Origin of the sequence: Streptomyces sp. B6B3, from assembly GCF_039871525.1 — a bacterium.
Classification (GTDB): Bacteria; Actinomycetota; Actinomycetes; order Streptomycetales; family Streptomycetaceae; genus Streptomyces.
In genome coordinates this window covers 170,232-226,056 of the sequence record NZ_JBDPLU010000001.1, presented here as the reverse complement: position 1 = coordinate 226,056, position 55,825 = coordinate 170,232, and the positions used below count along the sequence as shown (strand labels likewise).

49 protein-coding genes (2 of these 49 only partly in view) are annotated in these 55,825 nt (G+C 73.7%); 18 read left to right on the top strand and 31 right to left on the bottom strand.

The window, feature by feature from the left end; genetic code table 11:
- The 17 genes from ABGB06_RS00910 to ABGB06_RS00830 form a co-directional block, all read right to left on the bottom strand.
- Window positions 1–344, bottom strand: partial view of an SRPBCC family protein gene (locus ABGB06_RS00910; RefSeq protein ID WP_347584617.1) — the 5' portion only. It extends 103 nt beyond the left edge of the window; 344 of the gene's 447 nt are visible here — the first part of the coding sequence; the start codon lies at window positions 342–344; the stop codon falls past the left edge of the window.
- 256 nt (window positions 345–600) lie between these two features.
- Complete coding sequence (locus tag ABGB06_RS00905; protein ID WP_347584616.1) at window positions 601–1,689, bottom strand: serine hydrolase domain-containing protein; 1,089 nt, start codon at window positions 1,687–1,689, stop codon at window positions 601–603.
- Entirely contained in the window at window positions 1,689–2,117 is a 429-nt protein-coding gene (locus tag ABGB06_RS00900) for a nuclear transport factor 2 family protein (RefSeq protein ID WP_347584615.1), read from the bottom strand. Before ABGB06_RS00900 ends, ABGB06_RS00905 begins: the two co-directional genes overlap by 1 nt.
- Window positions 2,114–2,557, bottom strand: a complete 444-nt coding sequence (locus ABGB06_RS00895) for an SRPBCC domain-containing protein (RefSeq protein WP_347584613.1) — start codon at window positions 2,555–2,557, stop codon at window positions 2,114–2,116. The genes ABGB06_RS00900 and ABGB06_RS00895 overlap by 4 nt, the downstream gene beginning before the upstream one ends.
- 5 nt (window positions 2,558–2,562) lie before the next feature.
- Complete coding sequence (locus tag ABGB06_RS00890) at window positions 2,563–2,910, bottom strand: metalloregulator ArsR/SmtB family transcription factor (protein ID WP_347584612.1); 348 nt, start codon at window positions 2,908–2,910, stop codon at window positions 2,563–2,565.
- Between the two features lie 44 nt (window positions 2,911–2,954).
- On the bottom strand, window positions 2,955–6,668 hold the full coding sequence (locus ABGB06_RS00885; protein WP_347584611.1) for an FAD-dependent oxidoreductase: 3,714 nt from the start codon (window positions 6,666–6,668) through the stop codon (window positions 2,955–2,957).
- A complete protein-coding gene (locus ABGB06_RS00880; RefSeq protein WP_347584610.1) occupies window positions 6,617–7,957 on the bottom strand; it encodes a GH1 family beta-glucosidase in 1,341 nt (446 codons plus the stop codon). Before ABGB06_RS00880 ends, ABGB06_RS00885 begins: the two co-directional genes overlap by 52 nt.
- Window positions 7,954–10,146 carry a hypothetical protein gene (locus tag ABGB06_RS00875; protein ID WP_347584609.1) on the bottom strand — a complete coding sequence of 731 codons (2,193 nt, stop codon included), beginning with the start codon at window positions 10,144–10,146 and terminating at the stop codon, window positions 7,954–7,956. The genes ABGB06_RS00880 and ABGB06_RS00875 overlap by 4 nt, the downstream gene beginning before the upstream one ends.
- Complete coding sequence (locus tag ABGB06_RS00870; protein ID WP_347584608.1) at window positions 10,127–12,691, bottom strand: glycoside hydrolase family 38 C-terminal domain-containing protein; 2,565 nt, start codon at window positions 12,689–12,691, stop codon at window positions 10,127–10,129. Before ABGB06_RS00870 ends, ABGB06_RS00875 begins: the two co-directional genes overlap by 20 nt.
- Entirely contained in the window at window positions 12,688–13,323 is a 636-nt protein-coding gene (locus ABGB06_RS00865) for an SIS domain-containing protein (RefSeq protein WP_347584606.1), read from the bottom strand. Before ABGB06_RS00865 ends, ABGB06_RS00870 begins: the two co-directional genes overlap by 4 nt.
- 115 nt (window positions 13,324–13,438) lie before the next feature.
- Window positions 13,439–14,446, bottom strand: a complete 1,008-nt coding sequence (locus tag ABGB06_RS00860) for an ROK family protein (protein WP_347584605.1) — start codon at window positions 14,444–14,446, stop codon at window positions 13,439–13,441.
- Between the two features lie 8 nt (window positions 14,447–14,454).
- Window positions 14,455–15,342 carry a carbohydrate ABC transporter permease gene (locus tag ABGB06_RS00855; RefSeq protein ID WP_347584604.1) on the bottom strand — a complete coding sequence of 296 codons (888 nt, stop codon included), beginning with the start codon at window positions 15,340–15,342 and terminating at the stop codon, window positions 14,455–14,457.
- A complete protein-coding gene (locus ABGB06_RS00850) occupies window positions 15,339–16,346 on the bottom strand; it encodes a sugar ABC transporter permease (RefSeq protein ID WP_347584603.1) in 1,008 nt (335 codons plus the stop codon). Before ABGB06_RS00850 ends, ABGB06_RS00855 begins: the two co-directional genes overlap by 4 nt.
- Window positions 16,343–17,713, bottom strand: a complete 1,371-nt coding sequence (locus tag ABGB06_RS00845; protein ID WP_347584602.1) for an extracellular solute-binding protein — start codon at window positions 17,711–17,713, stop codon at window positions 16,343–16,345. The genes ABGB06_RS00850 and ABGB06_RS00845 overlap by 4 nt, the downstream gene beginning before the upstream one ends.
- Window positions 17,714–17,991: 278 nt before the next feature.
- Window positions 17,992–19,128: a LacI family DNA-binding transcriptional regulator gene (locus tag ABGB06_RS00840; protein ID WP_347584600.1), complete on the bottom strand. Its 1,137-nt coding sequence runs from the start codon at window positions 19,126–19,128 to the stop codon at window positions 17,992–17,994.
- 10 nt (window positions 19,129–19,138) lie between these two features.
- On the bottom strand, window positions 19,139–20,941 hold the full coding sequence (locus ABGB06_RS00835; protein WP_347584599.1) for a hypothetical protein: 1,803 nt from the start codon (window positions 20,939–20,941) through the stop codon (window positions 19,139–19,141).
- Window positions 20,942–21,297: 356 nt separating this feature from the next.
- Entirely contained in the window at window positions 21,298–23,130 is a 1,833-nt protein-coding gene (locus ABGB06_RS00830) for an MBL fold metallo-hydrolase (protein ID WP_347584598.1), read from the bottom strand.
- A gap of 307 nt (window positions 23,131–23,437) precedes the next feature.
- Here ABGB06_RS00830 and ABGB06_RS00825 point away from each other — a divergent pair, with 307 nt between their 5' ends.
- The 4 genes from ABGB06_RS00825 (at window position 23,438) to ABGB06_RS00810 (ending at window position 28,374) form a co-directional block, all read left to right on the top strand.
- Complete coding sequence (locus tag ABGB06_RS00825) at window positions 23,438–24,928, top strand: beta-N-acetylhexosaminidase (RefSeq protein WP_347584597.1); 1,491 nt, start codon at window positions 23,438–23,440, stop codon at window positions 24,926–24,928.
- Between the two features lie 181 nt (window positions 24,929–25,109).
- Window positions 25,110–26,444, top strand: a complete 1,335-nt coding sequence (locus ABGB06_RS00820; RefSeq protein ID WP_347584596.1) for an extracellular solute-binding protein — start codon at window positions 25,110–25,112, stop codon at window positions 26,442–26,444.
- A 23-nt stretch (window positions 26,445–26,467) separates the two neighbouring features.
- Window positions 26,468–27,454: a sugar ABC transporter permease gene (locus tag ABGB06_RS00815; RefSeq protein ID WP_347584595.1), complete on the top strand. Its 987-nt coding sequence runs from the start codon at window positions 26,468–26,470 to the stop codon at window positions 27,452–27,454.
- Window positions 27,455–27,456: 2 nt separating this feature from the next.
- Window positions 27,457–28,374, top strand: a complete 918-nt coding sequence (locus ABGB06_RS00810) for a carbohydrate ABC transporter permease (RefSeq protein ID WP_347584593.1) — start codon at window positions 27,457–27,459, stop codon at window positions 28,372–28,374.
- A gap of 37 nt (window positions 28,375–28,411) precedes the next feature.
- On the opposite strand, the gene ABGB06_RS00805 is transcribed toward ABGB06_RS00810, so the two are convergent.
- Window positions 28,412–29,593 carry a toxin glutamine deamidase domain-containing protein gene (locus tag ABGB06_RS00805; protein ID WP_347584592.1) on the bottom strand — a complete coding sequence of 394 codons (1,182 nt, stop codon included), beginning with the start codon at window positions 29,591–29,593 and terminating at the stop codon, window positions 28,412–28,414.
- A gap of 307 nt (window positions 29,594–29,900) precedes the next feature.
- On the opposite strand from ABGB06_RS00805, the gene ABGB06_RS00800 reads away from it, so the two are divergent.
- Window positions 29,901–31,250, top strand: coding sequence for a hypothetical protein (locus tag ABGB06_RS00800; protein WP_347584591.1), 1,350 nt, complete (start codon window positions 29,901–29,903; stop codon window positions 31,248–31,250).
- 13 nt (window positions 31,251–31,263) lie between these two features.
- Here the strand turns inward: ABGB06_RS00800 and ABGB06_RS00795 are convergent, their stop codons facing one another.
- Window positions 31,264–31,779, bottom strand: coding sequence for a hypothetical protein (locus tag ABGB06_RS00795; protein ID WP_347584590.1), 516 nt, complete (start codon window positions 31,777–31,779; stop codon window positions 31,264–31,266).
- A gap of 234 nt (window positions 31,780–32,013) precedes the next feature.
- Here ABGB06_RS00795 and ABGB06_RS00790 point away from each other — a divergent pair, with 234 nt between their 5' ends.
- Window positions 32,014–32,769 carry an ABC transporter permease gene (locus ABGB06_RS00790; RefSeq protein ID WP_347585395.1) on the top strand — a complete coding sequence of 252 codons (756 nt, stop codon included), beginning with the start codon at window positions 32,014–32,016 and terminating at the stop codon, window positions 32,767–32,769.
- Window positions 32,770–32,832: 63 nt separating this feature from the next.
- On the top strand, window positions 32,833–33,735 hold the full coding sequence (locus ABGB06_RS00785) for a UTP--glucose-1-phosphate uridylyltransferase (protein ID WP_347584589.1): 903 nt from the start codon (window positions 32,833–32,835) through the stop codon (window positions 33,733–33,735).
- Window positions 33,736–33,755: 20 nt separating this feature from the next.
- Here ABGB06_RS00785 and ABGB06_RS00780 read toward each other — a convergent pair whose 3' ends face one another.
- From ABGB06_RS00780 to ABGB06_RS00765, 4 genes are all read right to left on the bottom strand, one after another.
- On the bottom strand, window positions 33,756–34,634 hold the full coding sequence (locus ABGB06_RS00780; protein ID WP_347584588.1) for an RNA polymerase sigma-70 factor: 879 nt from the start codon (window positions 34,632–34,634) through the stop codon (window positions 33,756–33,758).
- A gap of 47 nt (window positions 34,635–34,681) precedes the next feature.
- A complete protein-coding gene (locus ABGB06_RS00775; RefSeq protein ID WP_347584586.1) occupies window positions 34,682–35,902 on the bottom strand; it encodes an FAD-dependent oxidoreductase in 1,221 nt (406 codons plus the stop codon).
- 86 nt (window positions 35,903–35,988) lie between these two features.
- Window positions 35,989–36,549 carry a GNAT family protein gene (locus ABGB06_RS00770; protein WP_347584585.1) on the bottom strand — a complete coding sequence of 187 codons (561 nt, stop codon included), beginning with the start codon at window positions 36,547–36,549 and terminating at the stop codon, window positions 35,989–35,991.
- Between the two features lie 148 nt (window positions 36,550–36,697).
- Window positions 36,698–38,179, bottom strand: coding sequence for a VCBS repeat-containing protein (locus ABGB06_RS00765; protein WP_347584584.1), 1,482 nt, complete (start codon window positions 38,177–38,179; stop codon window positions 36,698–36,700).
- 81 nt (window positions 38,180–38,260) lie between these two features.
- Here ABGB06_RS00765 and ABGB06_RS00760 point away from each other — a divergent pair, with 81 nt between their 5' ends.
- Complete coding sequence (locus tag ABGB06_RS00760) at window positions 38,261–38,746, top strand: pyridoxamine 5'-phosphate oxidase family protein (protein WP_347584583.1); 486 nt, start codon at window positions 38,261–38,263, stop codon at window positions 38,744–38,746.
- Between the two features lie 39 nt (window positions 38,747–38,785).
- On the opposite strand, the gene ABGB06_RS00755 is transcribed toward ABGB06_RS00760, so the two are convergent.
- Together ABGB06_RS00755 and ABGB06_RS00750 are read right to left on the bottom strand one after the other, a co-directional pair.
- Window positions 38,786–39,748 (bottom strand): aminoglycoside phosphotransferase family protein, encoded by a 963-nt coding sequence (locus ABGB06_RS00755; RefSeq protein ID WP_347584582.1) that lies wholly within the window; start codon window positions 39,746–39,748, stop codon window positions 38,786–38,788.
- Between the two features lie 13 nt (window positions 39,749–39,761).
- On the bottom strand, window positions 39,762–40,313 hold the full coding sequence (locus ABGB06_RS00750; protein ID WP_347584581.1) for a DUF1648 domain-containing protein: 552 nt from the start codon (window positions 40,311–40,313) through the stop codon (window positions 39,762–39,764).
- A 67-nt stretch (window positions 40,314–40,380) separates the two neighbouring features.
- Here ABGB06_RS00750 and ABGB06_RS00745 point away from each other — a divergent pair, with 67 nt between their 5' ends.
- From ABGB06_RS00745 to ABGB06_RS00725, 5 genes are all read left to right on the top strand, one after another.
- Window positions 40,381–41,070, top strand: a complete 690-nt coding sequence (locus ABGB06_RS00745) for a hypothetical protein (protein WP_347584580.1) — start codon at window positions 40,381–40,383, stop codon at window positions 41,068–41,070.
- A gap of 257 nt (window positions 41,071–41,327) precedes the next feature.
- Complete coding sequence (locus tag ABGB06_RS00740; protein WP_347584579.1) at window positions 41,328–42,074, top strand: DUF6879 family protein; 747 nt, start codon at window positions 41,328–41,330, stop codon at window positions 42,072–42,074.
- Window positions 42,071–42,913: a helix-turn-helix transcriptional regulator gene (locus tag ABGB06_RS00735; RefSeq protein WP_347584578.1), complete on the top strand. Its 843-nt coding sequence runs from the start codon at window positions 42,071–42,073 to the stop codon at window positions 42,911–42,913. Before ABGB06_RS00740 ends, ABGB06_RS00735 begins: the two co-directional genes overlap by 4 nt.
- Before the next feature lie 171 nt (window positions 42,914–43,084).
- On the top strand, window positions 43,085–43,636 hold the full coding sequence (locus tag ABGB06_RS00730) for a hypothetical protein (RefSeq protein WP_347584577.1): 552 nt from the start codon (window positions 43,085–43,087) through the stop codon (window positions 43,634–43,636).
- Between the two features lie 64 nt (window positions 43,637–43,700).
- Complete coding sequence (locus ABGB06_RS00725) at window positions 43,701–44,357, top strand: class I SAM-dependent methyltransferase (RefSeq protein WP_347584576.1); 657 nt, start codon at window positions 43,701–43,703, stop codon at window positions 44,355–44,357.
- 375 nt (window positions 44,358–44,732) lie between these two features.
- On the opposite strand, the gene ABGB06_RS00720 is transcribed toward ABGB06_RS00725, so the two are convergent.
- Window positions 44,733–45,197 carry an Lrp/AsnC family transcriptional regulator gene (locus ABGB06_RS00720; RefSeq protein ID WP_347584575.1) on the bottom strand — a complete coding sequence of 155 codons (465 nt, stop codon included), beginning with the start codon at window positions 45,195–45,197 and terminating at the stop codon, window positions 44,733–44,735.
- A 93-nt stretch (window positions 45,198–45,290) separates the two neighbouring features.
- Between ABGB06_RS00720 and ABGB06_RS00715 the strand changes: the two genes are divergently transcribed.
- Window positions 45,291–45,764 (top strand): rhodanese-like domain-containing protein, encoded by a 474-nt coding sequence (locus tag ABGB06_RS00715; RefSeq protein WP_347584574.1) that lies wholly within the window; start codon window positions 45,291–45,293, stop codon window positions 45,762–45,764.
- Between the two features lie 23 nt (window positions 45,765–45,787).
- On the opposite strand, the gene ABGB06_RS00710 is transcribed toward ABGB06_RS00715, so the two are convergent.
- Window positions 45,788–47,266 (bottom strand): MFS transporter, encoded by a 1,479-nt coding sequence (locus ABGB06_RS00710; protein ID WP_347585393.1) that lies wholly within the window; start codon window positions 47,264–47,266, stop codon window positions 45,788–45,790.
- A 93-nt stretch (window positions 47,267–47,359) separates the two neighbouring features.
- A complete protein-coding gene (locus tag ABGB06_RS00705) occupies window positions 47,360–47,917 on the bottom strand; it encodes a TetR/AcrR family transcriptional regulator (RefSeq protein WP_347584573.1) in 558 nt (185 codons plus the stop codon).
- 205 nt (window positions 47,918–48,122) lie between these two features.
- Here ABGB06_RS00705 and ABGB06_RS00700 point away from each other — a divergent pair, with 205 nt between their 5' ends.
- The 3 genes from ABGB06_RS00700 to ABGB06_RS00690 all read left to right on the top strand — a co-directional run bounded on the left by ABGB06_RS00700 (window position 48,123) and on the right by ABGB06_RS00690 (window position 50,951).
- Window positions 48,123–48,275 carry a hypothetical protein gene (locus ABGB06_RS00700; RefSeq protein WP_347584572.1) on the top strand — a complete coding sequence of 51 codons (153 nt, stop codon included), beginning with the start codon at window positions 48,123–48,125 and terminating at the stop codon, window positions 48,273–48,275.
- Window positions 48,276–48,470: 195 nt separating this feature from the next.
- The gene (locus tag ABGB06_RS00695) at window positions 48,471–50,282 is read left to right on the top strand and encodes a twin-arginine translocation signal domain-containing protein (RefSeq protein ID WP_347584571.1); all 1,812 of its coding nucleotides are present in this window, start codon (window positions 48,471–48,473) and stop codon (window positions 50,280–50,282) included.
- A 129-nt stretch (window positions 50,283–50,411) separates the two neighbouring features.
- Complete coding sequence (locus ABGB06_RS00690) at window positions 50,412–50,951, top strand: hypothetical protein (protein WP_347584569.1); 540 nt, start codon at window positions 50,412–50,414, stop codon at window positions 50,949–50,951.
- Window positions 50,952–51,262: 311 nt separating this feature from the next.
- On the opposite strand, the gene ABGB06_RS00685 is transcribed toward ABGB06_RS00690, so the two are convergent.
- Complete coding sequence (locus tag ABGB06_RS00685; protein WP_347585391.1) at window positions 51,263–52,705, bottom strand: alpha-amylase family protein; 1,443 nt, start codon at window positions 52,703–52,705, stop codon at window positions 51,263–51,265.
- A gap of 361 nt (window positions 52,706–53,066) precedes the next feature.
- Between ABGB06_RS00685 and ABGB06_RS00680 the strand changes: the two genes are divergently transcribed.
- Entirely contained in the window at window positions 53,067–54,164 is a 1,098-nt protein-coding gene (locus ABGB06_RS00680; RefSeq protein ID WP_347584568.1) for a hypothetical protein, read from the top strand.
- Between the two features lie 33 nt (window positions 54,165–54,197).
- Here the strand turns inward: ABGB06_RS00680 and ABGB06_RS00675 are convergent, their stop codons facing one another.
- Window positions 54,198–55,472 carry a cytochrome P450 gene (locus tag ABGB06_RS00675; protein WP_347584567.1) on the bottom strand — a complete coding sequence of 425 codons (1,275 nt, stop codon included), beginning with the start codon at window positions 55,470–55,472 and terminating at the stop codon, window positions 54,198–54,200.
- Window positions 55,473–55,611: 139 nt separating this feature from the next.
- Window positions 55,612–55,825, bottom strand: the 3' end of a protein-coding gene (locus tag ABGB06_RS00670) for an amidohydrolase (protein ID WP_347584566.1). Its footprint extends 1,358 nt past the window's final position; 214 of the gene's 1,572 nt are visible here — the last part of the coding sequence; its start codon lies off the right edge, out of view — the gene reads right to left on this strand; the stop codon is at window positions 55,612–55,614.

The window sequence follows — 55,825 nt, the reverse complement described above, 5'->3', positions numbered from 1 at the left end:
GCCGCGCCCACGCCGCGGCCCTCGAAGTCGAGGCTGAACGTCACCCGGCAGCGCTCCGGGCCGAGCGGTTCGACCGCGATGCTCGCGTTCGGCCGGACCGGCCCGTCCACGCCGCGCGCGGCCCAGGCACGCGGCGGCTCGTTCTCGCTGATCTCCTGCGTCATGCTCCGCTCCTGGCCCCCGATCTTCCGGACCGTGGTGAAGCGCGAGCCCACCTCGCGTCCGTCGACGCTCACCCGCGCCACGTCCCGCTGCCATTCGGGGAACCTCGCGGGATCCGACGCGTAGCGGAACACCTCCTCCGCCGGTCGGTCGATCTCGATGCTGTTCACGATGGCGGCCATGTCGCCTCGCCTCCCGATGCCGGGTACTGCCGTGTCCGCCGCGCTGGGGCGGTCTGTCACCGCAATGACGAAGGCCAGGGCCGATCTGTGACCGGGGAGGCCCGTCGCCTAGCCCGTCCGGCCGAGCCGGGGCAGCCAGACGTGCCCCACGGTGGCCGAACGGAGCTCTGCGGTGGACGCCCTCTCAGGGCCGCACCCTGATCCGACCCGGCGAACCCATACGGCACCGGCACCGGCACCGGCACCGGCAGCGGCATCAGGCGAGCGGGCCGAGCTCGGCGGTCACGGCGTCCGAGAGGCGTTGCGCGGTGGCGAAGCCGGGGGTGAGGCGGTTCTTGGTGACCGCGAACGACGTCCCCGTGGCGGGGTCGGCGTAGGCGTAGCTGCCCCCTCCGCCGGGCCAGCCGAACGCGGTCGGCGCCTCGTCCGCTGGGGCGCCGACGCGACCGAGCGGGTAGCCCAGGGCCAGCCGCGCGGGGTTGCCGAAGACCTGGTCGGTTCCCTCGAAGGCGACCGCCGACAGCTCCGCCAGCTGGTCCGCGGCGATCAGCCGGCCGTCCAGGATCGCCGCGTACACGGTCGCGATCCCCCGGGCGGTGAAGGTGCCCACCGACGGCACGTCCGCCTGGAGGAGGTCGGGGCTGTTGCCCATCGACGCCCGGGGTTGCCGTTCCCACGGCGCCAGGACGCTGTCGCGGTCCGCCGGTTCGGCCGGATGCGGCTCGGCGTCCTCCAGCCGGGCGAGGCCAGCGAGCCTGGTGGGAGGCACGCCGAAGTACAGCTCGTCGACGATCCCGAGGGGCGCGGCGACCCAGTCGTGCAACAGCCGCCGCACCGGCTGCCCGGTGACCCGGCGCGCGATCTCGCCGACCAGGAAGCCGAAGGTGAAGGAGTGGTAGCCGGTCCGGGTGCCCGGTCGCCACCGCGGTTCCGCCCCCGCGATCGCCGCGCAGACCCGTGGCCAGTCCCCCAGGTCGGTGGGGCCGAGTCCGCCGGGCATCGCCGGCACTCCCACCGTGTGCGTCAGCACCTGCCGCAGCGTCGCGGTCTCCTTGCCGTGCGCCCCGAACTCCGGCCACACCTCCGCCACCGGCGTGTCGTAGCCGACCAGGCCGTTCCCGACCAGCAGATGGGCGATCAACGCGACCACGCCCTTGGCGGTGGAGAAGCCGAAGAACGGGGTCTCCGGGGTCACCGGCCGTCCGGTCGTGCCGTCGGCAACGCCGGCGACGGCGTCCACGACCCGATGGCCCCGGTGGTGGACGGCGACCTGCACGCCGGTCTCGGCCCCGCTGGCGACCAGCTCGTCCAGGACGTCCTGGATCCGGTGCTGGAGGAGGGTCATCAGAGCTCGCCGCGGAGCACGGCGTGGCCGGTGTCGGCGTCGAAGGGCACCGACGCGTGCTCGTGCACGACCGTCCAGGAGTCGCCCCGCCGGCGGAGGCAGCTCGTCGCGCGCACCCACATGCCCACCTCGGTGCCGTCCCGCATCGTGCCGCCGATCCGGACCAGGTAGTGGCAGAACGCGAGATCGGCTCCGGCGGTGATCTCCAGGTCGCGGATCTCGTGGCAGAGCCCGGTGCGGTACGACGCGATCCACCTCTCCAACCGGTCGGTCGGGTCCTCGCCGCGGCGGACGAAGGGGCCGACCGCGTCGTACAGCACGAGGTCGTCGTCGTAGTCGGCGGCCGCGGTGGCGGCGTCCCGGCGGCCGAACGCCCGGGTGCGGGTCTCCAGCAGCTCGCGGATCCGCCGCTCGCCGTCCGCCGTCATCCCCGGGCCACCTGACGGCCGAGGGCGTCCAGCCAGTCGCCGGTGCCCCGCTCGCGCCATTCGGGCTTCTCCTGGTCGTCCAGGAAGGTGCCCTGTTCGGTGAGCACCAGGCGGGTCCCGTCGCCGTCGCGGGCGAACCGCACGGTCGTCAGCGACACGGTCGACAGGACCTCGTCGGCGAACAGGGCCGTGCTGTAGACGATGCGCTCGTCGGGGACGATGTCGTGGTACTCGCTCCTCGCGACGAGGTCGACCCCGTCGCCGCCGTGCACGGCCTCGGTGCCGCCGATCCGGAAGTCCAGCGAGTAGCGGCCGTCCTCGGCGGCGAACCACCTCGCCTTCGTGTCGCGGTCGGACCAGGCCGCGAAGACCGCGGCGGGCGGAGCGGCGTAGATCCGCTCCAGCGTGAACGTGCTGTGCTTCACCGTGTGGTCGGTCATGGTGCTCATTCCTTCGTCGGGTCGTCGAGGACCGCGCCGAGGCGGTCCAGGCGGTGCTCCCACGCCGTGCGCTGGCGTCGCAACCACGCCTCGGCGTTGCGGAGGCCGGCCGGATCGATCTGGCAGGTGCGGACCCGCCCGACCTTCTCCGACCGCACCAGCTCGCTGTCCTGCAGCACCCGCAGGTGCTGGACCGTCGCGGCGACGGTCACCCCGAGCTGGGCCGCCAGCTCGCTCACGGTGGCCGGACCGCGGGTCAGGCGCTCGATCACCGCCCGTCGGTTCGCGTCCGCAAGCGCGTGGAACACCCGGTCCGCCGCCTCGGCCTCATGCTCATGCTCATGCTTAAGCATGCACTTAACTGTGCTCGCCGGATCCCGGAAAGTCAAGTGGCGACTTAAGTTTCCGCGGGACGTGGAGGTGGGTCCGACGGCCAGGTCAACGCCTGGCGACCGGCCCGGGTGCTGTCCAGGCGAGGCAGGTCCGCGGCGTGGGGGTCTTCGGCGGGGGGCAGGGGGCGGGGCGTGAACGGGCCGTGGTCCGCGACGAACCGGAGCCACGCGTCCGGGTCCGGGCCGTGGTCGACGCCGGTGAGGGCGGTGAGCCTGCTGTGCGCCTGGGCGGCGAGCAGGCCGCGGTTGTCCGCCACGTAGTGGGCCAGGATCCGGTGGCCGCGCGGGCTGCCGCACGCCGCGAGCGCGTGCCCGAGGGCGAGTTCCAGCAGGGCGCGACGTTCCTGCACGTCGTCGGGCTCGACGCCGGCGGTGCACCACTGGTCGCGCAGCGCGGACCGGTCGTGGAGCCGCTCCAGGGCCGGCACGGCGGCCGGGTCGCCGAGCCGTTCCGCGCCGGCGCACACCGCGTCGATCCAGGAGAACGGGGAGGCGTGCGGATCGCGGAACGCGGCCTCGCGGGCGTCGGCGAGCGCCGCGACCCGGGCCCACAGCGGGACCGTCCGTGGGTCGCGGGCGATGGCGAGGGCGTACAGCAGGTACACCTCGTCGGGCATCGCCGACTGGTCGGGCGGCAGGTGCGCCTCCCGGATCGAGGAGTCGCGGGGCGGCAGGCGCGGGCCGGCGAGCCGCTCGGCCAGGTGGTCGAGGAGGACGGTGGCACCCTCGGGGCGGCCGCGCAGCACCAGGAGCTGGGCGAGCACCAGCCGGTGCTGTCCCGTGGCGCCGGACAGCGCGCGCAGCAGCGCCGGCGTGGTCTCGGGGCGGTGGTCGAGCGCGAGCTGGACGAACGGGATGGTGCCGCGGAACACCTCGCGCCGGCCCATGTCCGAGTAGCTGTGCAGGGGCAGCTGCGCGGCGAGTCCGTCCAGCAGTTCGGTCAACGGCGTCGGGACCGGCGCCCCCCGCTCCGGCGCGGTGCCGTCGCGCGCTGCGGTGGGGCTGGCGGCGGTGGCGGCGGTGGCGGTGGTGACCGGGAGTCGGCCGCGCCGGACCAGGGTGTCCCGGAGCGCGGCGACGTCCAGCTCCCGGGGCGTGATCCCGGCGGCGGCGCAGCGGGCGGCGGCGATGCCGGTGACCTCGCCGAGGTTCTCCATGTCGGCCTGCATCCGCAGGGCGGGCAACGCGTCATGGGTCGCGGAGATCGCCTTGCCGGTGACCAGCAGCCCGTCCAGGCCACGGGGCAGCAGGGCCCGGTAGGGGAACTCGATCTCCAGGTTGGGCGGGATGAGGCCGAGCTGCGGCCACAGCGACTCGCCCCTGCCCTTCAGATCGTGGTTGGAGAAGTGCACGTTGACCGTGTCCGGCCAGCGGCGCCCGGTGAGCTGGTCCGTGAGCGTCAGCACGACCTCGCCCCGCAGGTGGCGGGTCTCCCGGGCGGCGGGCTGGACGCCGTGGTCGTGCCGGGCCGCACCGCGCCGGCGGGCGGCGAGCACGGCGCGCGTCACGTCGACCACGTCGGTGGTGTCGGACAGTCCGCCGAAGGTGTTGGTGGTGGCGCCGGGCGCGTCGAACTGGGCCAGCGACGACCACATCACCGTGTGCGTGCCCGGCGCGCCGTACGTGCAGGGTGCGCCGCACCAGGCGGCCAGGTCGGCGTCGCCGGTGGCGTCGACCACGACCGCCGCGGTGACGGCGAACGCGCCGTCCGGGCCGGCGAACACCGCGCCGGTCACCCGGTCCCCGACCCGCAGCGCGGCGAACGCCGCCGCGTCGTACCGGACCTCGGCGCCGGCGCGGCGCAGCTCCCGGTGCAGGGCCAGTGCCTTGGCCTCGATGTTCCAGCGGCCGACTCCCCCGCGCAGGCCCAACTCCCGGTGCGTCAGGTGGGTGACGCGCTGGACCTCGGCGGCGTGACCGGCCCGCCGGCCGAACCAGTAGCTGTGCACCCCGCCGTACGTCCCGGTGCCGCCGGGGCCAGGACCGGCCTCGACGAGCAGCGTGCGGGCCCCCTCCCGCGCCGCCGCGAGCGCGGCGGACGCGCCACTGGTCCCGCCGCCGACCACCAGAACGTCGACGCTTGCCGCTGCGGGGACCTCCATGCCGGCGACCCACTCCCACGCGGCGGGGTCGCGCCGCTCCCGGTGGGGCGGCACGGCCGGCTCCGCCGGTTGGGCCGCGGCTGGTTCGGGATGGTGGGGCGCCGGGGCGGAGCGGGTGGCCGCGCCAGGACGGTCCGGCACGGGTGGCTCCGCGGGGCCGGCTGGCGCCGGAGCCCCGGCCGAGGACGTCCGGGCGACGGAGCCGGGTTCAGGCGCCCCGTGCCGCGCCTCGCTGGCGCCGGGCCGGACCTGGCCGAACGGGCGGAGGGGAGTATCGCCCGCGGAGGGAACGGGATGGTCCTGGGCACGACGGGGGCGCCTCCGCCGTCCGCTGGGCTCCGCGGGCGGCTGCGAGACCGCCGGGACGGGGTGTACGGCGAGGTGGTCGGCCGGATCCCGGTCGGGAAGGGTGGCGTCGTTGGGGCCGCCGCCGACCGGATCGCCGTGGGCCGGGCCGGAACCGGACGGCGGTGGGCCGGCGGCCCGGTGGGGTGCCAGGCGGCGCGCCGCCTCCGTGCCGGCGCGGAGGGCGGTGGTCGGGTCGAGGAGCGGGGCGTGCGGGGTGGTCAGCGGGGGTGGGGCGTCGAGGGTCCAGCGACCGGGGAGCTCCGGATCGGCGCGCAGCGCGAAGCCGCCAGGCCCGGCCAGCGGCGCGGTGCCGACGGCGCCCAACTCGGCCCGCGCGAAGGCCGGGTGTTCGCGCAGCAGCCGGCCGGCGGCCACTACCGCGGCGCGCCGGCTGCCGCCGGCGGGGACGGCGACGAGGGCGTACAGATGCCCGGTGTCGCGGTAACCGTCCAGCAACGGAACGCCCGCCGCGGCCGGATGCGCCCCCGCCACCGCGGCCGGCTCCGCCACACCGTCGAACTCCACGCTCCACACGTGCGCCTTGCCGGCGAGAGATCCGGCGACGGGCGGGGCGGAACGCGCGGCCGGGTCGAGCCGATCGGGCTCGGCCGGGGGGCGGTCGCCGAGGCCCGCCGGGGGCCGGCCGGTCACCGCGGCCTGGTCCGGGCGTTCATACGACGGCGAGCGGTCGGCGGCGCCGGCCGGGGCGCCGGGGATCCCGGCCGCAGGGCCGGCGTGGTGCCTCCACGCCGGCACGGCGCTCGCGTCCAGGACGGTGGGGCAGCGGACGACGACGCGGCCGGACTTACCGGTCAGGATCAGGCCGCGGACGGAGGTGCCGTCGGGGGTGCGGAGCACGGCGAGCGGGCGGACGCCGTAGAGGAGGTGGCCGCCGGCGGCGAGTAGGGCGTCCTCCAGGTGGAGCTTCAACGCCGCCGGGCGCAGCGGCACATGGGTGCCCGGCGGGGTGCCGGGCGGGATCAGCGGGGCCAGCAGGTCGTCGGCGGACTCGGGCGCGGTGCACCAGGGGCGGTTCGCGGCCGTCAGCTCGGTGCCCAGCGCCATCCCGGGGTCCACGAGCAGCACCCTGCCCCCATGCCCGGCCCGGGCCAGTGCGGCGGCCGCCGCGGTGCCGGCGAGGGTGCCGCCGACCACCGTGACGTCCACCTCGTACAGCACGGGCAGTGCGGTCGGCGGGAAACGCACCGGGTCGGGGGTCACGCCGGCCACGGCGGGATCGCGCCCGACCGCGCCGCCGCCGCGTACCACCGGCCGCTGTCCTTCACCGTGCGGCGCTGGGTGGTGCGGTCGACGTGGACCAGGCCGAAGCGGGGCCGGTAGCCCATGGCCCATTCGAAGTTGTCCAGGAACGACCAGTGGTAGTAGCCCTCGACCGGCGCGCCCGCCGCCAGCGCGCGGTGCACGGCGGCGAGGTGCCCGTGCAGGAAGGCCACCCGCCGGTCGTCGTCGAGCACCGCGCCGTTCTCGGTGACCAGCAGCGGCACGCCCGGGTGGTCGCGGTGCAGCCGCAGCAGCAGGCCGGTGAGCTCGTCGGGGACGATCTCCCAGTTCAGGTCGGTGCGCGGCACGTCGTCCCGGCCCGGCTCGACCTTCCAGGGGAAGGGTCCGTCGCCACGCCCTGCGCTGACGATGCGCCGGGTGTAGTAGTTGACGCCGATGAAGTCGCTGCCCGCGGCGATGGTCCGCTCGTCGCCGTCGGCCACGAAGTCCAGCGGCCCGACGGCGTTTTCCCAGTGTTCCCGGACGTCCGCCGGGTAGCCGCGGCCGTGCACGGGGTCCAGGAACCAGCGGTTGACGTAGCCGTCCGAACCGTGGGCGGCGGCCCGGTCGGCGTCGGTGTCGGCGGCCGGGGTGTGCGGGAAGAGGCTGTACGCCACGCCGGCGCGCGCGTCCGGGCGGCCGGTGGCGCGGAGCGCGCCGGCGGCGAGGCCGTGGCCGAGCAGCAGGTGGTGCATGGCGCGGACGCTGCCGGCGACGTCCCGCTCGCCGGGCGCGTGCAGGCCGAGCTGGTGGCCGAGCACGCCGACGATCCACGGCTCGTTGATGGTCACCCAGTCCCGCACCCGGTCGCCGAAGGCGTCGAAACAGGCGGCGGCGTAGTCGGCGAACCGGTGCGCGGTCGCGCGGTCGCGCCAGCCGCCGCGGTCCTGCAGCGGCTGCGGCAGGTCCCAGTGGTAGAGCGTGACGAGCGGGGTGATGCCGTGCGCCAGGAGCCGGTCGACGAGCCGGTCGTAGTGGGCCAGGCCGCGCGGTTCGAGCCGGCCGTCGCCGGCGGGGAAGATCCTCGGCCAGGCCAGCGAGAGGCGGTACGCGTTCAGGCCGAGCGACGCCATCAGCGCGACGTCCTCGTCGGCCCGGTGGTAGTGCTGGCAGGCGTCGTCGCCGGTGTCGCCGTTCTCGATCGCGCCCGGCACCCGGCAGAACCGGTCCCAGACGCTCTCGCCGCGCCCGTCGGCCCGGGTGGCGCCCTCCACCTGGTACGCGGAGGTGGCGGTGCCCCACCGGAAGCCCGGCGGGAAGCGCAGCTCGGTGCTCACGGCGCCGGCTCCGCGTCGGGCTCGGCATCGGGCTCGGCATCGGGCTCGGCATCGGGCAGGGTCTCCAGCGCCGCGTACTCCGGCAGGTCCCGCGCCGCCTCGCAGGCGTAGAGCAGGACGCCGGCGGACCAGGCGTGCGAGAGGGTGAGCAGCATGCCCTTCGCCTGGAAGCAGTCGGTCTGGTAGAAGCGTTCGCTGACCATGCCGCGGTAGGCGTTGAAGTCGCCGTCCGCGCGGGCCACGAACTGCCGGAAGCAGTCGAGGTTCTCCCGGGCCGAGTCGAGCAGGTACGGGTCGCCCAGGTGCCGGGCCAGGCGTACGGTCTCGGGCAGCGCGATGAGCCCGAACCCGTGCAGGTGCTGGTTGGAGGGGGACGCCTGGTCGCCGCCGCGGGTGCGGAAGCCGTAGCGGCCGAGCAGCGTGTGCGGGTCGAACGTCACGTCGTAGGTGTAGCGGAAGGTGAGCGTCCAGTCGGCGGCGCGGCGGGCCAGGTCGAGCCAGCGCCCGCCGTCCGTGCCGCCGTCCGTGCCGCCTTCGGGGTCCGCCTCGTGCAGCAGGGTGTAGGCGATGACGGCGTTGTAGCCGTCCTCGGAGGACGGCGCCAGGGACACGTCCTCCGGCGCGCCGCACAGGAACTCCCCCGTCACGTCCGCAGCGAAGGCGGCGCCGGCGCGCCGGGCCGCGACGAGCGCGCCGGGGTCGTCGAACGCGGCGGCGGCCTCGGCGAGCGGCGCGATCCAGGCGAGCCCGGCGGAGCCGAGGTAGGACAGCGGTTCGCCGGTGTCGCTGTGGTGGGCGGCGGCCAGCCGGCCCGTGGCGGGGTCCTGGCCGGCGCGGGCGACGGCCAGGTTGGACCGGACGGCGCGTTCCCAGGCGGGGTGGTCGTGGCCGCGGGCCCGTTCCGCGCGCAGGGCGCGGAGCAGGAACAGGGTGGCGTCGCCGAGGGTGCGGGCGTGCAGCCGGTGCGGGTCCGGCGTCCAGCCGGCGTTCCAGCCGACGCCGGCGCTCCACTGGCCCCAGAACGTGCCGGCCGGGGTGAGGCTGCCGGCGATGTGGTCCAGCACGGCGACGGCGTCGCGCGCCAGGTCCGGGTCCGCGACCCGCCGGGCGTGCAGCAGCATCGCGTGCGCGTAGGGGGTGCCGCTGACCCAGGAGACGTGCATGGCCGGCCGGTCGCCGCGCTCGCCCAGCGCCTCCCGGTCGAACGCCGCGGTCTCCAGCAGGATCGGCGGGTCGGCGCGGAAGTGCCAGCGGTGCAGCCCGTGCGCGGTCAGCGCGGCGGCCTCCGGGATCGACACCCAGGCGGCCGCTGCCGCCGGGGCGGCGGTGGCGCGGTGCAGCGCGCGCAGCACCGGCGCGTAGGCGTGCGGGTCGGCGTCCAGCAGGTGCACCGAGAAGCGGAGCGTGTGCTCCTGGCCCGGCGTCCAGGTGTGCACGGGCGTCCGGGCCGGCAGCGGGGTGTCCGAGCCGTAGTAGCTGACGGGCTCCTCGCGGTACGGGGCGTGCAGCCGCAGCGCCGGCCGGGCGCCGGGCAGCAGCGCGAAGCCGACGCCCTGCTGGCCGAGTTCGCCCCGCTCGGCGAGGGCCAGCGCGGCGCCGCCGCGGCCGTCGCGGGCGAAGACGGCCGGGGTGGCGCACCGGTCGGCGCGGAACGACCAGGCGTCGGCGGTCAGGTCGTCGCGATCCTCGACGGCGTCCGGTCCCGCCACGCTCGTGCCCGGCACGCTCGTGCCCGGCACGCTCGTGCCCGGCACGCTCGTGCCCGCCACGAATCGCGGGTAGCGGCGGGTGCACTCGGGCAGCCGGTTGGGCCCGTAGAACACTCCGGGGACGAGCCAGCCCGGGTCCGGCGCGCCGGGGCCGAGCCGCAGTTCGACGCGCAGCCCGGCGCGGGCCGGGGCCCGCGCCTCGCGGCGCACCGTGAGCGTGGCGGCCCGCCCGCCGTCGCCGTCGGCCGGCGGGCCGAGGCGGAGCCGGGCCGCGAAGCCGTGCGCGGCGCCGGACGCCTCCAGGGTGCCGTCCGGATGCCGGGTGACCTGCCCGGCGGGCACCGGAAGGCAGTCGCCGTCCTCGGTGAGCAGCGCCACCAGGTAGGGCAGCACGGCCTCGCCCGCGGCCGGGTCGCGCAGGGGCACGGCGCCGGCGGCGGTCCGGGCGGCCGGGACCGGATCAGCGATCGTCCTGGACATCCGGTCCTCCTTCTCCCTCTGCCACCTGGTCCTGGGCCGGCTCCGGAGCCGGTTGAGCCGGTTCCGGGAGGCGCTCCAGCAGGTCGGTCTCGACGACCGGTCGGTCGGGGTCGGCCGGGATCCGGAAGGTCCTGATCTCGAAAGGACCGAAGTCGGCCTCGATGACCCGACCGCCGAGCATCGGCAGCGCGATCCGCGCCGCGGCGGCCCGCCCGTGCGCCTCGTGCGCGCGCACCACCACGTCGCCCGAACCGTCCTCGTCGGCCTTGACCACGGAGACCAGCACCGGGCCCGCGCCGTCGTCGAGGTGGGCGGCGCGCTGCGGCAGCGGCCCGGCGTGGAACGTCTCCAGCAGCGCGAACGCCGGCTGGTTGAGCTCGGCCGCGCGCCGCACCGGGTCGACGGCGCGCCAGTCGCCGCCGTGCGGGACGAGCAGACCGCGGAAGTCCTGCCGGCCCTGGTCGAGGTAGTCGTAGATGCCGTCCGGGTCGAGCTGGTGCGGCTCGTGCCAGGCGTAGACGGGGCTGCGCACCGCGGTCATGCCGATCTCGCCGCCCGTCACGTCGTGGCCGTGCTTGCTGTCGTTGACCACGACGAGTCCGCCGCGCCGCCCGTCCGGCAGCGTGCCGGAGACGTCCACCCACGCCTGGGTCGGCTCCTCGGTGCCGTCCGGGACGCGTTCGAGGTGGCCGTAGGGAATCTCGTGGGTGGCGGTGACGTCGGCCAGCGCGGTGGGGAAGCGCAGCTTCAGCAGCGTGAGCCGCTCGTGCCAGTCCACGGTGGTGCGGACCTCGACGTGGGCCGAACCGGCGGACAGCACCAGTTCCTCGACCAGTCGGGAGTTCCGGTACCGGCTCTCCACGCGCAGCACGGCGCGGACCGGCCCGTGCTCCACCAGGCGCACCCGGGTGCAGCTGAACGCGCCGGTGGTGCGGTCGTAGGCGCGCACCCGGTGGCCCCAGGTGTCGGACGGGTCGTCCACCACGACGGCGTGCGGTCCCGGGCGCTCGGGCATCAGCTCCGCGCCGCTGGCCTTGTGCCGGAGCGAGCTGAGCCACCCGGTGTTCGGGTCCACGACGAGCCGCAGGTGCTCGTTCTCCAGGGTGGTGTCGGTGGCGGCGACCGGCCAGGCGTCGGCCGCGGTGCGCGGCGCCGGCACATCGGGCCGCAGATGGTAGACGCGGTGGCCGAGCGGCGGCACGCTGGCCCGGAACGCGATCCGGCCGCGCGGGCCGTTGAGGGTCGCCTCGGAGCGGGTGGGCTGCACCGGCACCGGCACCCCGGTCTCGTCCTCCAGGCCGGTGGTGAGGGCCTTGCCGTACTCCGTCTCGACGTCCGTGTGCAGTTCCCAGGGGTGCGGGTTGACGACGACCAGCGGGACGGTGTCGGCGCGGTCGTCGGTCAGGGGGATGTCGATCCGGCGGGTGACCGCCTGGACGGCGTGGTTGAAGACCTCGGCGGCCAGCGAACGGGCCCGGCCGTAGTCGTCGCGCGCGTCCTCGTAGGCGGACCTGATGGAGGTGCCGCCCAGGATGTCGTGGAACTGGTTGAAGAGCACCAGCTTCCACGCCTCGGTGAGCTGGCCGAGCGGGTACTCGGCGCCCGTGACGGCCCGGGCCACGGCGGCCCACTTCTCGGCGCGCATCAGCTCGTGCTCGGCGCGCCGGTTCCACGCCTTCACGCCGGAGTGCGCCGAATAGCAGCCGGAGCCGTGGTGCTGCAGCTCCCCGGCGTGCACCGGCATGTCGTCCCGGTCGCGGACCAGCCGCAGGTACTCCTCGGCGTGGCTGAGCCGGAGGCTGGGCAGTCCGCCGAGGGCGTCCAGCCGCCGGATGCTGTCGAGGTTGGCCTTCGTCGGGCCGCCGCCGTGGTTGCCGACGCCGTAGAAGACCATCAGGTCGGGCAGGTCCGGGGGCGCCATGGACAGCGCCTTGTCGAGGTGGCCGCCGACGTCCATGCCCGGCGAGCCGTACTCGTTGGGCAGCCGGTACGCCAGCACCCGGGAGCCGTCGGGCGCCTGCCAGTGGAAGAACTGCCCCGGCAGCGCCTGCTCGTGCGGCCCGGGGCGCAGGAAGACGTAGCTGTCGAGCCCGGACTTGCGCAGCAGCTGCGGGAGCATGGCGTTGTGCCCGAACGGGTCGAGGTTCGCGCCGACGCTGGCGGCCACGCCGAACTTCTCCAGCAGGTAGCGCTGCCCGTACAGGGCCTGGCGGACGAAGGACTCGCCGGCGGGTATGTTGCAGTCCGGCTCGACCCACCAGCCGCCTATCACCTGCCAGCGGCCCTCGGCGATCCGCTTGCGGATGGTGCCGAACAGCTCGGGGTCGTGGCGCTCGATCCACTCCAGGTACATCACCGAATCGCAGGTGAAGACGAAGTCCGGGTACTCCTCCATCCGGTCGACCGCGGAGCGGAAGGTGGCCCGGATCTCCTGGAGGCCCTCCGGCCAGCGCCACAGCCAGACCGGGTCGATATGGGCGTTGCCCACCAGGTGGACGGTGCGCCGGCGGTCTCCGGAGCGGGGGGCGGGGCGGGGGGTGCTCATGCTCGGGTCTCCAGCCGGGCGAAGGTGGTACTGGGGGCGTGTGCCTCTGGTGTCTCGGTCTCGGCGGCCCAGGCGTCGACCTGCTCGCTGAGCAGGTGCAGCAGCGTGAGGTGCATCTCCTGCACCCGGGCGGTGGCCGTGGCCGGCACGGCCAGCACGTGGTCGGCGTGCTCGGCGGCCGGCATGCCCTCGGGGTGGCCGCCGCCGAACAGCACGGTGACGGCGCCGGCCGCGCGGGCGGCGGCCAGGCCCCGGACCACGTTGGGCGAACGGCCCGAGGTGGTGAAGCCGATGACCATGTCGCCCGGGCGGGCCAGGGCCCGCACCTGGCGGGCGAACAGCTCGTCGAAGGAGTAGTCGTTGCCGATACAGCTGCTGACCGAGGGGTCGCAGGTCAGCGCGACGGCCGCCAGCGGGCGGCGCTCGCGGAGGTAGCGGCCGACGAGTTCGGCGGCCAGGTGCTGGGCGTCCGCGGCGCTGCCGCCGTTGCCGAACGTGTACAGGCGCCCGTCGGCCGCGTAGACGTCGATGAGCCGGCGGGCGATCCGCTCCAGCTCGGGCAGCAGCTCCCTGGTGCGCTCGGCGACCCGGAGGTGCTCGGCGAGCTGGCCGGCGGGGGGACTGACAGGCATGGGTGGTGCTCCAGTGACGAGGTTCGGTTGGTGCTGGGTGGTTCGGGTGGTGCTAGCTGGTGCTATGTGGTGCTGGTCGGTTGTCGTCGTTGCGGGGCGGCGGGTCAGGGCGGGGTCACGGGGCGGGGTCCAGTCGTTCGAAGGCGATGGCCGCGGCGCCCAGCACCCCGGCCCGGTCCCCGCCGGCGGCGACGGTCAGCCGCGCCGCGGCGGCGGCCGGGCCCATGGCCTGTTCGGCGACGATCCGGCGGACCGGACCGAGCAGCTGCTCGCCGGTCCGGGTGACGCCGCCGCCGAGCACCACCACCTCCGGCTCGAACACGTTGACCAGCGTGGTCAGCCCGCTGCCGAGGGCCGTCACGGTCTCCTCCCACACCGCCACCGCGACCGGGTCGCCGCGCCGCGCGGCGGCCGCGACGTCGGCGGCGGTCAGCGGGTCGAGGCCGGCCAGCGCGGTGTCGGTGCCGGCCGCCGCGGCCTCCGCGACCGCCTCCCCGGCGCGTTCGGCGATCGACGTGCCCGAGGCGTACGCCTCCAGGCAGCCGCGCCGCCCGCAGCTCCGGCACGGCCGGCCGTCGGACCGGACCAGGACGTGGCCCGGCTCCCCGCCGTTGCCGGCCGCGCCGCGGAAGGTGCGGCCGCCCAGCACGGCGCCGCCGCCGATGCCGGTGGAGACGGTCAGGTACAGCAGGGAGTCGCTGCCCCGGCCGGCGCCGAAGCGCCACTCGCCCGCCGCGCCCGCCGTGCCGTCGTTGTCCAGCACGGCCGGCCTGCCGTACGCCTCCACGGCCAGGTCGACGACCGGGACGTCCAGCCAGCCCGGCAGGTGCGGCGGGCAGATCAGCACGCCGGCCTCGCCGTCCAGCGGCCCACCGCAGCCGATGCCGGTGCCCCGCAGCTGGCCGGGGGCCACGCCGGCCTCGTCCAGCACCGACCGGCCGAGCTCGAACAGCCGCTTCAACGCGGCGTCCGGGCCCTCCTGCACGGCGGTGGGGCAGGCGGCGAAGGACAGCGCGCGGCCGTCGGCGCGGACCACGCCCGCGGCCAGCTTGGTGCCCCCTATGTCGAGCGCGAGGACCAGGCCCTGGTCGTTGTCCCGCTCGGCGCTGCGGTGGTGCGTCATCGGCAGGTTCAGCCCTTCCGTCCCGTCGTGGCGATGCCCTCGGTGAAGTGTCGCTGGCAGATCAGGAAGACCACGATCATCGGAACGGTGACCACCACGCTGGCGGCGCACACGATCTCCCAGCGCAGCTCACCCCCCTCGCCGAACTGGTCGAGGACGGCCTTCAGCCCGCGGGGCACGGTGAAGAGGTCGGGATCGCGCAGGTAGATCAGCGGCCGGACGAGGTCGGTCCACGCGGCCTGCACCTCGAAGACGAAGGTGACGGCCAGCGCGGGCCGGCACAGCGGCAGCGCGATGCGGGTGAACATCGTCCAGTAGCTGGCGCCGTCGATCCGCGCGGCCTCGAAGAGCTCCCGCGGCACGCCCAGGAAGAACTGCCGCAGCAGGAAGATGTAGAACGCGCTGCCGAAGAGATTCGGCGCCCACAGCGGGACCTGGCTGCTGGCCAGGTTCAGCTCGTTCCACACCAGGTACTGCGGGACCATGAGCACCACGGCGGGCAGCATCATCGTGGACAGCACCAGGCCGAACAGCGCGTTGCGGCCCGGGAAGCGGAAGTAGGCGAAGCCGAACGCCACCAGCGCGCTGCTGATCGTGACCGTCACGGCGGCGGCCAGGGTGACCGTGACGCTGTTCACGATCCACGTCCACAGCGGCACCGCCTCCCAGATCTCGGTGTAGTTCCCGAACTGCCAGTCGCGCGGCAGCAGGGCGTTGTCGAAGACCTGGTCCGAGGGCTTCAGTGAGGCGCTGACCAGCCACAGGAAGGGGTAGACGAAGATCGCCGAGGCGCCGACGAGGGCCAGGATCCGCAGGACCCGGCCGGCCGGCCCGGCGGCCCCGCGGCCGTCCGCCCGGCGCTCGCGGGCCGGGAGCCGGGTGGTGAGGCCGGTCATCGGGCGTCCCCCTCGTAGTAGACGAAGCGCTTGCTGAGCCGGGCCTGGACCAGGGTGATCACCACGATCACCGCGAAGAGCAGCCAGGACAGGGCGGAGGCGTAGCCCAGGTGCAGGTACTGGAAGGCCTGCTGGAAGAGGTAGACGACGTAGAACAGCGCGGCGTCGTTCTGGTACGTCTGCGTGTTCGCGGTCCCGTAGAACGCGGTGTACGCCTCGGTGAACGTCTGGAGCGAGTAGATCGTGTTGACGATCAGCGTGAAGAACAGCGCGCCGGATATCTGGGGCAGCGTGACGTGCGTGAACGCCTGCCAGCGGCCCGCGCCGTCCAGCTCCGCCGCCTCGTACAGCTCCCGCGGCACGTTCTTCAGCGCCGCCAGGTAGATCACCACGGTGGAGCCCAGCGCCCACAGCGTGGTGAGGACCAGGCCCGGCTTGACCCAGGCGCTGTCCGTGGTCCAGTTCGGGCCCGGGATGCCGACGACGCCGAGCGCCTCGTTGATCACGCCGACGTTGCCGTTGAACAGCAGCAGGAAGAGGATGCCCACGGCCACCGACGGCGTCATGACCGGCAGGTAGAAGACGGTGCGGAAGAAGCCCGAGGAGCGGCGGCCCACCCGCAGCAGCAGCATGGCGAGCGCCAGGGATATCGCCATCAGCAGCGGCACCCGCAGCGCGCTGAAGACCAGCGTGTTCAGCAGTGAGGTGGCGACCGAGGGGTCCTCGAACACCTGCCGGTAGTTGTCGAAGCCCACGCTCCGGGTGGAGCCGATGGCGTCGTAGTCGGTGAACGACAGCACGAAGCTGGCGACCATCGGGCCCGCCGTGAGGACGAGGAAGCCGAAGATCCACGGCAGGATGAACAGGTAGGCGGCCCGGGTCTCCCGGCGGCGCCAGGAGGCCCGCCAGCGGCGGATCCGGGCGCGCCGCCCGTTGTCGAACGCCGGCGTGGTCCGGTGCGCGGCGGGGCGCGGCGCGGGGCGCGCGGTCACGGTGGAGGTCATGACTCGCCCCGCTGGCTGGCGGCGCGGTCGAGGGCGCTCTGCGCCTCCTGCTGGGCGCGATCCAGCGCCTCCTCGGGGCTGACGTCCCCGGACAACGCCCGGTTGACGGCGGACTGCCAGGCCTTACGGAACTCGGTGCCGGCCGCGTTGGCCGGGACGGAGACCGCGTCGTCCTGGATGTCGTACATCAGCTCGGTGGCGTCGTCGAAGGCGGCGTTGCCGGTGGGCCGCCAGATCTCCTCCTCGATGATCCGGTCGGCCTCCCGGTTCCCGGTGAAGTCGCCGACGTAGGGCGAACCGGTGGCCCGCACCTCCTCGGCCTTGGCCCGGGCCGCCGTCACCCAGGTGTCGGCGGCGGTCATCGTGGTGACGAACTCGCACGCCTCCCGAAGGTGCGGGCTGCCCTGCGGGATGACCCAGCTGGCGCCGGTGGAGTAGTTCAGCGGCTCACCCGCGCGGTCCCGGAACGGCTCGACCCGCAGGTCGACGTCGGGCGAGGTGCCGGCGAGCACGTTCACGTACCAGTCCTCCATGGGATAGGCGCCGACCTGGCCGCTGGCGATCGGGTTGGCCGCGCCGAACTGGTCGAACGTGTCGCGCAGGGACTTGAGCCTCCCCCAGCCGCCCTGGGCGTCGATCAGGCCCAGCGTGTACTCCAGCGCCTCGACCACCTCGGGGCTGTCCAGCCGCGCGGTGCGGCCGTCGTCGCTGATCAGGGCGCCGCCGTTGGCCGCCACCCAGAGCGGGAAGAACTCGGGGATCTTCGGGTCGAACCCGATCCGGGTGACCTGCCCGTCCTCCTCCCGGTGCAGCTCCTCGGCGGCCCACGCCAGCCGGTCCCAGTCGGAGGTGTCCACGTCGGAGGTGCGCAGCCCGGCCTCGTCCAGCACGTCGCCGCTGACGAGCGTGACGCGGCTGTCGTACGAGTCGGGCAGGCCGTACACCGTGCCGTCGAGCGTGGCCTCCGCGAGGGCCTCGTCCCGGTACTGGTCCAGGTCCACGTTCCGCTCGTCGAGGCAGTCGGTCAGCGGCACCAGCGCGCCCCTGGCCGCGTAGCCGCCGACCAGCGCGCGGTCCATGCGCACCACGTCGGGCGGGTCGTCGGCGGCCACGGCGGAGAGGAACTGCTGCTCGTCGAAGGCGCCCTCGGTGACCTGCAGCTCGACGCCGTCCAGCGTCTCGCGGGCGATGTCGATCCGGACGTTGGCCAGGGCGTCGCCCAGGCCGTATCCCATGGTCGTGAACGTGTCGGAGTCGTCCGCGAGGCCGACGCCGCCGCAGGCGGTGACGGGGAGCAGGGTGGTCACCGCGGCCAGGGCCAGGGTGCGACGACGGCGTCGTCGTCGCCGATCAGGTGGGGCAGCCAAGGTCACTCTCCTTCGAGCAGTGGCTGACGTGGACAGCGGCTGACCGACGCTGGGCGGGACCACGCGGGACAAGGCGGAAGCACATCGGAGGCGCATCGGAGGGACGGCTCGAACCGATGTGGCATCGTTGCCACATGAGAACGTAGTCACACAGGGGAAGAGGGGTCAATAGTCGGCCGTTGTGGGATTGCACCCCCGCCGGCCCCGGGGCCGGGCGGCCGGGAGGATCAGGCGGCGAGGTGGGGGATCAGGCGGGGTGGATCAGGCGGCGGCGTGGGTCAGGCGGCGGGCGGCGCGGCGGAGCCGCGGGTGAGCAGCTCGGGGTCGAGGGTGTACGTCCGGCTCCGGCCCTGCCCGCCGCCGACCCGCTCCAGCAGCAGGGACGCCGCCCGCGCGCCCATCTCGTACACGGGCTGGCGGACGGCGGTCAGGCCGGGCTCGACCATGCGCATCCAGGTCAGATCGTCGAAGGACACCACGGAGCAGTCCCCGGGCACGCTGCTCCCCCGCCGCTTCAGCTCCTGCCACACGGCCTCGGCGACCACGTTGTTCGCCGCGAAGACCGCGGTGGCGTCGGGGTTGGCGTCCAGGAAGGCCGCCACCTCGCGCCCGGGGCATCCCCTGCTCGAAGAGCCCGGGGAGGGGTCGGTCAGCCGCAGCCCCAGGTCCAGCACCAGCCGGCGGCTGAGCGGCACGCCGGCGACCCGGTGCGCGGCCCGGTACCCGCGGAGCCGGTCCCGGCCGGTGTCCCACATCGTCTCGTCCACCACCACGGCTATCCGGCGGTGTCCGAGCGCGAGCAGATGCGCCACGGCGTCGTGGGCGCCGCGCTCGCTGTCGATGACCACGGCGTCGCAGCCGCGTATCCCCGAGCGGCGGTCCACCTCCACCACCGGCATGCCGTGCTCCACCAGCAGCGCGGTGGCCGCCCGGCCGACGGGCGCGAGCAGCACCCCGGCGGCGCGCATCGACACGAAGGCGCGGGCACCGTCCGCGGCCCGCTCCTCGTCGCCATGGTCGTCCACCAGCACCACCTGGTGGCCGGCCGCGGTGAGGGTCTGCTCCACGCCGGCGGCGAGCTGGGCGTAGAACTGGTTGCGCAGGTCGGACACCAGCAGGCCGACCAGGCCGCTGGACCGCCCCTTCAGCGTGCGGGCGGTGATGTCGGGCACGTACCCGAGGCGGGCCGCCGCCGCCCTGACCTTCTCCCTGATCTCGTCCGCGACGTAGCCGTGGCCGGCCAGCGCGCGGGACGCCGTGGACTGCGAGGTGCCCGCCTCCTCGGCGACCTCGCGTAGCGTGACCCGGGCGCGCTTCCCTCTGCCGTTGGATCCCCGACCGTTGGATCCCCGGTCGTTGGGTCCCCGGCCGGTGTCGCGCCCGTCGGGGCCGCCGGCCCGCGTGCCGCCGCTCATCGCGCCGCCCTCACCGCCCGGGCGTGGGCCGCGGCGGAAGGCCCGACGCGGCCCGCCACGCGGCCCACTGCTCGCGCAGCGCCGCGTAGTCCCGCTCCAGCAGCGGCTCGCCGGTGCGGTCGAGCCGCGAGGAGACGTAGAGGGCCGGCACCCCGAGCGTCGTCTTGACGACGCCGTACGCGCGCCACTGCTCCCGGTCCGGGGCGCACCAGTCGTCCGTGTCGATCGGCGTGTGCGGGCAGCCGGCGCGGGCCACGGCCGCGCGGTAGCGCATCTGCGGCACGATCGGCGCGTCCGGCTCGGGGTCGTCGAGGCGGAGCATGTCGTTGAGCCGGATCATGTCGGTGACGTCGGCGAACGCGGGGTGCGGTGTGTGCGTGACCACCAGCGCCTCCCGTTTCGCCCCCTTCGCCGCGCCGTGGATCGCGGCCAACTGATCGTACAGCAGGGCGATTCCCCAGGCCGGGCCGTGCCGGACCAGGGAGTGCCCGGTCGGGGTGTCCGCGGTGAAGTCGATCTTGAGGCCGTCCGCGTCCAACCCGTCGGGCGCCAGCATCCGGCGGATCGTGTCGGCGAGCCGCTGGCGGGCCTCCGGATGGCTGGGATCCAGGGCGACCGGAACGCCGTCGGGCGTGCGCACGCAGAGCCGCGGCGGCACCGACTCGGTGGCCCAGGCCCGCCACCACAGCAGCACCCGCTGGCCGCGGGCGTGCCGGTCGGCGATCCAGCCGCGCAGGTCGGGCCACCGGTCCGGGTCCGGCTCCCAGGAGCCGTAGGCGCGCTGCCACTTGTCGTCGATGACCACGGTGCCCGGCACCAGCCCGTGCCGCTCCAGGTGGGCCAGATGCGCGTCGTACTCCGCGCGGGAGCTGAGCTCGGGCCCCGGCCGGCCCAGCTCGGCGGCCCGGGCGAGCTGCGCTCCCCAGCCGCAGAACATCGGCTCGGACCACCAGGCAGGGGCGGTGGACTCCCCGGTCCGGGTGCCGGGCGCGGCGGCCCAGCCGTGCTCGTCGAGCCAGGCGCGGTGGGCGACGAGCCCGCGGTACGGGTCGGGGTGGCCGGGCGAGACGAGCACCGCCGGGGTCTCGAAGCGGCCCGCCACCGCGGTGTGCCCCTCGTAGGCCAGCCGCAGCCGGAAACCGTGGTCGCCCGGCAGGTACTCGACCTGGGTGAAGGTCAGCTCGGCCACGGGCGCGCCCACGCCGAGCGTCCACCACCCGGCCGGCGCGGCGGCGGTTCCGGGGTCGGCGTCGTCCGGGAACGGCTGCTCGGTCAGCGCCAGGCACAGCGGGGCCGGGGTGAAGAACCAGTGCCCCCGCCCGGGCCTGGCGTCCCCGCAGGCCCCGATCACGGCGCTCTCGCCGGCGCCGCGCAGCAGCCGGCGCGGCGGCCCCGGGTTGGGCGAGAACAGCGTGCGCCAGGCGTGGCCGCTGGGCCGCACCCCGCCGCCCCGGCCGCCGAACGCGGCCCGGGTGCCGAGCACCGTGACCTCGTCGAGCCGCCCCTCGCCCGCCACCCACCAGCCGAGCTCCGGACCCCGCGGGGTGCACCGGATCCGGGTGCCGGCGGCGCGCCAGGCCGTGCTGCGCCGGGTCACCGTCACCACCGGGTACGGGCCGCCGGCGTCCAGTTCGGGGGCGGTCGCGGACAGCGTCTCGTCCCGGGCCCCGACCCGGTCCAGCGCGCCCGGCAACTGCAGCGTGACGGGATGGCCGCCGGCGGCACCCGTGACGGTGGCGCTGGTGCCGTCCGCCGCCACGGTCATCCGATACCCGCCGGCCGTGACCTCGACCACCCCGGAGGCATGCCGCACGGCCCGGACGGGTCCGCCGGACGGGTCCGGCGGCCCGGAGGGCCCGGTAGGCGCGGACCGCTCGTCCGACACGGATGGCCGAGACCGTTCATCGGACCCGCCCGGCCCGGAGTCTCCGGCCGGCTGCCCTCGCCCGGCGGACGCGGCCAGCGTGGCTGGCTCGTCCGGCACGGCCGTCGCGGCCGCCCCAGACCGCCCCGCCGGCCCAGCCAGCGCGGACCGCTCGGCTGGCTCGGCCGGCGCAGAACGCTCGGCCGGCGCAGCCGGCTCCGCCGGACCGGACCGCTCGGCTGGCTCGGGCGGCGCAGAACGCTCGGCCGGCGCAGCCGGCTTCGGTGGGTCGGGCTGGTGCTCCGTCACCGGACGCTCACCAGGGCCTCGGCCTGCTGGCCGAACCGCATCGGGCCCACGGTCAGGTCGGCCGCGAGGCGTTGTCGTTCCGCCGGCACCATCATCTCGGGGACCTGGACGGCGAACTCGGCCACGGCCTCCGCGTGGCCGTCCACGTCCAGCCGCACGACGGCCGGCTCCGCCCGCCACCCCGCCGGCAAGGCGAGCCGCACCTCGGCGGCCTCCGTGCCGGGGAACGGGTTCCGTATCCCGACCGCCAGGCGCAGCTTGCCGCCGGCCGGGACGACCGACCGGTACGGGGATATCCGGGCGGCGAAGCCCTCCGCGCCGAGGTCCACCTCGCGCGGCAGCAGCTCGCGGTGCAGCCGGGCCAGCCGCTGGCCCTCCTCCAGCAGCATCGCGAGGTAGTCGTCGGTGATCTCCCGGGGCCGCCAGTGGCCGCTGATCATCAGCTCGGGGCGCAGGTCGAGGTAGAGCTCGGCGCTGCGGGTGAAGTCGTCGATCCGGAAGCGGTTGCGGTACTGGTAGTTCAGCAGTTCGGGACGCAGTCCCGGCTCCCACTCGGTGGTCTGCTGGTCGCCGGTGGCGACGACCCGGCGGCCGTCGGCGGTGAAGGAGTACGCCGCGGCGTAGAGGGTGTGGCCCGGCAGGTCGTGGACGCCGATCTCGTACTCCCGCCAGCGCACGGGCGCGTTCAGCGGCAGCTCGCGCTGCACCGGGATCGCGTCGTACCAGAGGCACGGCAGGTCCCAGGCCTCCGGATCGCGCAGCACCGGCGCGATGTGCGCGGGCGCCCAGACGGCGGTGCCGTGCACCTCGCGCAGCAGGTTGAAGCCCGCGACGTGGTCGTCGTGGTAGTGCGTCGGCAGCGCCACCTCGACCCGGTCGATGCCGTGGTCGCGGCGGAGCGACTCGATCGAGGCGAGCAGCGGCCGGCGGGAGGCCCGGTCGGTGCCGCCGGCCAGCCCGGTCGTCAGGTCGTAGCCGAAGTCCAGCAGCAGCGCGGTCCCGTGGTCGGACAGCAGGGCGTAGGAGCACGCGACGCTGGTGACGTTGCGCAGCAGGTGCGGGGTGACCTCGCGCCACGGCCTGCGCAGCATGGCCTCCGGGTCCCAGGGCGCGCGCCGGCGGCTGTCCAGCAGCTCCGTCAGGCGGCCGCGGAGCCGGGCCACCGCCCGGGGCGGGTCGGTCACCGGTTCGCCGTGCGAGGGCAGCAGCAGGTCGGGCCGGTGGTCGAGAAGCTGCAGGCAGGACAGCACGGTGGCCGCGGCGCCCTCGACGCCGGCGAGCTCGTGGGAGCCGGTGTACGCCCACTGGGTGGCGGCCAGCGACCACACCCGGCCCTCGCCGTGGATCAGGTCGCCGGTGAACGCCAGCCGCTTCCCTCCGGAGTCCAGCAGGTATCCGACGGATCCGGGAGTGTGTCCCGGCAGCGGCAGGGTGTGGATCTCGGCCGGGCCGTACCGGGCGGTGCGGTACTCGGCGACCGTGCCGGTCACCGGCACCTGGTTCAGCAGGGAGAAACGGTCCTGCCTGACCGAGTAGTCGTTGTCCAGCGGCCGGGTGCGCCAGTGCTCGTCGGCCCTGGCGACGAGGTCCTGTTCGACGGGCGGCACCCAGATCCGGATGCCGGCCGCGGCGGCGCGGCCGAGCCCCTGCACCTGGTCGCGGTGGTGGTGGGTGACCAGGACGTCGGTCACCTCGTCCACGTCGAAGTCCGTGAGGTGGTCCAGCACGTCGCCGCTGCCGAAGTCGATCAGCACCGCCTGGCGCCCGTACCGGAGGACGTAGACGTGGCAGGTGTCGCGGAACAGGAAGACGTCGTCACCGAATCGCATGCCCACCCCTTCGAGACGACGGAGACCGACGAGACGTCTGGGATCGATCCCAGCTGGGAACGATGCCACCCGTCTCCGGGGTGCGTCAACACCGCTCTTCGGGCACGTCAGCGGGGGGTCGCCGGGGGTCTCGTCAGCCGCCGTCCGGGTGCCTAGGATGCGGGGATCGCCGGCCCGGGGCGTGGCACCCGCCGCCTCGGGCCCGGGACGCACCCACGAGCCCTGGAGCAGACGCCATGCACGAGCAGTTGACGCCGTCACCGGCCGGCGCGGCCGCGGTTCGCCGCGGCACCGGCCTCCCGGTCCGATGAGCGCGCCCGCCGACCTGCCGCTGATACCGAGGCCGCACTCGGTGCGGACCGGTGAGGGCCATCTCACACTCGGCCCCGACGCCGGGGTGCACGCCCCGGCCGAGATCGCGGAGCTGGTCCGCGAGACGCTGGACCTGACCGGGGCCGGCGCGGACGCCCCGGAGACCGCTGACCCCACGGAGACGGCGGAGATCCGGCTCTCGCTCGCCGACGATCCGGAGCTGGGCACCGAGGGCTACCGGCTGCTGGTGGCCGCGGACGGGGTGCGCGGCACGGCCGGCACGCTGGCCGGGCTCCGCTGGGCGGTGCAGACGCTCCGGCAGCTGCGCGGCCGGGACGGCCGGCTGCCGCACGTCGAGATCGTCGACCGGCCGCGGTACGGCTGGCGCGGCGCGCACCTCGACGTCGCCCGCTGGTGTCACCCGCTGCCGTTCCTGTACCGGTACGTCGACCTGCTGGCGCTGCACAAGCTGAACACCCTGCACCTGCACCTCACCGACGACCAGGGCTGGCGGTTCGAGGTCCAGCGATACCCGCGGCTGACCGAGGTCGGCGGCTTCCGCGACGGCTCCAGCGTCGGCCACTCCCGCGAGGGCCGGACCGACGACGTGCCGCACGGCGGCTACTACAGCCAGCGCGAGCTGCGCGAGCTGGTGGCCCACGCGGCCCGCCGGGGCGTGCGGATCATGCCGGAGATCGACGCGCCGGGGCACATGCAGGCGGCGATCGCCGCGTATCCGTGGCTCGGCAACGACCCGGAGCGGCGGCTGCCGGTGCGTCGGGAGTGGGGCATCTCCCGGCACGTGCTGAACACCTCGGACCGCGCCGTGGAGTTCGTGCGGCACGTGCTGGACGAGGTGGCCGACGTCTTCCCCTTCGGCTACGTGCACATAGGCGGCGACGAGGTGCCGCCGCACGAGTGGGCGGCCAGCGCCGACGCGGCGCGCCGGGTCGCCGCCGAGGGCCTGTCGGGTCCCGAGGAGCTCCTGGGCTGGTGGTCCCGACAGCTGGCGGACCATCTGGCCGGGCTCGGGCGGCGGGCCGCCGTCTGGGACGAACTGATCGAGCACGGCGTGCCGGAGGGCGCCGCGGTCTTCGCCTGGCGCGGCGAGAAGCGGGTCCGGCGCGCGTTGGCGGCCGGGCTGGACACGGTGGCGGCGCCGGAGGAGTTCACGTATCTGGACTGGGCGGAGAGCGACGCGCCGGACGAGCCGCTGGCCATCCGCGGCCTGCTGCCGCTGTCCAAGGTCTACGGATACGAGCCGAAGGACGCGGTCCTCGGCGTCCAGGGGCAGGTCTGGAGCGAGTACCTGCCGACGACCGAGCTGGTCGAGTGGCGGGCCTTCCCGCGGCTGGCGGCGCTGGCCGAGGTCGGCTGGTCGGCCGAGGAGCGCGACTTCCCCGCGTTCCACCGGCGGCTGACCGGCCACCTGCCGCTGCTGGACGCGCTGGGCGTCGGCTACCGCCCGCTGGACCCGATCACGTGACGGATAGTTGACTTCCGTCCGAAACTGACGCTTCGTGCTGGATCACTTGCTCGAAGTTGTCGGTACGTGAGTCTTTACAGGCGATGTACATCGATATAAAAACTGCGGGTAACGACTCCTGCCCCTAGCGGAACGCTCCGTGTCCGTCGGCGTCCGATCGAGTCCGAAAGGCCTGCCCGCGATGAGCCCTTCCCTCCCCTTCCGCCCGGTCAGCCGCCGCGGGGTGCTCCGCGGCGGTCTGGCCGGCGCGGGCGCGCTGCTCGCCCCAGGAGCGCTGGCCGCCTGCGGATCGCCCGTGGCCTCCTCCGACCCCTCGTCGCTGCGGGTGTGGGACCCGTTCTCGGGCGGCGACGGAGCGCTGATGGACGAGATCATCTCCACGGTGTCCGACGGGCCCGACGGCTTCTCGATCGACCGCACCATCCTGGAGTGGGGCTCGGCCTACTACACCAAGCTGGCGATGTCGTCGGCCGGCGGCCGGGCGGCCGACGTGGCGGTGGTGCACCTGTCCCGGCTGGCCGGTTACGCGCCGGGCGGGCTGCTCGACCCGTGGGACCTCGACATCCTCGCCGAGTTCGGGGTCGCCGAGGAGGTGTTCGCCTCCGCCATCTGGCGGCGGGCGCACTACGACGGCACCCTCTACGCGGTCCCGCTCGACACGCACCCGTTCATCATGTTCTACAACCCGGACCTCGCCGAACAGGCCGGTCTGCTCGACTCGTCGGGCGCACTGCTGCCGATCGACTCGCCCGAGGCGCTGAAGGACGCGGGACGGGCGCTCGCCGACGTGACGGGCCACGCGGGCATCTACTTCGGGCACGTGGTGGACAGCGCCCAGAACTGGCGGCAGTTCCTGGGCCTGTACGCGCAGACGGGTGCGGAGTTCGACCTGCCCGAGGGCGGTCCCTCCCGGATCGACCGAGACGCGGCGGTGCGCGTGATGTCGTTCCTGATGGAGCTCTACGACGGCAGCGCGAACCCCGGCAACCTCAACACCGAGAGCGCGCTGGCCGGCTTCATGGGCGGCCGCGGTGGGATGCTGATGGGCGGCGACTGGGAGCTGACGACACTGCGGGAGTCCGGGGTGCCGCTGGCCGCGGCCCCGTACCCGCAGGTCTTCGAACAACCCGCCGCCTACGCCGACTCGCACGCCTTCGTGCTGCCCCGCCAGGAGAACCCCGACCCGGAGCGCCGGCGCGAGGCGCACCGGTACGTGGCGGAGATCCTCAAGGCGAGCCTGACCTGGGCGACCGCCGGCCACATCCCCGCGTACCAGCCGGTCGTCGAGCAGCCCGAGTACGCCGAGCTGAAGCCGCAGTCCTCCTACGCCTCGGCCGCCGAGGTCGCGGTCCTCGACCCGCCGAACTGGTTCGCGGGCGCCGGCTCCGCGTTCCAGAACAGCATGTGCCAGCCGATGCAGGCGGCGCTCCTGGGCAACGCCTCCGCCGAACGCACCGTCGACCGCATGATCAGCGAGCTCGACAGCCTCCTCGAACAGTCCAACCCGGTCGCCTGACCAGCACACAGGGAGCGAGAGACGTGAGTACCACCGCTTCGAAAGGCGCCGCCGGGGCCCGGCCCCCCGCGGCCGCCGCCGTGCCGGACGCCGGGGCGAAGGACGCCGCCGGGGCCACCGGACGGACCGCCCGCCGCACCACCACGCGTGGCGGCGGCGCCGGCGGCAACGGGCTGCTGTTCGTGGCCCCGTTCGTGCTGGTCTTCGGCCTCTTCATGGTGTGGCCGATCATCCAGGGCCTCTGGATGAGCTTCACCGACCAGTCGCTCTCGCAGCGCGAGACGTCCTTCGTCGGCTTCGACAACTACGTCGAGGCGTTCGGCGATCCGGACGTGTGGAGCAGCCTGGGCAACACGCTCTTCTTCACGCTGATATCCACCGTGCCGCTGGTGCTGTTGCCGCTGGGCCTGGCGCTGCTGGTGCAGAGCGGGCTGGCCGGCCAGTGGGCGTGGCGGCTGGCGTTCTTCGCCCCGTACCTGATGCCGGTGACCGTGGTGACCCTGATCTGGCAGTGGCTCTACCAGCCGGACCTGGGCCTGGGCAACCAGCTGGTGACCAAGCTCGGCTTCGAGCCGGTGGGCTGGGTGACCGACGAGGCGGTGGCCATGTGGTCGGTGGCGGCGCTCACCGTCTGGTGGACGATGGGCTTCAACTTCCTGCTCTACCTCGCCGCGCTGCAGTCGCTGCCCGACACCCATCTGGAGGCCGCGGCCCTCGACGGCGCCGGCGCGTGGCGGCGGCTGTGGTCGATCGTGCTGCCGCAGCTGCGCCGGACCACCGTGCTCGTGGTGATGCTGCAGATCCTCGCGTCGCTCAAGGTCTTCGACCAGATCTACATCATGACCAGGGGCGGGCCGAACGAGACCACCCGCCCGATCCTCGAGTACATCTACGACGTCGGCTTCACCGGTTACCGGCTGGGCTACGCCTCCGCCATCTCCTACCTCTTCTTCGCGATCATCATCGTCGTGTCGATCGCGCAGGTCCGCTTCTTGCCGAGGGAGTCCTGAACGTGTCCGCGACCGCGCACCGCCCCACCGTCCGGGGCACGAGGTACTCCCGCCGCCGCCCGCCGCGCGAGGCCGCCGGCACCCCGCTGCTGCTCGGCCACGGGCGCGTCTCCCGCACCCTGGGCGGCACCGCGCTGGTGCTGCTGGCGGCGGTCTGGGCGACGCCGTTCGTCTGGGCGGTGGTGACCTCCTTCCAGAGCGAGCTGGACGCCACCACACCGGGGCTCTCGCCGCTCAAGGGCGCGCTGACCCTGGAGGCGTACCGTGAGGTCTTCTCCCGGGGCAACCTGGCGCTGTGGGGCTTCAACAGCCTGGTGATCGCGACCCTGGTCACGATCCTCACCGTGGCGGTGTCCACGCTGGCCGCCTACGGCCTCTCGCGCGGCACCTTCCGCGGGCGGCGGGCGCTGCTCGCCGTCACCGTCGCGTCGATCATGGTGCCGCCGCAGTTGCTGATCGTGCCGCTGTTCCGGCAGGCGCTGCTCTTCGACCTGGTGGACACCTACTGGGGAGTCGTCCTGCCGCAGGTCGTCGCGCCGATCATGGTCTTCATCCTGAAGAAGTTCTTCGACGGCATCCCCCGCGAGCTGGAGGAGGCCGCGCGCATCGACGGGGCGTCCGAACTGCGGCTGTTCTGGTCGGTCGTGCTGCCGCTGTCCCGGCCGATCGTGGCCGCCGTCGCGATCTTCGTGTTCATCGGCGCCTGGAACAACTTCCTCTGGCCGTTCATCGTCACCAACGACTCGGACCTGATGACGCTGCCCGTCGGCCTCGCCTCCGTCAAGGAGACCTACGGCGTGGTGTACGCGCAGAACATGGCGTCCGCGCTGCTCACCGCCCTGCCGCTGATCCTCGTCTTCCTGTTCTTCCAGCGGCGCATCGTCCAGTCCGTCGCCACCACGGGCCTCGGCGGCGGCTGACCCGCCGGGCGGGGCAGGGCCGGGTGGGGGGTGGGGATCAGTCCAGGGAGATCCCCACGTCCGCAGTCGGCGGCTGGACCGGTGTGAACTGGGGGTCGAGGACGACCGTCAGGACGTTGCTGCCCTCGTACATCGGGGTCGTGCTGACCGTTCCCCGCTGGGCGTCGACCCACAGCACCTGGCCCTGGTAGTTGACGGCGCAGACGGCGTGCGAGAACTCGGGTTCACCCGCCGGGACGTACGGATGGAACACCACGAGGGCCATGGCGCCGTGCCCCCCGTCCTGCACCGCGCGATGCACCGACTGCCACGCCGTCCGGATCTCCCTGGCCTCCACGTCCGGCAGCCCCATGGTGAACCGCTCGGGGTCCCGGAAGGCGCCGGCGCCCAGCCAACTCGCCGTCCGCTCGTTGCCCTGCTGCTCGATCCCCTCCACCGCCATCCCGGCGGCCACCGTCGGGTTACCCGACCAGGAGGCCAGAAAGCTGCGCGCCGTGTCGATGCAGTTGCGGCGGTACGGTCCGACCCTCCCGCCCTCGTTTCGCCGGGGATTGATCCCCCTCACCCATTCCGCGGACTCCACGTATGCGGCGTTCTCGGAGACCGCGGCGCCGGTCCGCTCCGGGTCTTCGAAGGCCGCGGGGACGGCGGGCACGGGGGGGACGGCGGAGGCGGCCTCCCCTCGGCGGCCGATCCTGCTGAGGGCCCTGCTGACCCCGCGCACCAGGCTGCGCCCGAGGTCGCGCGGGTCGTGCCCACGCCGGCGCTGGCGCCCGCGTTCCTCCTCCTGCTGTGGCGGGGCGGCCGGGGTCTGGGGTGGCGCGGCGACCGGGGTCTGGCGTGGGGGGCCGACCGGGTTGGGGAACTGCGCGAACGTGCCGTCTGGGTTCCGGGGGAAGACCGCCTCCAGCGCCTCCTGGTCATCCGACGGGGGAGCCATCAGCTGGTTGCTCCGCTGGTCGTTCCGCAGCACCCGCTGCACGGCCAGACCAGGCGCGTGGTCCGCGCCGTGCGCGGGCCGGTGGGCGGCCGCGGCCGGCTGGTGCCCGAGGGCGTGGACCACGGCCTGGTTGCCCGCCAGCCGCTGCAACGCCAGGAGTCGCTGCTGCTCCGGGGTGCCGGCCGGGGCGGGCCCGGCGGCGTCGGACCCGGCCCGCATCACCGGCCGGGGCGCCCGCCTGGCGGGCTCGGTCTGCTGGTCCTCCTGGTGCACGGGCATGGGCACTCACCTCGGGTGGAGGGCTGGGGCGGGGGTCCCGCGGCCGGTTGCGGCCGGCACGTGTCGGCGTCCCGAACTCGCAGCAGAGCGAGGAGCGACAGCGTGTCATCGTACTTTCGGCCCGGTGGCCCGTCGAGAAGGCGATCGGCCACTCGTCCCTGCCTGGTCGCGCCAGTGAACGTTGCCCGTCCGGGCGCGGCGGCGCAGACTGGGCGCCGGTGCGCGGGGCCGCGGGGGCCCCGGTGACGGCCGGGAGCTGAGGGGCGAGCATGGGTGGACGGTCCACGCCGGGCGACGGGACAGGGCGATGAGGATCCGGTCGGGCGCCGGCCGGGCGGCGCGGGCCACCGACGCGGAGCGGGCCGGGCGCGACGCGCTGCACCTGCTGGCGGAGGGACTGTGCGCGGTCTGCCGGCAGCGCGACGACGGGGCCCGCAGCTGGTTGCGGTACTTCGTCAACGACAGCAACGCGGACCCCGGCGTGCGGGCCCGGGTGCGGGACGCCGTCGGCTTCTGCCCGGCGCACACCCGGCACCTGCTCGGCGACACCTCCGCCAGCTGGCTGCTGCCGTCGGTCCAGGGCGAGGCGCTGGCCGGCGGCCTGCGGCTGCTGGACGACGACCGGGCCCGGCGGGGCCCGTGCCCCGCCTGCGAGGCCGGACAGGCGGCGGAGGAACGCGCGCTGGTCACGGTGTCCCGCGCACTGCCGCAGGCTCCGGTGCGCGACGCGGTGTGCGGCGGGGCGCTGTGCCTGCCGCACGAGATCGCGCTGGCCGCCCGGTCCGACGCGGCCGCCGCGACGGCGGTCACCACCGCGGCGACGGAACGCCTGACCGGTCTCGCCCGGACCGGCCCCGACGACGAGGGCCCCGGGATCGGCGCCGGGGTGGCGACGCTGGCCGGGCTCGATGCGGATGCGGCGGCACGGGGTCGGCAGCTGGGGCGGCTGGACCCGTTGCTGGATGCCGAACGGGCCGGGGCGCACGCGCCGGTGGCCGACCGATGGGCGGCGGACCTGCGGCTGGCGTGCTGCCCGCTCTGCCTGGCCGAGCACCGCGCCGCCCGGCGCCTGCTCCGTTGGGCCGCGACCAGCGAGGAGGGGCGCCAGGCCGAGGGCACGTCCGCGCTGTGCCCGCGACATCTGCACGACCTCGGCGGCCTCGCCGGCCAGGCGGCGCCGCACGCCGGCGCGCTGGTCGCGGCGAACGCCGAGGAGTGGCGCGAGCGGCTGGCCGGCGGCTCGCGGCCGAAGGGCGCGCCGCGGTGCCGCGCCTGCGAGGAGGAACAACTGGCGCACGCCCGGCACGCGGCCCTGCTGGCCGCCGCCCTGCGGGACCCGGTGCGCGCCCGCGCGTACCAGGAGGCGCACGGCGTCTGCCTGCGTCACGTGCTGCGGTGGGACGGGCCGCCGCCCGCGCCGGTGGACACGGTGCTGCGCGCCCGGCTCGCGTTGCTCGGCTGGGAGCTCGCCGAGGCCCGGCGCAAACAGGACTGGCGCACCCGACACGAGGTGAAGGGCGCGGAGATGACGAGCGGCTCCCGCGCCCCCACGCTCCTCGACGGCCGGGCGCACGCCGGCTCCCCCGCGCCGGGCGGCACCGCCCGGACCCCCGACACCTCGACCCCCGACGCCGGGGAGACCGGCGCCGGGGGGTGATCGGCCGGACCGCTCAGGTCCCGCAGGTGATGTGCGGGTTGTCGGCGGCGATCAGCTCCACGGGCTCCTTCTCCCAGAGCCAGACGTGCAGCGTGTAGTAGTGCACCGCCCCCGACTGCTCGAAGTCCCGGCCGAAGAGCGTGGCCGGCACGCGCGAGACGTACTCGACGCCCAGCAGCTTCAGGCCGCCGGTCGACGTCGGCGCGTAGACGAGGGCGTTGGGCTCGGTGATCCGCAGTTCCTCCGGGGACTCGGCCACCGAACGCAGATAGTGAACCCCCTTGCTGGGCACGCACATCGGGGAGGACAGCACGTAGCCGTCGGCCTCCGCCTCCGCCACGTCCCGGTACGGCGCCGTGGCGGCCTTCGCCGCTATCAGGTCCGTCGCGTACGGCTCTCCGGTGAGGTCGAGGACCTGGTCGGGTGCCCGGTCGGGGCCGCTGGTGCCGGCCAGCGCACCGGTCGGGTACGAGGCCAGGGTGGCGGCGAGACCGACCACCGTGAGGGCGGCGAGGGTGCTCTTGCGCATGAGGGCTCCGTGAGTACGTGGCGGAACCTCCCGGGCCCCGAAGGGCCGGGGGGAGCGTCGCGGAAGGCGCGCGCGGCCTTGTGGAAAGAGTCGAGCGGAGGGCGGTATGCCCGCCACCGCAAGCGGCCGAACGGGTGGGCCGCTGGCGCGCGGGGGCGGGTGGGGAGGATGAGGTCGCGCGCTCCGGCGTGGGCTCCACCCGGTGTGTGACGGAGAGAGGGCGAGGTGACGGATGTGCTGCTACCGCTGACCCCGGCGCTCGGGGTGCTGATGGCGGCGCTGCTGGTCGGCGCGGCCGGCGTGGCGGCCTTCGCGCACCTGGTGCGGGACGACGACCGCACGTACGCGCGGCCGATGCTGACCGCCGGGCTGCGGGCGCTGGTCCAGCTGGCCGCGGTGGCGCTGCTCATCGACTGGATCGTCGGCACGCCCGCGTCCCTGTTCGGCTTCGTGATCCTGATGTTCGCGGTCGCGACCGTCACGGCGGGGCGCAGGATCACCCGCAACGGGACCTGGCCGTGGGCCACGGCGCCGATCGCCGCGGGCGTGGCCCCGGTGCTGCTGGCGCTCCTGCTGACCGGCCTCGTCCCGCCCCGCGGCATCGCCCTGGTGCCGGTCGCCGGCATCCTCATCGGCGGCGCGCTCACCGCCACCACGCTGGCCGGCCGGCGGGCGCTGGAGGAGCTGACCACCCGGCACGGCGAGGTGGAGGCGGCGCTGGCGCTCGGCCTGACCGACCGCGAGGCGCGGCTGGAGATCGCCCGCCGGGCCGCGTCGGGCGCGCTGGTCCCCGGCCTCGACCAGACCCGCACGGTCGGACTGGTCACCCTGCCGGGCGCGTTCGTCGGCATGCTGCTCGGCGGGGCGTCCCCGGTGCAGGCGGGCGCGGTCCAGCTGTTCGTGCTGGTGGCGCTGATGTCGGTGCAGAGCGTCGCGGTCGCGACCGTTCTGGAGCTGATCGCCCGCGGCCGCCTGCACCGCACGGGCTGACCGGGCTCGCGCCGGTGGGGCGAAATGTTGCGCCGCCGGCTGTCCTGCTGGGAGCGTGGAGCCATGCCTCCGACGATCCGCAGAGCGGTGATCCCTGCCGCGGGCCTCGGCTCGCGCCTGCTCCCGCTGACCAGGGCCACCCCCAAGGAGATGCTGCCGGTCGGGGACAAGCCCGTGATCGAGCACACCGTCCGCGAGTTGGTGGCGTCCGGCATCACCGACATCACCATCGTGGTCTCCGGCGGCAAGGCCCTCATCCAGGACCACTTCCGGCCCAACCCGGAGCTGGTGGAGCAGCTCAGGGCGGCCGGGAAGACCGCGTACGCCGCGGCGGTCGAGGAGGTCTCCGAACTGGCCGCGCAGGGCCACATCACCTACCTCGACCAGCACGGCCCGTACGGCAACGGCACGCCGGTGCTCAACGCGGCCCGCAACTTCGGCGACGAGCCGATGCTCGTGCTGTGGCCGGACGACGTCTTCGTGGCCGAGGTGCCCCGCGCCCAGCAGCTGATCCGCGCCTTCGAGGCGACGAACTGCCCGGTGCTGGCCCTGATGCCGATGGCCCCCGAGGACTCCGGGCGGTACGGCGTGCCGGTGGTGCGGGAGGACCTGGGCGAGGGCCTGCTGCGGATCACCGGACTGGTCGAGAAGCCCAAGCCCGCCGACGCGCCCTCCGCGTACGCGGCGATCGGCGGGTACGTCATCACCCCGGGGATCATCGACGAGTTGGGCGAGCAGACCCGGCGCTGGTACGAGCACCGGCAGGGCGAGATCTACCTGACCGACGCCATCAACGCCTACGCGGCCGGCCGCGCGGTCTACGGGCAGGTCATCTCGGGCCGGTGGTACGACACCGGCAACCCGGCGGACTACCTGGTCGCGCAGATGGCGTTCGCGCTGGCGCACCCCGAGTACGGCCCGCTACTGCGCCGGCTCGTCGAGAACGGGGACGCGGCGCGCCCGTGACCTCCGCGAGGGCTCACGGCTCAGGTCAACGGCCTGAGCCCGCGCAGCTTGTCGGGGTTGACCTGGAAGCGCAGGTTCCGCATCAGTCCGCCGTCGATGTCGTAGGTCAGGGCGCCGACCGGTTCGCCGTTCAGCAGGCACACCACGCCGAGTTCGCCGCCCAGCAGCGCCGGCTCGACGACGGCGCCCGTCATCTCCGGTTTGGCCAGCACGCCGAGCAGCCAGCGGGCCACGCCGTCGGCGCCGTGCAGCGGGCGGCGGGCCGCGGTGACCTTGCCGCCGCCGTCGGACCAGGCCGTGACGTCGGGGGCCAGCAGCTCCATCACGGCGTTCACGTCGCCGCCCGCGCAGGCCCGCAGGAAACGGGCGGTCACCTCGTCGCGCCGGGCCGGGTCGGCGTCGAAACGGGGCCGCCGGGACCGCACGTGACCCCGGGCCCGATGCGAGATCTGCCGCACGGTCGGCTCGGGACGGTCCAGGATCTCGGCGATCTCCCCGTGGGAGTAGCCGAAGACCTCGCGGAGCACGAAGACCGCCCGCTCGACCGGGGTCAGCGTCTCCAGCACGACGAGCATGGCCACGGAGACCGCGTCGGCCACCTCGTGCTCCTCCGCGACGTCCGGCGAGGTGAGCAGCGGCTCGGGCAGCCAGGGGCCGACGTACTTCTCGCGGACGGCGCGGGCCGAGGTCAGCCGGTTGAGCGCCAGGTTGGTCACGGTGCGCACCAGATACGCCCGCGGGTTGCGGACCGCGGTCCGGTCCGCCCGGTGCCAGGTCAGCCAGGCGTCCTGGACGACGTCCTCGGCGTCGGCGACGGTGCCCAACATGCGGTACCCGACGGCGAACAGCAGCCTGCGGTGCTCGGTGAACGGATCCTGCTCGGCGGTGACCTCGACCATCGCCCCATGTTCTCCCCAGCTCTCCGGGTGGGGCAAGGTGATGCGGCTCATCCGGCGCGCCGGGTGGCGCGGCCGCCCCTCCACAGGGTCGCCGAGACGTTGAACCGCCTGCTCATCCGGTGCAGCTTCGGCGGACTGCTGCTGACCATCTCCTTGTACAGCACCGCCCAGCGGCCCTTCAGGTACGCGCGGCGCGGCGAGTCGTCGGCGTGCGTGAACTGGATGACCGCGTCGCGCCGCCCGATGCTCACCGGCTGGTGGACGTAGCCGAACCGGAACGGCCGCCGCACCCGCCCGCCGCGCAGCCGGCGGGCGATCGCGTCGGCGGCGTACTGCCCGGTGGGCATGCCGCTCTGGCAGGTGCCGTGGACCTGCCCCCACGGCTGGGCCACGGCCGCGGCGTCGCCGACGGCGTAGATCTCCGGGTGGGACGTGGAGCGCAGCGTGGCGTCGACCGTGATCCGGCCGCGCGCGTCGGTGGCGACGCCGGCGTCCGCGGCCAGCCTCGGCACGGTGACTCCCGCGGTCCACAGGCGGAGTTGGGCCGGTACGAGCTCGCCGCCGGCCAGTTCGACAGCGTCCGGCAGCACCTTGGCCACGGCGGCACCGACCCGCACGGTGACGCCGAGGCGGGCCAGTCCGGCGTGCAGATGGGCGCGGGCCCGGTCGCCCATCATCGCGCCCGGCTCCTCGCGGCTGATCAGCGTGACGTCCAGGCCCGGGTGGCTCTCGGCGATCTCCGCGGCGGCCTCGACGCCGGTGAGCCCGCCGCCGCAGACGACCACGGTGCGGCCGGTGCCTTCGGTGGCGCCGGTGCCTTCGATGGCGGCCAGTTCGGCGAGTCGGGTGGCGAACCGGTGGACGGCCCGCGGTTCGTTGAGGGTGAACGCGTGGGCCTCGGCGCCCGGGACCAGGCTGGTGTCCGTGCCGCTGCCCAGCGCGTAGACCAGGGTGTCGTAGTGAAGCTCCCGGGTCCCGTCCACGGTGACCCGGCGGGCCTCCGGGTCGAGGGCGGTGGCCCAGCCGCGCACGAACTCGATGCCGGTGCCGGCCAGCAGGGCGGGGAGCCGGTGGTCGGCCAGCTCCTGCCCGGCGGCGACCTGGTGCATCCGCAGCCGTTCGGCGAACCGGTCCGAGGGGTTGACGAGGGTGATCGCCACGCCGCCGCGGCGGGTGCGCCGGGCCAGCCGGATCGCGGCCAGCACGCCGGCGTACCCGGCCCCGAGGACGACGATGCGGTGTCCGCTGGACGGGTCGTTGGCGTTCATTGCGTGCTCCTTGGCTCGCGGGGACGGTGTCGCCCACGGGACAGACGAGCGCGCGCGGCCGTGACGGCCCGGCGTTGTGACCTACGTCACAGATCCTGGCGGGCGGCCCGCCACTCCGGGGCCAGGACGGACCAGACCTCGATGTCCTGTCGCCTGCCGCCGCGTACGGAGTACGCGCGCAGCACGCCGTCCCGCGTCATGCCGAGGCGGCGGGCCACCGCGATGCTGGGCGCGTTGGCCGAGGACACCTGCCACTCCACCCGGTGCACGCCGCGCTGCTCGATGGCCCAGTCGATGATCACCCGCGCCGCCCTGGTCACCAGGCCCCGCCCGACCGCCGACGGCTCCAGCCAGCAGCCCGCCTCGGCGCGGCCCTGCGGCACGTCCATGGTGCGGAACAGCACCCCGCCGACCAGCTTGCCGTCCGCCCAGATGCCGTGGATCCGCCCGGTGTCGCTGGCCGCCTTCTCCGCGTACGACTGCAGGTACGCGCGGGTCGCCGCGAGGTCCGAGCAGGCGTCCGCCAGCCCGATGTGCTGGCCGATGAAGTCCCGCCCCCGGTCCATGTGGGCCAGGACCTCCTCGGCGTGCCACGGCTCCAACGGCCGCAGCTCGGCGCCGTCGTCCCCGAGCGGTATCGCGTACATCCTCGTGTCCTCCACGGTCGTGCGGCAGTGCGGTGGTGCGGTGGCGCTTCGTGCGAACGCGGCGGGCGCCGCGCCCGGATACTCGCACGGCGGCCGGCCCGGCGCTCACGGATTTCCCGCCGCCGGTGCGGCAGGGCCGGCGCGCGCCTCAGCCCTGGCCCGCGTCCCGGGTCGCCACGAAGCGGCCGTCCGTCGTGGACGGTCCCTCCGGGGTGCCGGGCAGGATCCAGTAGCCGGCGTCCGCCGGCCGCTCGCCCGCGCCGAAGGTGCCGACGAGCAGGTCGTCCCGGCCGTCGAGGTCGAGGTCGGCGAGGTGCAGGTCCCAGCCGAAGTGGTGGTCGGGCGGCCCGTCCGCGACGTCCGTGACGCCGACGTCCTCCGGGCCGAAGGTGGTCGTCCGTTCGGCGGTGACCCCGTCGACGCCGCCCAGCGCGACGGTGACCTGGCCATCGTCGCGGTTGTCGCTGTGGAACGTGGCCAGGTCGTCGACGCCGTCGCCGTTGACGTCGCCGACCGCGGTGGAGAGTTGGGGCTCCCAGCCCTCGATCGTTCCGCTCGGGAGGCCGCCGCCCTGTCCCGGACCCTCGGCGCCGCCGTAGACGAGGACGACGCCCCCGCCCTCGTCCCGCCGGGCGAACAGATCGTCGTGCCCGTCGCCGTCGAAGTCGCCCACCGCCAACGGGGTCGCGCCGTCGCCCGCTCCCGGCCGGCTGGCGGTGATCCCGGGAACGGCGCCGGTGGTGCCGAGTCCCTCGGGGGTGCCGCGGTAGAACGCGGCGTCCAGGACGTCGTCCGGCACGTCCTCCTCCAGGCGTGCGTCCTCCTCGTCGTAGCTGGCCCTGGTCACCAGGTCGTCGCGACCGTCGCCGTCGAAGTCCCCGACCACGACGTCGGTGATCGACGCCCAGCCGTCGTGGCCCACGTCGGTGTCGGTCGTGGCGCGCGGCTCGCCCGCCTCGCGGTCGAGCGGGCCGTACAACACGGTGGCGGACTGGGCCCCGTCGCTCTGCCCGGCCCCGGGCCCGGCGAGGGTCAGCAGGTCCAGGGCGCCGTCGCCGTCGAAGTCCCCGACGCCGGCGGCCGGCTCCGTGCCCGTCGGCAGGTCGGTGGCGCCCACCGGCCCGTCCGGGCCGCCCCAGATGATCCGCTGCTCCCCGCCGAAGCCGCCGTCCAGGGTGAAGAGGCCGCGCACGAGGACGTCCGCGTGGCCATCGTCGTCCAGATCCCCGACGAGTTGGGTGGACTGGTCGTTGCCGATCGGCGTGATGCTGCTCGACGACTCGTTCTCGGCGTAGCACTCGGTGAGCGGAAATGCCTCGGCGGGTCGCGTTCCACCGGCCGCGGCGCGCAGCACGAAGCGGTTGTTGCGCCACACCGAGCCGTCCTGCTCCGCCCCCGGGTACCAGCCGTTGACGACCGCGTCCGCATGCCCGTCGCCGTCCACGTCGTCCCGGTTCACCGGCCCCTCGGCCCGGCCGCCGGCCTCCGGCGGCGGGGCGGACGGACACCCGGCCGACGACTCGGCCCCGGCCCGGTCGGCGCCGTCGCCGCCCGAACAACCCGCCAGAAGCAGCACGCCCACCCCCGCTATGGCCGCCGCGGTGCAGGTGCCGCTGACTCGTATCCGCATAACGTCCGAGTCTGCGCGTTCACGTGCACGGAAGCGTCACGATCGGGTCAGGTTGCCATTCCGCTCGGTTAGGCTCATGCCATGGGCGACGCCGAACTGACGAACATGGTGCGCCGTGTTGTCGACGGCAACCTGTACCTGACCCTCGGCACCGTCGAGCCCGACGGACTGCCGCGCCTGTCGCCCGTGTACTTCACGCACGACGCGTACCGCACGTTCTACTGGTTGTCCGCGCCCGACGCGCAACACTCCAGGAACGTGGCGCGGCAGCCGGAGATCACCGCGGTCATCTACGACTCCAGCGTCATCCCCGGAGACAACCCGCAGGCCGTCTACCTCACCGCGACGGCCCAGCGGGTGCCGGACGACGAACTCACCGCCGAATGCGCCGTCGCCTTCCGCACCATGCGCGGCGGCATCGAAGCCTCCACCCCGGAGGACCTGACCGCCCCGGCCCCCCTGCGCCTCTACCGCGCCACGGCCACCAGCTACGCCGTCCACATCCGCGGCAGCCACCCCACCCGCGGCAGGGGCACCGACAGCCGCGTCCCGGTCACCATGCCCTGACCCCGGCGGCGCCGTACCCGACGCGCCGGCAGGTGTGGCTCACCCGTCCCCGTATCGCCGGAGAAGCTCCGCCAGATAGCTCTCCAGCCGGCGTTCGAGGACGGCCGGAGTCAGATCGGTCCGGCCCAACTCGCGCCAGGGGACGGCGACCTTCTCGGCGTCCGGGGCGAAGGCCAGCGCGTCGAGCAGCCGCCAGTAGAGGTGGTCAGCCGGGTTCGGGGAGAGTGTGCCACCGGCGGCGACGTACTCCTCCGCCATCCGCATCCCGGCCGGCACGCCGTGGAGCAGCGCCAGCGCCGTCGAGCAGTGGGCCACGTCCAGGTCGCTGGGCCCCCAGGAGGTCTCCACCCAGTCCACGACGCCACTCACCACCAGGTCGGTGCCCTGGCCGGTGAACAGCACGTTGCCCGGATGGAAGTCCCGGTGCAGGAAGGTCCCCCGACAGCTCGGAGGGTCGCGCCGGATGAGATCCACGGCGCGTCGCCAGACCACCGGCCGATCAGTGGCCTCGGGAATTCGGACGCGCTCCGGGGTGGTCCACGCCTGGTAGTCGCGGGGGCGATCCCGCACCGGGAGGCGGAGTCGGTGGATGCCGACCAGTTGCCGGGCGAGGCGCGCGGTCCGCGGTTCGTGCCCCTCGGTCTCCAGACGGACGCTGCCGGGCAGCCGGGACATCAACAGGGAAGGGTGGTCGCAGTGGTCACCGGCCGCGTCGACGCCGTACAGCACCGGCGCCGGCACACCCGTCCCCGACAGCAGGCGCAGGGTCGCGGCCTCCCGCAGCAGCAGGGCCTCCGCGTGCCGGACAAAGAACGGCCGGACGAAGGACCGGAGCACGAACGCATCGGCGTCGCCGACCCCCGAAACGCGCAGCCGTCGCATCTCGGAGGTCCAACCGCCCATCAACCGGACCACGGCATCAACACGAGCCCCGTCTCCGAGCACTTCCTCGACCCAGGCCCGAGTTCCCTCCCAGGCGCGATCGTCGGGGTTCCTCCTCATGGGGCGAACGGTCTCATGTGGTCGGCCGTTGCCGGGCGTCGCGCCACCAGGCCAGGGCGAGCGGGGTCAGGGACGCGAGGAAGACGCCGAGGGTGACGGGCAGGATCCACCCGGGGACGTCGGTGGTGGCTGTCCCGCGCCACTGCAACCAGCACAGCGGCAGGAGAGCGACGCCGAAGCCGATGTTCGCCATCAGCAGCGCCCTGGCCAGCCGCCGCGCCGAGGCGGCCGTGGCCGGACGGCCTCGTGTGGCCGCGGCGGCCCTCCCCCATGCGTCCGAGGGCTCGGGCAGGGCGTCGAGCGGAGTGACCCGCGCCGCGCCCGCCGCGCAGGCGACGAAGATCACCGTGAGCCCGGCGAAGACGAAGACCGGCAGGAACGCGCTTCCCACGCTCCGGTCCGTCCAGGCGTCCACACCCTCCGGGCCGACGTGTTGCGGCACCCGGTCCGGCAGGTTGGGATACCGCGCCACGCCCCAGACCGCCATCGCGCCGAGCAGCGACAGGTTCGGCGCCAACCAGGCCCACGGCGTTCGGCCACGTTCGTCCACAGCACGGGTCGTCACGTCTCCCCACCCTCCCACGTCGCTCGTCGTCATGTCCCCATCGTGACCGTGCGGTCGCCCTACCCAGGTGCGGGCCTACGACCTCGCGCACGTCGCGCTGCGGGACGCCGTCGCCGACGCGGTCGCGGCCGGGGACCGGGCGGGCGTGGCGGCGGCCGTGTACCAGCAGGGGTGGCTGCTGATGCGGCAGGGCCGGTTGGACGAGGCCGAGCGCGTCAGCCTGGCGACCGCCCAGGAGGTGGAGCCCCGCATCTCCCAGGCCTCACGGCACGACCTCGGCGCGTGGGGGAAGCTGCTGGTGCACGCCAGCGCGGCAGCGGCCCGCAACAACCGCCCGGAGGACGCCCGGGAGATCCTGCGGCTGGCGCGGACGGCCGGGACGGCGCTCGGCGGCGCGACGGCCGTCGAGGAGTCGAGTTGGGGACGCTTCGACTGGCGCACGGTGGCGTTCCAGGGCATCGAGAACCACCTGGTGGCGGACCGGCCCGACCGGGTGCTGGGCCTGTCGGCCCGGCTGCCGGCGATGAGCACGACGTTCGGGCGGAGGCATCTGCTGGACGTGGCGCAGGCGCACGCGATGGTGCGGCAGGGCGACGAGGCCACGGCCATTCTCGGCGCGCTGCTCGACGAGACACCCGAGTGGCTCCGGCACCAGAGGATGGCGACCGACACGTTCCAGGCCGCGCTGGCGGCCAGCAGGCGGCGCCAGCTGACCTCCGCACAGCGGCGGCTGGCGCGCTTCTTCGACGTCGCATAACGGTCATGCGGCATGGCCGTTGGCGAACGGCCGTGGCCCGGTCCGCCTCCGCGTCGCGGCTGTGGAGGATCACGTGAGCACCGTTGATCACAGCTGCCAGGCCACGGCTTCCCTCCCCGACCCACGCGGCGGGTGGCGGGGCGTTGCGCGCAATCTCGGCCTTCCGCGGCCTATGCGCAGTTCGACGCAATCCTGATCGCTGTCCGTGCCCGCCTTGGCAGGCTTGGGTGACGCAACCCCACGAGAGGACCGCACGTATGGGACTCAGGTTACTCGGCACGCCCAGCAAGGACGGCGGCTGCCCCAGCCTGTATGAGATCGAGGAGACCGGGGAGATCGTCGCGCAGGGGGAACGCCTGGCTGACCCTGACCACCTCGCCCAACTCCGGGACGTGAAGGAGTCGGAGGGGTTCGTCGTCCTGCCCCGCGAGCTGCTTGTCCGATTCGCACCCAGGGAGGCTCATGTGCCTGACCTCATCCCGTTCGAGGAGGCGTCCCATCTCTTCTCCGAGTTCGAGCACACCGCATGGCGCTTGGAGACGCAGCGTGGCTACGCCTCAGACCAGGAGATCCCGGAGTGGCAGCGCTTCCTCCGGGGCGATTACGTCGGGTGCTTCGATCCCACCTCCCCATGGGACGCCAACATCCGCAGGCAGACCAACGAGGGGAAGCGGTTCGAGCGCGTCCGCATCGTGGATGACCCGCCGACGCAGGGCCAGTTGTTCCTCCTGGCCAGTGGTCTCGGCAACGTCGAGGCAGGCGAGGACATCCGGAACCTGTACCGGGCGGACGCGCGGCGGCTGAGGCTTCCGGACTATGATTTCTGGCTGTTCGACTCACGTGTCATCATGAAGTTCGACTTTGACGACGAGGGCACCTGCCTCGGCGTGCGGCTCATCGAGGACCCCACGGAAGTCCTCGGGGCCTGCCAGGTCCGAGACCTCGCCTGGCATCACGCCGTGCCTACAACGCGGTTCCAGGAACAGGTACGTTCCCGTGGGTGAGCACTGACTTCCAGACGGCCCGCGTTGCTCTCGGTGCGCGGCTGCGCGAGCTGCGCACCGAGGCCCGCCTGAACGGGAAGGAACTGGCGGCGCGTCTAGGGTGGCAGCCGTCGAAGATCTCCCGTATCGAGAACGGCAAACAGACCCCCTCGCTGGATGATCTCGAAGCGTGGGTCGCGGCCGTTCAGCGGCCGGACGCCATCGCCGAGCTCAGGGGGCGGCTGAACGGCCTGGAGTCCCAGTACCGATCCTGGCGGCGTCAGCTCTCCGGAGGCCACCGGGCCCGCCAGGAGATCGGTGCGACCGAACTCTCCCGCACCAGGCAGGTTCGCGGACTTGAAACCGACTGCATCCCAGGGCTCTTTCAGACGCCCGACTATGCCCGGCATATGTTCCTGCGCCTGTCAGATTTCCGGCAATCGCCCGTCGACACCGATGAGGCGGCAAGAAGCCGCATCAAGCAGCAGTCGGCTTTGTACGAGCCGGGCCGGAAGTTTCGCTTTCTGATCTGGGAAGGCGCTCTGCATGTCAGGTTCTGCCCTGATGACGTGCTCGCGGCACAACTGGACCGACTCGCGGGGATCATCGGTCTCGACACCGTTGACCTAGGCATCATCCCACTGTCGGCACCGCTTCGCCTGACACCGGCGCACGGCTTCTGGATCTATGACGAGAGGCTGGTCATCGTGGAGACAATCAATGCAGAGCTGTGGCTGGATGATACCCACAACATCGCTCTCTATCAGAGGGCATGGGACTGGCTTGCCGGTTCGTCGGTCCACGGCAGCCAAGCACAGCAGTTGATCGCTCGCACCGCGCGGAGCCTGAGCCGATCCTGAGCAAATACCGATGTGCGGCACCCGCTTGGCCGCAAAACCGCGCAATAGGCAGGCACGGTCCATCCGCATCTTGTATCCATGAAGCCGGGATAGGGCTCTCTGACCAGGGCCCGTCCTTCGGGGCTCGGCTTCACAGGGCTGAGCAGGGAATCACATCTGAAGGGAAACCAGATGTCCGGCACGACCGTTGCCCCAATGGCCCAGCGCCAGTGCGGGCGCGAGATGATCTCCGAATCGGTGTTCGCCAAGCTCGTCAACCGAATCACCAAGGATCACCCCACATTCAGTCATGTCCTGGCGGAGCGGATCACCGACCAGGCCATCGCGTTCCTGGCCGCCAGCGCCCGCACCCAGCAGCCGATCTCGCCGAGCGGGATCGTGGACATCGGCTGGCACACCTTCCTCCTCCACACCCGTGACTACTCCGACTTCTGTTACCGCGTCGCGGGCCGGTTCATCCACCACGAACCGACAACCCCAGCCGACCGGACGGCGATGAGCCGCGCCGACGTGGCGGCGGCACGGGAACGAACGCTGGGAGCCATCGAGCGCAGCGGGTTCGTCGCGGACGAGGAACTGTGGCCGGTTGCTGGCGAGCAGTACCGCGTCCCGGAGGTCACGCCGGACAGTTACGTCTCTCCCGGTGCCCTCGGCGCCGACCTCGCCGACTGCACCCAGTGCTACGCCGGATGCACGGACAGTCCGTCGGAGCCGGGTAAGTAGTCCCGGCACACGCACGCGGGCCGGCGTCTCCCGCAGGTACCGGCCCGCCTCCTGTGGAGGAGACATGAACGAAGCCTGGGACGTATACGCCGAGGACAACAGGAGCAAGCCAGAGCGCGAGCGGAACGCGGCGGGGGAAACGACCTGGTTCAACTGGACGCAGTACCCCGACCACGGGCCTGGCGCAGAGCTTCTCGGCAGTCCGCGATCAGCGCTTGATCTCGGCTGCGGAACAGGACGGAACGTCGCCCATCTTGCGTTTCTGGGGGCGTCGGCAGTCGGACTGGACGTCTCCTCGATCCAGATCAGTCGAGCACGCGAGCGGTTCGGGGCAACGCCTCGGCTGAGCCTGGTCTGCCGTGAGGCATCGGAGTACCTGACCGCCTTCGATGGGGAGTTCGACGCGATCTGTTCCGTGTTCGGAGCTGTCTGGTTCACCGACCCCGCGATCATCCGGCCCCTGATCTTCAAGAGTCTCCGTCCCGGCGGGGTCCTCGCGTTCTCGCAGCATCCGCCCATTGAGGGCTGCTATGGCTGCCAGGGTTCGTACGTCTACCCAAAGGATGGTGGGAAACCGGCACCGCTCCGTCGCTGGGCCTACACAACGGACATGTGGGCTGACCTTCTCGCGAGTTACTCGTTCTCCTCCTGCCGAGGAGAGATCATTTCCGCGCCGCCTTCCGGAGACGTGGACACGCTGCTGGTGACTGCCTACAGGTGACGTAAGGCGCGAGAAACGACCATGCACGGTGCACCAGCGGCTCACCGAGTCGTTGGCGCAGGTCGAAAACTTCACGGCGACCCCACTGCTGCCGGGCCCAGACAGACTGCGGCGTGGTCGCCCTATGCTGGAGGTGAACGAAATGGCCCACGTGGGACGGGCGTTGCCATGCGCGTCGCGGCGGCTTCCGGCGATCGCCTGCGCGAGTTGCGCACCGGCGTGGGCCTGACGCAGGAAGGTCTGGCGGAGCGCGCCGCGCTGAGCCCCGGGGGACGCCGGATCACAGCCGCGAGCCGATCCCGCACCGGGAACGCTGCGCGCTGATGCTCAGTGCGGCCGAGCGGGAGGGGCACGACTGTCCGGCCGGGGTACCGGTCAGCGAGGCCGCACCGCCGGGGTCGTGATGGGGCGGTCGCGGAGTGGGCTGGAGTAGACGATGCTGGTCGTGACGGAGCCGAGGCCGGCGATGCGGCCCGTCGTCGTTTCCAGGTGGCGCATGGAGCGGGCGAGGACCTTGAGCACGAAGCAGTCCTCGCCGGTGACGTGGTGGGCCTCCACGATCTCGGGGGTGCTCTCGACCAGGTCGTGGAACGGCTTGTAGTTGCCCGTCGGATAGCGGAGGCGGACGAGGGCCAGGATGCCGAGTCCCAGGCGTTCCGGGTCCACCACGGCCGCGTAACCGCGGATCACGCCGCTCTCCTCCAGGCGCCGCACCCGTTCGGTGACGGCGCTGGCCGACATGGACACGGTCCTGGCCAACTCCGCGTAGCTGGCCCGCCCGTCCCGTTGCAGGGCTTCCAGGATGCGCATGTCGACCTCGTCGAGGGAATCATCGGCCATGAGGGAGGAATACCACGGTTTCCCCGGCCAGCGCCGCGAGAGCCCGGTGATCGTCGGTTCCGGCGCGGGCGGACGGTCCGTAGCGTCCTGTCCATGACCGACACCGTCACCAGCCCCGCGCTGCGCGTGCCGCCCGCGGCTCCCGCCGAGGCCGCCGCCTTCTTCGCCGCCCGCCTCGCCTTCCAGGCGGACGTCTCCGACGTCCGCGCCTCGCTCGACTCCGGCGACCCCGGCTTCGTCCTGGTCGACTCGCGCGGGAGCGCCGGCTGGCGGCAGGGGCACGTGCCCGGCGCCGTGCACCTGCCCACCGCCGACATCCCGTCCCGAGCGGCGGGCCTGCTCGACCCGGAGGTGCCGGTCGTCACCTACTGCTGGGGACCCGGCTGCGACGGCGCCACCCGCGCGGCGCTCGCCCTCGCCCGACTCGGCTACCCGGTGAAGGAGATGATCGGCGGCATCGAGTACTGGATCCGCGAGGGCTTCCCGCTCGCGACCCCGGCCGGCGTCGAACGGCGCGAGGCGGACCCGTTGACCGCCCCGATCGCCTCCCTCACCTGCGCCTGCTGACCCCGGCCGCGCCGGGCCCGGCGTCACATGTGGACGACCGGCGCGCCGGCGGGGTCCTCCGCCACCCGGCCGCGGCGGTAGAGCACGACGGCCACGACCAGTCCGGCGGCGAAGAACCCGGCGGACCACCAGTAGGCGGTGGCGTAGCTCTCCAGCGCGGCCTGGGCCAGGACGGCCGGGTCGCGCGGGTCCTTGTCCGCCAGGTAGTCGGTGGCGGCGCTGGCGGCCAGGGTGTTGAGGAGCGCGGTGCCGATGGAACCGCCGATCTGCTGCATGGTGTTGACCGCGGCGGAGGCGACCCCGGCGTCCTCGGCGGCGACGCCCGCGACGGCCAGGCTCATGGCCGGGGCGATGACGAGTCCCATGCCAAGCCCGGTGACGACCAGCACCGGCATGACGTGGGCCGCGTAGTCGCTGGCGAGGTCGAGGCCGGTCAGCCACACCAGGCCCGCCGCGGAGACGCCCATGCCCAGCGAGACCACCGGCCGGGGACCGAAGCGCGCGACCAGCACGCTGGTGGACAGCGTGGCGGTGATCATCAGCGCGGCGACCATGGGCAGGAAGGCCAGCCCCGTCTCGATGGGCGTGTAGGCCAGCGACGCCTGCAGGTAGTAGGTGAGGAAGAGGAACACGCCGAACATGCCGACGCCGCTGATGAGCACCGAGAGGAAGGATGCGCCGCGGTTCCGGTCCAGCAGTACGCGCAGCGGCAGCAGCGGATGCGCGGCCCTGGCCTGCCACCAGGCGAAGGCGGCGACCAGCACGCCGCCGGCGGCCAGGCAGCCCCAGGTGGCCACGTCGCTCCAGTCGTGGGACTCGGCGTTGGAGAACCCGTAGACGATGGCGAACAGTCCGGTGGACACCAGCACGGTGCCGGGGATGTCGAGGGTGGCGGTGCGGTCGCGGGCGGTGCGCTGGAGCAGCATCGCACCACCGACGAAGGCGACGACGGCGAAGAGCAGGTTGACGTACATCGTCCAGCGCCAGTCCAGGTACTCGGTGAGCACCCCGCCGAGTAGCAGGCCGATGGCGCCGCCGGCGCCGGCGATGGCGCCGTAGACGCCGAACGCCCTGGCGCGCTCCTTCGCGTCGGTGAAGGTGGTGGTCAGCAGGGACAGCGCGGCCGGGGCCAGCAGCGCGCCGAAGACGCCCTGCAGCGCCCGGGCGGCGATCAGCACCTCGAAGGAGCCGGCCGCCCCGCCCAGGGCGGAGGCGCCGGCGAAGCCGACGAGCCCGACCAGGAAGGTGATCCTGCGGCCGAACAGGTCGGCGATCCGGCCGCCGAGCAGCAGCAGGCTGCCGAAGGCGAGCGCGTAGGCGGTGACCACCCACTGCCGGTCGCCGTCGGAGAAGCCCAGGTCCTGCTGGGCCGAGGGCAGGGCGATGTTCACGATGGTGGCGTCCAGGACCACCATCAGCTGGGCGATGCCGATGACGGCCAGGATCCACCAGCGGTGCGGCGCCGGCGCGGCCGGGGCCGCGGCCGGCGCTTCGGTGGTCATGCCGACGGGGGGGTCGGCGGAGATACGGGACATGGCTCGGCGTTCCTCCGGATCGGGTGGGTGGGTCGGAGTGGGTGGGTCGGAGTGGGTGGGTCAGCTGTGCAGCAATGCCGGCAGCACGACGCTGTCGACAAGCCGGACCAGATAGTCGACGTCGGCGAAGTCGCCCTCGAGCAGGGGACGGGAGATCAGCGCGGCAACGAGCACCTGCGGCACGAAGGGTGTCGCGGCCGGGAGAGCGGCCAGCTCGCCGCGGTCGACGGCCCGCTGGACGAGGGCCGTCAGATACCCGTGCTCGGGTCCGATCAGCGACTCCCTGAGCACCTGGGCCAGGTCGTCGTCGACGAGTGACGCGTGGGCGAGACCGGCCACGATCGGGGTGTCCTTCGCCGCCTGCGCCCCGAACGAGCTGACGAAGAGCACCAGGTCGCCGCGCAGCGTGCCCGTGTCGATGACGCTGGCGTCCACGGGACGGGTGGCGTGCAGCGCGGCGGCCACGAGCCGCTGCTTGTTCTGCCACTGGCGGTACAGGGTCGCCTTGCTGCAGTGCCCGCGTGCCGCCACGGCGTCCATGGTCAGCGCCTCGTAGCCGACCTCGCGCAGCACCTCCAGCGCGGTGGTCAGCAACTCCAGCTCCCGCTCGGGAGTCATCCGCGGACGGCGGACCGGCGAGGCAGGGGGATCGGACGGCGCGGTCGGCATGTCGAGCCTCTCTTGAGTACGAAACCGTACCGTACTTAACGTACCCGAACGGCCGGGAGAAACGCAATCGTTCTATAACCCCGGGTCGGCCGTGCGCCGCGGGCGTTCGCGAAGGGGACGCATGGGGCCCGGGTGAGTGGGGAGGCGAACCCACATGCCTGAGCCGATCGACTGGCCGCCCGGGACGCCGGATCACATCCGCAACCCGATCCCGCACCGCGTGCCGTGCGGGGACTGCGGGCTGCCGCTCAGCGAGCCCGAACAGCAGGACCACGCCTGCCCGGCGCACGGGGAACCCGCGGCCTAGCTCCCCGGCCGCACCGGCCGCACCGGCCCACGCACGAGCGACGGCGCCGGCCGGGCCCGGTGACGCCCGCGGGCCGTGCGGGTTCCGGAAACGCGTGGGTGGTCTTGACCAATGCGTCGTCGTTCGCTGGGATCACGCCTTGAGAAAAGTCTCGAAGCAGCCTCAGGCGTCCCCCCACGAGCAGGAGTCACCGTCATGGACGACCCGTCAGACGCGTCCACACCCCGGCAAGGACCGAGCAGGCGCGGCGTGCTCGGCGGCCTCGCGGTGGCCGCCGGCATCGGCGGCGCCGGGATCACGACCGGCACGAGCCCCGCGAACGCCGCCGCCGAACCCACCCCCACCAGCGCCGCGCCCCGCCCCGCGGCCGCGCCCGACCTGGGCCCCAACGTGCACGTCTTCGGGCCCGACACCCCGGTCGCCGAGATCCAGTCCACCCTCGACGGCATCTTCGGCGAGATGGAGACGGACCAGTTCGGCCCGGGCCGGCACGCCGTCCTCTTCACGCCCGGGACCTACCCGGTGCACGCCAACATCGGTTACTACACGCAGATCGCCGGCCTCGGCCTCTCCCCCGACGACGTGCTGATCGAGGGCTCGGTGCACGTCGAGGCCGACTGGTTCGACGGCAACGCCACCCACAACTTCTGGCGCTGCGCCGAGAACCTCAGCGTCAACCCGTCCACGGGCTTCGATCGTTGGGCCGTCTCGCAGGCCGCGCCGTACCGCCGGATGCACATCAACGGCGATCTGGTGCTGGACGACGGCGGCTGGTCGAGCGGCGGCTTCATGGCCGACTGCCGGATCGAGGGCCAGGTCAACTCCGGCAGCCAGCAGCAGTGGCTGTCCCGCAACTGCGAGTTCGGCAGTTGGACCGGCGAGAACTGGAACATGGTGTTCGTCGGGGTGCACGGCGCGCCGTCGGGGCAGTTCCCGCAGCCGGCGTACACGGTCGTCGGCCAGGCGCCGCGGATCCGCGAGAAGCCGTTCCTCCACGTGGACGACGCCGGCGCGTACCACGTCTTCGTGCCGGCGCTGCGCACCAACACCGCGGGCACCACCTGGCAGGGCGGCACCCCGCAGGGCGAGTCGATCCCGATCGGCGACTTCCTGATCGCCACGCCCGACACCCCGGTCGGCGAGATCAACGCGGCGCTCGCCGGCGGCGGCCACCTGCTGCTCACCCCCGGCATCTACCGCCTGGACGCCACCGTCGAGGTCACCGGCGCGGACACGGTGGTGCTCGGCCTCGGCCTGGCCACGCTGGTGCCGCCCGCCGGCCAGCCCGCGCTGACCGTGGCCGACGTGGACGGCGTCAAGATCGCGGGCATCCTGGTGGACGCCAACGAGCGGAACTCCGGGGTCATGATGATCGTCGGCCCCGAGGGCGCGAGCGCGGACCACTCGGCGAACCCGACCTCGTTGCACGACGTCTTCTTCCGGATCGGCGGGATGCACGCGGGCAACGCGGACGTCAGCCTCGCCGTCAACAGCCACCACGTCATCGGCGACCACACCTGGCTGTGGCGCGGCGACCACGGCACGGGCATCGGCTGGACCGTCAACCCGGCGCTCTACGGCCTGATCGTCAACGGCGACGACGTGACGTTCTACGGCCTGTTCGTCGAGCACTACCAGGACTACCAGGTCTTCTGGAACGGCGAGCGCGGGCGCACGTACTTCTTCCAGAGCGAGATGCCCTACGACCCGCCGAACCAGGAGTCCTGGATGAACGGCGGCACCCGCGGCTTCGCCTCGTACAAGCTGAACGACGCGGTCACCGACCACCAGGCGTTCGGGCTCGGCGTCTACTGCTTCTTCAACGCCAACCCGGGCGTGGTCAGCGAACGCGCCATCGAGGTGCCGAACGCGCCGGGCGTCGCGTTCGAGCACATGGTGGCCGTGTCGCTCGGCGGCGGCACCGGCACCATCGCCCATGTCATCAACGACACGGGCGGCCCGGCCGGCCCCGGCAGCACCGAGGCGTACGTCGTCTCCCACCCGTAGCCACCCGCCCCACGAGGTCCCCCGTCCGGCCCGTACCGCCACCGGCGGGCCGGACGGGCGCATGGACCGGGATGGGCGAGGTACTCGGTGAACGTCAACGACCGTTCACCGAAAGGGAGTAGACCAGTCATGGGCAGGCTCACCAGCTGGCTCACCCAGCACATGTGGGCGCAGATCGCGCTCATGGTGCTCGTCGCCTGGACCCTGATCCTGATCATCTCGCCGGACACGGCCTCGGCGGAGACGCTCTACCGCGTCGCCGGGAGCGCGATCGCCGTGACCGGCATCGTGCTGGTGTTCCGGCGCCGGGAGCGGCGCGCCGCGGGCGGCTCCGCGCGGCACTACGCGACGCTCGACCACGCGCTGAAGCGCGAACGGGTGCCGGACGACCCGGCCGAACGGCGGGCCCTGCGCAACCTGGTGGCCCAGCGGCTGCGCACCACCCGGCACCACCGCATGGCGCTGGTCCTCCTCTACGCGCTGTTCGCCAGCCTCGTCGCCGCGACCCTGGCGACGGGCGACGTCCGCGAGATCGTCGGCTTCGGCGCCCTGTCGGCCGGCTTCCTCGGCTGGATCACCTGGTACAGCACCCACCAACGCCGCCTGCTGAAACGCATGCACACCCGCCTCACCAGCGACGCCCCGGCGATCTCCCCGGGCGCGTCCTGACCGGATCCCCGTCAGCCCCGGAGACTCGCACGGGCCTCGCACGGGCCTCGCACGGGCCTCGGACCGGACTCGTATAGGAGTCGTTCATTCGACGCTTATCGGATCAGGGGAGGGTGAGGGTGTCGTCGTGATGGGGGTGTGCACGATGCGGGATCCGTGGGATGTGCGGTGGCGGGCCAGCCTCGGGGGTGGCTGGCCGGGGATCGCGACGGCGGCATGCGGGTGGGCGGACCGCGGCAGGACGCGCCGCCGGAAGGGTCCCCATCGGGGGGGACGGGGATGGGGCCTTCCGGCGGCCGGGGCGGAGACCGTCAGTTCGCGGACATGTGCAGGGCGACCGCGGACCTGGCGGGAAGGGTGAGGGTGGCCTCCCCACCCGAGACGGTCACGGTCGTGGCGCAGTCGTCCAGCGCGTTGCAGTAGTCGCCGTCCGGGAGCGAGGTGGTGAACCCGGTGGTGACCTCGTTCGTCGTGTTGTTGACGGCGAGGAAGCCGACGTCGCCGCGGCTGAAGCCGATGACGTTGGCCTGCGGGGACTGGAAGTCGTGGACGTCCGCGTCGCCCACGGCGTTGCGCCAGCCGACCATGCCGGTGATCCGCGGGTCGCGGTCCAGGCAGTACCAGCCGGCGGCGCAGTCGGTGTCGGTGACGAGGCCGTCGGCGTCGGCCGGCGGCGAGTCGTCCCGGCCCTGGAACTCGAAGCCGGCGTACACCGTGGGCGGCGCGCCGTCCCAGCCGAGTTGGAAGACGTTGGCCAGCACGGCCGTGTCGCCGTCCCGGTAGGTGAGGTGCCGGCCGTCCCGTTCGGTGTCGTGGTTGGTGACGAACGAGACGGAGTTGCCGGCCGGCAGGGTGCCGCCGCCGGTGCCGAAGTCGGCCAGCCGCGCGATGTCGCCCTGGAACGCGGCCTTGAGCTGGTCGCCCACGGCGAAGTCCAGCACCCGGCCGCTGCCGAAGTACTCGTCGGGCGTGGGCACCGCGCCGGGGAAGACCTCGTGGAAGACGAACGGGTCGGAGCCGTCGGCCGTCGGGTCGAGCAGCCCGACGATCGCCGCCAGGTCCTCGGCCGGGATGTGCTTGGCGGCGTCCACCCGGAACCCGGAGACGCCGAGCGCGATCTGCGCGTTGAGGTAGCCGGCGATCTCGGCGCGGACCTCGGGGCTGCCGGTCTTCAGGTCGGGCAGGCCGAGCAGTTCGCAGTTCTGCACCTCCCAGCGGTCGTTCCAGTTGCTGATGGTGCGGTCGCAGACGTCCACGTTGTAGTCGGCGCGGGTGTACATCGGCGGCGCGTACTTGTCGCCGACCTGGGTGCCGGCGTAGCCGGTGCCGGTGACGGCGGCGGTGTGGTTGATCACCGCGTCGGTGTAGACGTCCACGCCGGCGTCGGCGCAGGCCCGGGTCATGGCGGCGAAGTCGGCCTCGGTGCCGAAGCGGCCGTTCAGCGTGTAGCTGTAGGTCTGGTAGATGTCCCACCAGTAGCCGTCGGGGTGGGCCAGCGACTCGGCGGGCGGGGCCACCCAGACGGCGCCGTAGCCGGCCGGGCCGAGGACATCGGTGCACTCGGCGGCCACGGACCGCCAGTTCCAGGACCAGAGGTTGGCGATGACGTCGCCGTCGGCGAGCGCGGCCGGTTCGGTGGCCGCGGGCCGGGGCCCGGTTTCGGGCGCGGCGGACGCGAGGGCCAGGGCGACGGCCGTGGCGAGCGCGACGCCGGCGGCCAGCGGCGCGCCGGCGCGCAGGACGAGACGGTGCATGGCGGTCACGCCCTCTCCTGCTCGTGGGTGGCGTACTCGTGGGGGAAGTACGGGTGCATTACCGCTCCTTCGTGCGTGGTCGTGCGTGCTCGTCGGGGGCCACACGCGCCAGCGGCCGGAGATCTGCAAGGAGTTGCAGAAAGCCTGCTGGACGCTAGTGCCGCGCCGTGAACCTGTAAAGAGGGCGCGTTCGACGGCTTTACGGGTCCGCAGCGGATCGCTAGCCTGAAATTACTTGCACGTTGATGCACCGTCATTTGCAAGATTTTTCGGCAGGAGAGCACACCGGGAGCCGGGTTGGCGCGGCCACTCCTCGCGTGTTCCTCTCGGCCGGCCCAGACGCCGGAGAGGACCGAGCACCGTGCCCCACACACCACGCCAACGCCCCCACGCCTCCCCCCACACCCGCAGGTTCGGCCGGCTCGCGGCCGCGCTCGTGGCGGTCTGCGCCGTCGGCGGCGCGCTGCCGCCACCCGCCGGGCACGCCGCAACCGCCACCACCGCCGCCACCGCCGCCGGGCCCGACACCGGTAGCCCGCGCTACGCCACCAACCCGGGCGGCCGGTTCGGCGCCGCCGCGCCCATCACCGTGGACGGTTCGGCCGGCGACTGGTCGCCTGGCCTGGTCGTGGCACAGGGCGTCGCCAACGACGACGCGCGCATCTTCCGCGGCAGCCACGAGGGCCCGGTGCACGACCTGTACGCGCTGTCGGCCGCCTGGGACGACGCGACGCTGTACCTGATGTGGCAGTACACCAACGTCACCGACGTCGCCGATCCCGCGCAGGACTATCCGCAGACCGGCAACGGCAAGCCGTACGCCGTGGACCTGCCCGTCTCGATCGCGCTGGACGCCGACCCGGCGGCCGGCTCCGACGGGGTGGTGGGCGCGGGACCCGACGGGGTGTGGGGCCTGCGCGACGCGTTCCCCAACGCGGAGGTGGACCACCTCGCCAACTTCTCCACCGTGCCGGGCCGCGGCACACCCGCGCTCTTCTCGCTCAACGACGAGGGCGCGTTCGACCACGACCCGGCGCACCACACCACGTTCGACGAGGCCGGAATCGCCTACGCGTACGGCGACGAGCTGACGGTCGACGAGGTGTGGGGCATCCCGGACACCGGCAACGCGGGCTACCGGCCCGCGGACCTGGCGGACGCCGACCGCTACGCCGACCTGCTCGACGCCGGCCACGACCCGGCGCACGACACCGTCTACGAGATCGGCATCCCGCTCCAGGCGCTCGGCCTGACCCGGCAGACGCTCCAGGACCGGGGCCTCGGCGTCATGGTGCTCGCCACCTTCGGCCAGTCCGCGATCGAGTCGCTCCCCCACGACCCGACCGTGCTGGACCACGCGCTGGAGCCGTACGGGCCCGACGCCTCCACCTCGCACGAGAAGGAGGACCACGACGCCTTCACCGTCCCCTTCGCCCGCGTCGGCGCCCCGACCCCGTGACGGTTCCGGGCCGCTGACGCCCCGCCGGGTCGGCTAGGGAGCGGCGGGCGAGCCCAGGTGGACGGGGAGGGCGAGGACGTCGTTGCCGATGAAGGAGGACTGGTGGCGCAGTTCGGACGGGGGTACGGCGAGGGCGAGGTCGGGGAAGCGGTCGAAGAGCGCGGGCAGCGCGATCTGGGCCTCCAGGCGGGCGAGCGAGGCGCCGAGGCAGTAGTGGATGCCGTGCCCGAAGGCGAGATGCGCCTTGTCCGCGCGGTCGATGTCGAACGCGGCCGGGTCGTCGTGCACCGCGGGGTCGCGGCCGTGCGCGCCGAAGCCGACGATGATGGCCTCCCCGGAGCGGATGGTGACGCCCTCGCCGAGGTCGATGTCCCCCGTGGCGAAGCGCAGCGGCATGTGCACGATCGGCGGGTGCAGGCGTAACGCCTCCTCGACCACGTCGTCCCAGCGGGCCGGCTCGGCCAGCACGGCCACGAGCTGGTCCCGGTGGGTGAGCAGTTCCCGGACGGCGTGGTCGAGGAGGGCGGCGGTGGTCTGGCTTCCGGCGCCCACCATCAGGAACAGCGTGGAGATCAGCTCGTGTTCGGTGAGCCGGTCGCCGTCCGCCTCGTGGGCGGCCAGCAGCAGGCTCGTCATGTCGTCGCCGGGGTCGTCGCGCCTGGTCTCGACCAGGACCCGCATGTGGGCGATCACCTCGGCGCTGACCTCGCCCGCGTTGACCGCCGCCGGGTCCGTGGTCAGCACCAGGTCCATGGCGGCGAGCATGGCGGGGCGTTGCTCCTCGGGGACGCCGAAGAGGTCGCAGATCACCCGGGTGGGGATCGCGTAGGCGTAGTCGGCGCGCAGGTCCACGGGCGGGGCGCCGGCGCCGGTGGCGCGGGCGGCAAGGGCGTCCAGCAGGTCGGTCACGATGGTGCGGACGGCGGGCCGGAGGGCCTCGATGCGGCGCGGCGCGAAGGCCCGGCCTATGAGGTTCCTGAGCCGGGCGTGGTCGGCGGCGTCGGAGGTGAACATCGACTGCGAGTCGACCCACGGGTAGAGCCAGCTGATGGCGCCGGGTTCGTATCCCGGCCAGTTCCGGCGGGCGTCCTTGCGGACGTGCGGGTGGGTGAGCAGCCGGCGCACCACGTCGCCGCGGGTCACGGACCACGCCAGGAGGTCCTCGGGCAGGCGGACCCGGACGGCGGGCGCGGTGGCGCGGAGCGTTTCGGTCTGCGCGTAGAGCCGGCCGCCGCCGCCGCTGTCGAGCTCGACCGGCTCGGCGGGGTCGGGTACCTCGGGGGCGAAGGTCTCGCTGGCGCTGGTCATGTGGGCCTCCCTGGTGGGGCGGCGGCGCTGCGAGGCCGCCGCGGCGAGTGGGATGCCACCAACATGCGCCGTCCCGGGACCCGGCGGAAGAGGCCCTGGCCAGAGGCGGGGCGGGTGGGTTTCCAGGGGTCGGCAGGGGTCAGTGAGGGGGCGGCGCGGGCTCGCCGCCGAGGTAGCTGGCGAGGATCTCGATGTCCGCGATGGTGGCGGGATCGACCCGGCGGGGGTCGTCCGCCAGCACCACCAGGTCGGCGAGGCGCCCCGGGGTCAGGCTGCCCAGGGCGTGCTCCCAGTGGCAGGCGCGCGCCGCGTCGACCGTGTACGCGCGCAGCGCCTCCTCGACCGTGACGGCC

Excerpts from the sequence above, each read along its gene's own strand:
- ABGB06_RS00895 (WP_347584613.1), bottom strand. The coding sequence starts at position 2,557 with ATGACCGACCACACGGTGAAGCACAGCACGTTCACGCTGGAGCGGATC.
- ABGB06_RS00720 (WP_347584575.1), bottom strand. The coding sequence starts at position 45,197 with ATGGCCGATGATTCCCTCGACGAGGTCGACATGCGCATCCTGGAAGCC.
- ABGB06_RS00840 (WP_347584600.1), bottom strand. The coding sequence starts at position 19,128 with ATGAGCGGCGGCACGCGGGCCGGCGGCCCCGACGGGCGCGACACCGGC.
- ABGB06_RS00860 (WP_347584605.1), bottom strand. The coding sequence starts at position 14,446 with ATGACGCACCACCGCAGCGCCGAGCGGGACAACGACCAGGGCCTGGTC.
- ABGB06_RS00715 (WP_347584574.1), top strand. The coding sequence starts at position 45,291 with ATGACCGACACCGTCACCAGCCCCGCGCTGCGCGTGCCGCCCGCGGCT.
- ABGB06_RS00700 (WP_347584572.1), top strand. The coding sequence starts at position 48,123 with ATGCCTGAGCCGATCGACTGGCCGCCCGGGACGCCGGATCACATCCGC.
- ABGB06_RS00800 (WP_347584591.1), top strand. The coding sequence starts at position 29,901 with ATGAGGATCCGGTCGGGCGCCGGCCGGGCGGCGCGGGCCACCGACGCG.
- ABGB06_RS00795 (WP_347584590.1), bottom strand. The coding sequence starts at position 31,779 with ATGCGCAAGAGCACCCTCGCCGCCCTCACGGTGGTCGGTCTCGCCGCC.
- ABGB06_RS00890 (WP_347584612.1), bottom strand. The coding sequence starts at position 2,910 with ATGCTTAAGCATGAGCATGAGCATGAGGCCGAGGCGGCGGACCGGGTG.
- ABGB06_RS00770 (WP_347584585.1), bottom strand. The coding sequence starts at position 36,549 with ATGTACGCGATACCGCTCGGGGACGACGGCGCCGAGCTGCGGCCGTTG.
- ABGB06_RS00805 (WP_347584592.1), bottom strand. The coding sequence starts at position 29,593 with ATGCCCGTGCACCAGGAGGACCAGCAGACCGAGCCCGCCAGGCGGGCG.
- ABGB06_RS00855 (WP_347584604.1), bottom strand. The coding sequence starts at position 15,342 with ATGACCGGCCTCACCACCCGGCTCCCGGCCCGCGAGCGCCGGGCGGAC.
- ABGB06_RS00850 (WP_347584603.1), bottom strand. The coding sequence starts at position 16,346 with ATGACCTCCACCGTGACCGCGCGCCCCGCGCCGCGCCCCGCCGCGCAC.
- ABGB06_RS00820 (WP_347584596.1), top strand. The coding sequence starts at position 25,110 with ATGAGCCCTTCCCTCCCCTTCCGCCCGGTCAGCCGCCGCGGGGTGCTC.
- ABGB06_RS00825 (WP_347584597.1), top strand. The coding sequence starts at position 23,438 with ATGAGCGCGCCCGCCGACCTGCCGCTGATACCGAGGCCGCACTCGGTG.
- ABGB06_RS00760 (WP_347584583.1), top strand. The coding sequence starts at position 38,261 with ATGGGCGACGCCGAACTGACGAACATGGTGCGCCGTGTTGTCGACGGC.
- ABGB06_RS00830 (WP_347584598.1), bottom strand. The coding sequence starts at position 23,130 with ATGCGATTCGGTGACGACGTCTTCCTGTTCCGCGACACCTGCCACGTC.
- ABGB06_RS00710 (WP_347585393.1), bottom strand. The coding sequence starts at position 47,266 with ATGACCACCGAAGCGCCGGCCGCGGCCCCGGCCGCGCCGGCGCCGCAC.
- ABGB06_RS00900 (WP_347584615.1), bottom strand. The coding sequence starts at position 2,117 with ATGACGGCGGACGGCGAGCGGCGGATCCGCGAGCTGCTGGAGACCCGC.
- ABGB06_RS00755 (WP_347584582.1), bottom strand. The coding sequence starts at position 39,748 with ATGAGGAGGAACCCCGACGATCGCGCCTGGGAGGGAACTCGGGCCTGG.
- ABGB06_RS00675 (WP_347584567.1), bottom strand. The coding sequence starts at position 55,472 with ATGACCAGCGCCAGCGAGACCTTCGCCCCCGAGGTACCCGACCCCGCC.
- ABGB06_RS00905 (WP_347584616.1), bottom strand. The coding sequence starts at position 1,689 with ATGACCCTCCTCCAGCACCGGATCCAGGACGTCCTGGACGAGCTGGTC.
- ABGB06_RS00740 (WP_347584579.1), top strand. The coding sequence starts at position 41,328 with ATGGGACTCAGGTTACTCGGCACGCCCAGCAAGGACGGCGGCTGCCCC.
- ABGB06_RS00865 (WP_347584606.1), bottom strand. The coding sequence starts at position 13,323 with ATGCCTGTCAGTCCCCCCGCCGGCCAGCTCGCCGAGCACCTCCGGGTC.
- ABGB06_RS00730 (WP_347584577.1), top strand. The coding sequence starts at position 43,085 with ATGTCCGGCACGACCGTTGCCCCAATGGCCCAGCGCCAGTGCGGGCGC.
- ABGB06_RS00780 (WP_347584588.1), bottom strand. The coding sequence starts at position 34,634 with ATGGTCGAGGTCACCGCCGAGCAGGATCCGTTCACCGAGCACCGCAGG.
- ABGB06_RS00785 (WP_347584589.1), top strand. The coding sequence starts at position 32,833 with ATGCCTCCGACGATCCGCAGAGCGGTGATCCCTGCCGCGGGCCTCGGC.
- ABGB06_RS00685 (WP_347585391.1), bottom strand. The coding sequence starts at position 52,705 with ATGCACCGTCTCGTCCTGCGCGCCGGCGCGCCGCTGGCCGCCGGCGTC.
- ABGB06_RS00725 (WP_347584576.1), top strand. The coding sequence starts at position 43,701 with ATGAACGAAGCCTGGGACGTATACGCCGAGGACAACAGGAGCAAGCCA.
- ABGB06_RS00690 (WP_347584569.1), top strand. The coding sequence starts at position 50,412 with ATGGGCAGGCTCACCAGCTGGCTCACCCAGCACATGTGGGCGCAGATC.
- ABGB06_RS00695 (WP_347584571.1), top strand. The coding sequence starts at position 48,471 with ATGGACGACCCGTCAGACGCGTCCACACCCCGGCAAGGACCGAGCAGG.
- ABGB06_RS00875 (WP_347584609.1), bottom strand. The coding sequence starts at position 10,146 with ATGTCCAGGACGATCGCTGATCCGGTCCCGGCCGCCCGGACCGCCGCC.
- ABGB06_RS00705 (WP_347584573.1), bottom strand. The coding sequence starts at position 47,917 with ATGACTCCCGAGCGGGAGCTGGAGTTGCTGACCACCGCGCTGGAGGTG.
- ABGB06_RS00870 (WP_347584608.1), bottom strand. The coding sequence starts at position 12,691 with ATGAGCACCCCCCGCCCCGCCCCCCGCTCCGGAGACCGCCGGCGCACC.
- ABGB06_RS00775 (WP_347584586.1), bottom strand. The coding sequence starts at position 35,902 with ATGAACGCCAACGACCCGTCCAGCGGACACCGCATCGTCGTCCTCGGG.
- ABGB06_RS00765 (WP_347584584.1), bottom strand. The coding sequence starts at position 38,179 with ATGCGGATACGAGTCAGCGGCACCTGCACCGCGGCGGCCATAGCGGGG.